The organism is Sediminibacterium sp. GW821-FHT12F12 (genome assembly GCF_058806635.1).
In genome coordinates, this window is sequence record NZ_JBXAPW010000009.1 from 115,343 (window position 1) to 173,013 (window position 57,671).

At 37.0% G+C, this 57,671-nt stretch carries 54 protein-coding genes (2 of these 54 running past the window's edge); 4 read left to right on the top strand and 50 right to left on the bottom strand.

The window, feature by feature from the left end; translation table 11 throughout:
* From AC1RNB_RS13380 to AC1RNB_RS13395, 4 genes are all read left to right on the top strand, one after another.
* A protein-coding gene (locus AC1RNB_RS13380; RefSeq protein WP_493083547.1) for a capsule assembly Wzi family protein crosses the window boundary here: on the top strand, nucleotides 1-75 show its end. Its footprint begins 1,455 nt before the window's first position; only the last 75 of its 1,530 coding nucleotides appear in the window; its start codon lies off the left edge, out of view; its stop codon occupies nucleotides 73-75.
* Nucleotides 76-253: 178 nt separating this feature from the next.
* Entirely contained in the window at nucleotides 254-2,581 is a 2,328-nt protein-coding gene (locus tag AC1RNB_RS13385; RefSeq protein ID WP_493083549.1) for an SLBB domain-containing protein, read from the top strand.
* A gap of 9 nt (nucleotides 2,582-2,590) precedes the next feature.
* Nucleotides 2,591-3,697, top strand: a complete 1,107-nt coding sequence (locus tag AC1RNB_RS13390; RefSeq protein ID WP_493083551.1) for a GumC domain-containing protein — start codon at nucleotides 2,591-2,593, stop codon at nucleotides 3,695-3,697.
* Entirely contained in the window at nucleotides 3,694-4,350 is a 657-nt protein-coding gene (locus AC1RNB_RS13395; RefSeq protein ID WP_493083553.1) for a class I SAM-dependent methyltransferase, read from the top strand. Before AC1RNB_RS13390 ends, AC1RNB_RS13395 begins: the two co-directional genes overlap by 4 nt.
* Nucleotides 4,351-4,547: 197 nt before the next feature.
* Here AC1RNB_RS13395 and AC1RNB_RS13400 read toward each other — a convergent pair whose 3' ends face one another.
* The 50 genes from AC1RNB_RS13400 to AC1RNB_RS13645 form a co-directional block, all read right to left on the bottom strand.
* A complete protein-coding gene (locus tag AC1RNB_RS13400; protein ID WP_493083555.1) occupies nucleotides 4,548-6,185 on the bottom strand; it encodes a capsule assembly Wzi family protein in 1,638 nt (545 codons plus the stop codon).
* Between the two features lie 525 nt (nucleotides 6,186-6,710).
* A complete protein-coding gene (locus tag AC1RNB_RS13405) occupies nucleotides 6,711-8,192 on the bottom strand; it encodes a capsule assembly Wzi family protein (protein WP_493083557.1) in 1,482 nt (493 codons plus the stop codon).
* Between the two features lie 1,028 nt (nucleotides 8,193-9,220).
* Nucleotides 9,221-9,772, bottom strand: a complete 552-nt coding sequence (locus tag AC1RNB_RS13410; RefSeq protein ID WP_493083559.1) for a sugar transferase — start codon at nucleotides 9,770-9,772, stop codon at nucleotides 9,221-9,223.
* A gap of 981 nt (nucleotides 9,773-10,753) precedes the next feature.
* Nucleotides 10,754-12,709, bottom strand: a complete 1,956-nt coding sequence (locus AC1RNB_RS13415; RefSeq protein WP_493083561.1) for a polysaccharide biosynthesis protein — start codon at nucleotides 12,707-12,709, stop codon at nucleotides 10,754-10,756.
* A gap of 597 nt (nucleotides 12,710-13,306) precedes the next feature.
* Nucleotides 13,307-14,506 (bottom strand): UDP-N-acetylglucosamine 4,6-dehydratase, encoded by a 1,200-nt coding sequence (locus AC1RNB_RS13420; protein ID WP_493083563.1) that lies wholly within the window; start codon nucleotides 14,504-14,506, stop codon nucleotides 13,307-13,309.
* A gap of 70 nt (nucleotides 14,507-14,576) precedes the next feature.
* Complete coding sequence (locus tag AC1RNB_RS13425; protein ID WP_493083565.1) at nucleotides 14,577-15,503, bottom strand: NAD-dependent epimerase/dehydratase family protein; 927 nt, start codon at nucleotides 15,501-15,503, stop codon at nucleotides 14,577-14,579.
* Entirely contained in the window at nucleotides 15,493-16,626 is a 1,134-nt protein-coding gene (locus tag AC1RNB_RS13430) for a glycosyltransferase family 4 protein (RefSeq protein ID WP_493083567.1), read from the bottom strand. The genes AC1RNB_RS13425 and AC1RNB_RS13430 overlap by 11 nt, the downstream gene beginning before the upstream one ends.
* Nucleotides 16,613-17,404 (bottom strand): formyl transferase, encoded by a 792-nt coding sequence (locus AC1RNB_RS13435; protein WP_493083568.1) that lies wholly within the window; start codon nucleotides 17,402-17,404, stop codon nucleotides 16,613-16,615. The genes AC1RNB_RS13430 and AC1RNB_RS13435 overlap by 14 nt, the downstream gene beginning before the upstream one ends.
* Complete coding sequence (locus AC1RNB_RS13440; RefSeq protein ID WP_493083570.1) at nucleotides 17,385-18,377, bottom strand: polysaccharide deacetylase family protein; 993 nt, start codon at nucleotides 18,375-18,377, stop codon at nucleotides 17,385-17,387. The genes AC1RNB_RS13435 and AC1RNB_RS13440 overlap by 20 nt, the downstream gene beginning before the upstream one ends.
* A 9-nt stretch (nucleotides 18,378-18,386) precedes the next feature.
* Nucleotides 18,387-19,379, bottom strand: coding sequence for an SDR family oxidoreductase (locus AC1RNB_RS13445; RefSeq protein ID WP_493083572.1), 993 nt, complete (start codon nucleotides 19,377-19,379; stop codon nucleotides 18,387-18,389).
* Nucleotides 19,379-20,635: a nucleotide sugar dehydrogenase gene (locus tag AC1RNB_RS13450; RefSeq protein ID WP_493083574.1), complete on the bottom strand. Its 1,257-nt coding sequence runs from the start codon at nucleotides 20,633-20,635 to the stop codon at nucleotides 19,379-19,381. The genes AC1RNB_RS13445 and AC1RNB_RS13450 overlap by 1 nt, the downstream gene beginning before the upstream one ends.
* A 40-nt stretch (nucleotides 20,636-20,675) precedes the next feature.
* Nucleotides 20,676-21,818: a glycosyltransferase gene (locus AC1RNB_RS13455; protein WP_493083576.1), complete on the bottom strand. Its 1,143-nt coding sequence runs from the start codon at nucleotides 21,816-21,818 to the stop codon at nucleotides 20,676-20,678.
* A gap of 11 nt (nucleotides 21,819-21,829) precedes the next feature.
* The gene (locus AC1RNB_RS13460; RefSeq protein ID WP_493083577.1) at nucleotides 21,830-22,681 is read right to left on the bottom strand and encodes an NAD-dependent epimerase/dehydratase family protein; all 852 of its coding nucleotides are present in this window, start codon (nucleotides 22,679-22,681) and stop codon (nucleotides 21,830-21,832) included.
* Nucleotides 22,674-23,390 carry a nucleotidyltransferase family protein gene (locus tag AC1RNB_RS13465; RefSeq protein ID WP_493083579.1) on the bottom strand — a complete coding sequence of 239 codons (717 nt, stop codon included), beginning with the start codon at nucleotides 23,388-23,390 and terminating at the stop codon, nucleotides 22,674-22,676. Before AC1RNB_RS13465 ends, AC1RNB_RS13460 begins: the two co-directional genes overlap by 8 nt.
* A 9-nt stretch (nucleotides 23,391-23,399) precedes the next feature.
* Entirely contained in the window at nucleotides 23,400-24,287 is an 888-nt protein-coding gene (locus AC1RNB_RS13470; RefSeq protein ID WP_493083581.1) for a glycosyltransferase family 2 protein, read from the bottom strand.
* A 54-nt stretch (nucleotides 24,288-24,341) separates the two neighbouring features.
* Nucleotides 24,342-25,484: a hypothetical protein gene (locus tag AC1RNB_RS13475; protein WP_493083583.1), complete on the bottom strand. Its 1,143-nt coding sequence runs from the start codon at nucleotides 25,482-25,484 to the stop codon at nucleotides 24,342-24,344.
* Nucleotides 25,485-25,513: 29 nt separating this feature from the next.
* Nucleotides 25,514-27,034: a hypothetical protein gene (locus tag AC1RNB_RS13480; protein ID WP_493083585.1), complete on the bottom strand. Its 1,521-nt coding sequence runs from the start codon at nucleotides 27,032-27,034 to the stop codon at nucleotides 25,514-25,516.
* Nucleotides 27,035-27,175: 141 nt separating this feature from the next.
* Nucleotides 27,176-27,904: a transaldolase gene (locus tag AC1RNB_RS13485; protein WP_493083587.1), complete on the bottom strand. Its 729-nt coding sequence runs from the start codon at nucleotides 27,902-27,904 to the stop codon at nucleotides 27,176-27,178.
* 37 nt (nucleotides 27,905-27,941) lie between these two features.
* The gene (locus AC1RNB_RS13490; RefSeq protein ID WP_493083588.1) at nucleotides 27,942-28,553 is read right to left on the bottom strand and encodes an SIS domain-containing protein; all 612 of its coding nucleotides are present in this window, start codon (nucleotides 28,551-28,553) and stop codon (nucleotides 27,942-27,944) included.
* Between the two features lie 385 nt (nucleotides 28,554-28,938).
* Nucleotides 28,939-29,892: a phosphoglycerate dehydrogenase gene (locus AC1RNB_RS13495; protein ID WP_493083590.1), complete on the bottom strand. Its 954-nt coding sequence runs from the start codon at nucleotides 29,890-29,892 to the stop codon at nucleotides 28,939-28,941.
* On the bottom strand, nucleotides 29,882-30,550 hold the full coding sequence (locus AC1RNB_RS13500; RefSeq protein ID WP_493083592.1) for an HAD family hydrolase: 669 nt from the start codon (nucleotides 30,548-30,550) through the stop codon (nucleotides 29,882-29,884). The genes AC1RNB_RS13495 and AC1RNB_RS13500 overlap by 11 nt, the downstream gene beginning before the upstream one ends.
* Nucleotides 30,547-31,329, bottom strand: coding sequence for an HpcH/HpaI aldolase family protein (locus AC1RNB_RS13505; protein ID WP_493083594.1), 783 nt, complete (start codon nucleotides 31,327-31,329; stop codon nucleotides 30,547-30,549). Before AC1RNB_RS13505 ends, AC1RNB_RS13500 begins: the two co-directional genes overlap by 4 nt.
* Before the next feature lie 6 nt (nucleotides 31,330-31,335).
* The gene (locus AC1RNB_RS13510) at nucleotides 31,336-32,382 is read right to left on the bottom strand and encodes a class I SAM-dependent methyltransferase (RefSeq protein ID WP_493083596.1); all 1,047 of its coding nucleotides are present in this window, start codon (nucleotides 32,380-32,382) and stop codon (nucleotides 31,336-31,338) included.
* A 9-nt stretch (nucleotides 32,383-32,391) separates the two neighbouring features.
* A complete protein-coding gene (locus AC1RNB_RS13515; protein WP_493083597.1) occupies nucleotides 32,392-33,414 on the bottom strand; it encodes a Gfo/Idh/MocA family protein in 1,023 nt (340 codons plus the stop codon).
* 3 nt (nucleotides 33,415-33,417) lie between these two features.
* Complete coding sequence (gene kdsB, locus AC1RNB_RS13520) at nucleotides 33,418-34,191, bottom strand: 3-deoxy-manno-octulosonate cytidylyltransferase (RefSeq protein ID WP_493083599.1); 774 nt, start codon at nucleotides 34,189-34,191, stop codon at nucleotides 33,418-33,420.
* 15 nt (nucleotides 34,192-34,206) lie between these two features.
* Complete coding sequence (locus tag AC1RNB_RS13525) at nucleotides 34,207-35,193, bottom strand: 3-oxoacyl-ACP synthase III family protein (RefSeq protein WP_493083601.1); 987 nt, start codon at nucleotides 35,191-35,193, stop codon at nucleotides 34,207-34,209.
* Nucleotides 35,190-35,444 carry a hypothetical protein gene (locus AC1RNB_RS13530; RefSeq protein ID WP_493083603.1) on the bottom strand — a complete coding sequence of 85 codons (255 nt, stop codon included), beginning with the start codon at nucleotides 35,442-35,444 and terminating at the stop codon, nucleotides 35,190-35,192. The genes AC1RNB_RS13525 and AC1RNB_RS13530 overlap by 4 nt, the downstream gene beginning before the upstream one ends.
* Before the next feature lie 60 nt (nucleotides 35,445-35,504).
* A complete protein-coding gene (locus tag AC1RNB_RS13535) occupies nucleotides 35,505-36,254 on the bottom strand; it encodes an SDR family NAD(P)-dependent oxidoreductase (RefSeq protein WP_493083604.1) in 750 nt (249 codons plus the stop codon).
* Between the two features lie 7 nt (nucleotides 36,255-36,261).
* Nucleotides 36,262-37,227 (bottom strand): putative sugar O-methyltransferase, encoded by a 966-nt coding sequence (locus AC1RNB_RS13540; RefSeq protein ID WP_493083606.1) that lies wholly within the window; start codon nucleotides 37,225-37,227, stop codon nucleotides 36,262-36,264.
* A gap of 18 nt (nucleotides 37,228-37,245) precedes the next feature.
* Nucleotides 37,246-38,025: an SDR family oxidoreductase gene (locus tag AC1RNB_RS13545; RefSeq protein WP_493083608.1), complete on the bottom strand. Its 780-nt coding sequence runs from the start codon at nucleotides 38,023-38,025 to the stop codon at nucleotides 37,246-37,248.
* A gap of 26 nt (nucleotides 38,026-38,051) precedes the next feature.
* Entirely contained in the window at nucleotides 38,052-38,642 is a 591-nt protein-coding gene (locus AC1RNB_RS13550) for an acyltransferase (RefSeq protein ID WP_493083610.1), read from the bottom strand.
* 40 nt (nucleotides 38,643-38,682) lie between these two features.
* Complete coding sequence (locus tag AC1RNB_RS13555; protein ID WP_493083612.1) at nucleotides 38,683-40,158, bottom strand: lipopolysaccharide biosynthesis protein; 1,476 nt, start codon at nucleotides 40,156-40,158, stop codon at nucleotides 38,683-38,685.
* 40 nt (nucleotides 40,159-40,198) lie between these two features.
* Entirely contained in the window at nucleotides 40,199-40,951 is a 753-nt protein-coding gene (locus tag AC1RNB_RS13560) for a class I SAM-dependent methyltransferase (protein ID WP_493083614.1), read from the bottom strand.
* Between the two features lie 44 nt (nucleotides 40,952-40,995).
* Nucleotides 40,996-42,543, bottom strand: coding sequence for a polysaccharide biosynthesis PFTS motif protein (locus AC1RNB_RS13565; protein WP_493083616.1), 1,548 nt, complete (start codon nucleotides 42,541-42,543; stop codon nucleotides 40,996-40,998).
* A 26-nt stretch (nucleotides 42,544-42,569) separates the two neighbouring features.
* Complete coding sequence (locus tag AC1RNB_RS13570) at nucleotides 42,570-43,709, bottom strand: GNAT family N-acetyltransferase (protein WP_493083617.1); 1,140 nt, start codon at nucleotides 43,707-43,709, stop codon at nucleotides 42,570-42,572.
* Nucleotides 43,706-44,674: a putative PLP-dependent aminotransferase gene (locus AC1RNB_RS13575; protein WP_493083619.1), complete on the bottom strand. Its 969-nt coding sequence runs from the start codon at nucleotides 44,672-44,674 to the stop codon at nucleotides 43,706-43,708. The genes AC1RNB_RS13570 and AC1RNB_RS13575 overlap by 4 nt, the downstream gene beginning before the upstream one ends.
* A gap of 41 nt (nucleotides 44,675-44,715) precedes the next feature.
* Nucleotides 44,716-45,753: a FemAB family protein gene (locus AC1RNB_RS13580; protein WP_493083621.1), complete on the bottom strand. Its 1,038-nt coding sequence runs from the start codon at nucleotides 45,751-45,753 to the stop codon at nucleotides 44,716-44,718.
* 38 nt (nucleotides 45,754-45,791) lie between these two features.
* A complete protein-coding gene (locus AC1RNB_RS13585; protein WP_493083623.1) occupies nucleotides 45,792-46,541 on the bottom strand; it encodes a cytidylyltransferase domain-containing protein in 750 nt (249 codons plus the stop codon).
* The gene (locus AC1RNB_RS13590) at nucleotides 46,538-47,524 is read right to left on the bottom strand and encodes an N-acetylneuraminate synthase family protein (RefSeq protein ID WP_493083625.1); all 987 of its coding nucleotides are present in this window, start codon (nucleotides 47,522-47,524) and stop codon (nucleotides 46,538-46,540) included. Before AC1RNB_RS13590 ends, AC1RNB_RS13585 begins: the two co-directional genes overlap by 4 nt.
* Before the next feature lie 32 nt (nucleotides 47,525-47,556).
* Nucleotides 47,557-48,603 (bottom strand): pseudaminic acid synthase, encoded by a 1,047-nt coding sequence (gene pseI / locus AC1RNB_RS13595; RefSeq protein WP_493083627.1) that lies wholly within the window; start codon nucleotides 48,601-48,603, stop codon nucleotides 47,557-47,559.
* Between the two features lie 5 nt (nucleotides 48,604-48,608).
* Nucleotides 48,609-49,367: a WbqC family protein gene (locus AC1RNB_RS13600; RefSeq protein ID WP_493083629.1), complete on the bottom strand. Its 759-nt coding sequence runs from the start codon at nucleotides 49,365-49,367 to the stop codon at nucleotides 48,609-48,611.
* The gene (locus AC1RNB_RS13605) at nucleotides 49,364-50,314 is read right to left on the bottom strand and encodes a hypothetical protein (RefSeq protein WP_493083631.1); all 951 of its coding nucleotides are present in this window, start codon (nucleotides 50,312-50,314) and stop codon (nucleotides 49,364-49,366) included. Before AC1RNB_RS13605 ends, AC1RNB_RS13600 begins: the two co-directional genes overlap by 4 nt.
* 4 nt (nucleotides 50,315-50,318) lie before the next feature.
* Nucleotides 50,319-51,089 (bottom strand): TylF/MycF/NovP-related O-methyltransferase, encoded by a 771-nt coding sequence (locus AC1RNB_RS13610; protein WP_493083632.1) that lies wholly within the window; start codon nucleotides 51,087-51,089, stop codon nucleotides 50,319-50,321.
* A gap of 60 nt (nucleotides 51,090-51,149) precedes the next feature.
* A complete protein-coding gene (locus AC1RNB_RS13615) occupies nucleotides 51,150-51,839 on the bottom strand; it encodes an acetyltransferase (RefSeq protein ID WP_493083633.1) in 690 nt (229 codons plus the stop codon).
* Nucleotides 51,836-52,867, bottom strand: coding sequence for a PseG/SpsG family protein (locus AC1RNB_RS13620; RefSeq protein WP_493083635.1), 1,032 nt, complete (start codon nucleotides 52,865-52,867; stop codon nucleotides 51,836-51,838). The genes AC1RNB_RS13615 and AC1RNB_RS13620 overlap by 4 nt, the downstream gene beginning before the upstream one ends.
* Nucleotides 52,868-52,869: 2 nt before the next feature.
* A complete protein-coding gene (locus AC1RNB_RS13625; RefSeq protein WP_493083636.1) occupies nucleotides 52,870-54,222 on the bottom strand; it encodes a glutamate-1-semialdehyde 2,1-aminomutase in 1,353 nt (450 codons plus the stop codon).
* Between the two features lie 38 nt (nucleotides 54,223-54,260).
* Entirely contained in the window at nucleotides 54,261-54,941 is a 681-nt protein-coding gene (locus tag AC1RNB_RS13630; protein WP_493083638.1) for a class I SAM-dependent methyltransferase, read from the bottom strand.
* Between the two features lie 64 nt (nucleotides 54,942-55,005).
* The gene (locus tag AC1RNB_RS13635; protein ID WP_493083640.1) at nucleotides 55,006-55,881 is read right to left on the bottom strand and encodes an aldo/keto reductase; all 876 of its coding nucleotides are present in this window, start codon (nucleotides 55,879-55,881) and stop codon (nucleotides 55,006-55,008) included.
* 38 nt (nucleotides 55,882-55,919) lie between these two features.
* Nucleotides 55,920-57,092, bottom strand: coding sequence for a UDP-4-amino-4,6-dideoxy-N-acetyl-beta-L-altrosamine transaminase (gene pseC, locus AC1RNB_RS13640; protein WP_493083641.1), 1,173 nt, complete (start codon nucleotides 57,090-57,092; stop codon nucleotides 55,920-55,922).
* Nucleotides 57,089-57,671: the 3' portion of an SDR family oxidoreductase gene (locus AC1RNB_RS13645; RefSeq protein WP_493083643.1), read on the bottom strand. 341 nt of this gene lie beyond the right edge of the window; only the last 583 of its 924 coding nucleotides appear in the window; its start codon lies beyond the right edge, outside the window; its stop codon occupies nucleotides 57,089-57,091. Before AC1RNB_RS13645 ends, pseC begins: the two co-directional genes overlap by 4 nt.

A 57,671-nucleotide genomic window follows, 5' to 3' on the forward strand; every position in this document is an offset into this window, starting at 1 on the left:
CACATAAAAAACACGAGCCCCGCTGCCAGTTTTACAGAAACCACCAGCTCTATTGGCATTAGGTATGGCTTATAAAGCCAGCTAAATCGCTATAAGCATAGGAACCGGTCAAATTCAGCTTTTTGGCAATTCCATGTTCATAAATAACGATATTTGCCTGATTGTAACCCCTGCTGGGTATAATTACTTTTACGGTCCTTGTATCCGGCAGCATAAATAGACAAATACTGTCTGACCTTAAATCAACCAACGGATGAAATATACCCTTTGTAAGCTGACTTACCCCCTTATCTTTCTTTTTTCAGGACTATTGATATCCGGGACCAGTCAGGCACAAACATTACCAGCCGGTTCCTCTACCGGCAGGGTTAGCCAACTCACTGATGATCAGATCCAGAAGCTATGGCAACAGACACAAAAGTCTGGCATGAGCGAGGCAGATGTGATGAAAGAATTGGTTAGCAGGGGGCTAAACCCATCAGAAGTCAACAATTTTAAAAGCCGTTTATTAAAATTACAAAGTCAGTCCAAGTCAAAAAGCGGAACGCAGAGCATTAATATTAAAGATACGGCCAGTTTCATGAATGATAACAGTTGGCATGCTGCCGTTCCTAAAATCCGGAAAATATCCCCTTACTACGGCTATGATTTTTTTAGTGCACCCAATATTACTTTTCAGCCAAGCCTGAATAACAGCCCTTCCAAAAGTTATATTTTAGGTACCGGCGATGTTATTACGGTTAACCTCACTGGAGTAAACGAAGTCAGCATTTCTGATAAAATCACCAAAGAAGGCACATTTCAGCTACCGTACGTAGGAATAGTTACTCTCAGTGGTTTAACCATTGACCAGGCATCACAGAAGTTAATGAATGCCATGAAAATTGCCTACCCTGCTATTAGTTCAGGCAGAACAAAACTGTTTTTGACCGTAGATAATGCCAGAAGCATCAATGTATCGGTTATTGGCGAAGCGGAAACACCTGGTACTTATACTGTGTCCGGATTAGCAGATCTCTTTAATGTATTGTACCTGTCAGGTGGACCGGCCGAAAATGGTTCTTTGCGGAAAATTGAGCTGATCCGGAACAATAAAGTAATTGAGACAATTGATTTTTATGACTTCCTGCAGAAAGGCGTCTTCCATAAATCCTATAAGTTACAGGACCAGGATATCATCCGCTACCCAGTGTATGTAAAACGGGTAACACTTACCGGGGCTGTAAAAAGGCCTTTTATTTATGAGTTGTCTGATAAAGAAACTATTGCAGATATCATTCAATACAGCGGCGGGTTTGGAGAAAACGCCTATAAGGAATCGATCAAAATGGTGCAGAATGGAGAGAGGGAAAAAAAGATAAGAGACATAACTGCAGCCGACTTCAGTTATATCATCCCCCGTAATGGCGATTCTATTCATGTTGATCAGATCTTACCTCGTTTTGAAAACAGGATTATCCTAACCGGTGCTGTTATGCGTCCGGGGAATTATGAGTTGACCGAGGGTTTAACCTTATCAGGATTGATCAAAAAAGCAAATGGAATTCGGGAAGATGCTTTTACCAACAGGGGCTATATCAAACGTGTAAAAACCGATGGTGCCGAGAAACTGTTCCTGTCTTTTGATGCACGTAAAATTTTAGACGGAAAAGATCCGGATATCCTCCTGGTGAAAGAAGACTCTGTTTACATAATGGCTAAAGACAGTTTACAGGATATCCCGACTATCCTCGTAGGGGGAAATGTAAGACAACCAGGAACCTATCAATTCAGAAAAGGCATTTCTCTCGAAGATGCTATTATACTGGCGGGTGGATTTACCAATGAAGCCGCAACACATAAGGTAGAAATATCCCGTTTACAAAAAAACAAATCAGACACGCTGGCCAATAAACTGATCGATCTGATTACAGTGAATGTAGATTCCAGCTTACAGGATTCTAAAAGCAATACCCTGCTAGAGCCGCAGGATTATATTTTTGTGCCCCGCCTGCTCAATTATCGAAACCTGGGAAGTATTAAATTAAGAGGAGAAATTTTATATGCCGGCGATTACTCCCTGGAAAGAAGAGATGAAAGTATTGAAGAGTTATTAGAAAGGGCTGGCGGACCCACCCCTTACGCGTCCTTATCCGATGCACAGATTTACCGGAACAATCTCAGGGTGGCCAGTACCGTGCTTTCCACCAAAGGGCAGAACCAATACAATTTTCTGCTCTTGCCAGGCGATAGCATATACATTCCCAGAAATGAACCTTTTGTAGAAGTGAAAGGGGAAGTATTTAACCCGCAGATACTCAGGTACCAGTCAGGCAGCTTTCTCTCTTATATATCCGATGCGGGAGGTGTTAACGACAACGGAAACCTGAAAAAAGCGTACATCCAATACAGTAATGGAGTAAACAAACAGATCCATCGTTTTCTGTTTTTCAGAACTTATCCCAAAGTAACAGCCGGCAGTAAGATCATTGTACCTGCTAAACAGGCAGGAGAAAGAAAAGGTATATCCATCATTGAACTTTCAGCATTAACCGGGATATTAACAGGGATCGTAAGTATGATCACGATTCTAAAAAGATAAAAACAAACCATGCAATACCCCGACAACAGCCATACACCAGAGCTTCCGGAAGATGAATTGTTTTCATTAAAGAATGAAAGCGAAAAATTCTTTGTTACGTTACGGTCTGCTTTACAATTCTGGCGCTGGATCTTATTATCTGCTATCCTGGGGATTGTCATCAGTGTAGCATACAGGTACTGGAAACCGGTTGCTTATTCAGCCCGGATCACTTTTGTGGTAGAAGACTCCAAAACATCAGGCACGGGTATTATGTCGGCACTTGCCGGACAGTTTGGTCTTGACCTGGGAAATGTAACCGGTGGTAGTGGTGTACTCTCGGGCGATAATATTCTGGCGCTGCTGAAAAGTCATAGTTTGATCAGGAAAACCTTGTTAACACCTGTCGACAGCAGTTCTACAAAATCGTTGGCCGATTTGTATGCAGAAACCTATCACTGGAAAGAGAAATGGAAAAACAGCTCTCGTATTAACCGGCAAATCGATTTTCCAGCAGATAAAAGGATGTTTACAAGACTGGAAGATAGCCTACTGCAGAAAATCACTGAAAACATACTCAAAAAAGAACTGGTAGTTGCCAAGATCGACCGTAAACTCAGTTTTATTGAAATGCAAACAACGATGCGTAATGAAACATTAAGCAGCTTGTTTTGTCAAAGATTATTAAAAACCGCTACTGGTTTTTATATTGAAACAAAAACCCAAAGACTCACCAAAAACATTCAACGGCTGCAGGCAAAAGCCGATAGCCTGGAACGTAACCTGAACCGAAAAACTTATTCAGCAGCCAATGCCAACAGGCTGTTGCTGGATGCGAACCCGGTTTTTGCAGCACCGGAAGTGTCTGCAGAAATTTCGGCCCGGGATAAATTTGTACAGAGTACCATCTATGCAGAGATCATCAAGAATCTTGAAATGAACAAAACGGCCCAGATCCAGGAAACCCCCACTATTCAGGTAGTTGATGCGCCTGAATTACCGTTGCCAGATACTCGTATTAAACTCGGATGGTCCATTTTGTATGGTGCTCTTTTCGGCTCTATACTTTGCATACTTTCCATCATGGTATTACAAAGATCCAACCGCAGAAAAAACACATACATATCAGCAGCATGAGTTTTCTGGACAAGTTAGCTAACAACAAAAATGAAGCCTCCCTATCGCACAAAATGCGCAGTAAGCGGTTTATGTTCTTTTTATCACTGATAAAAGATCTGCCCAGACCTCTCTCCATATTAGATATCGGTGGAACGGAAGAATTCTGGAAAGCTATGCGGTTTCATGAAGAAGGAATACATATCACCTTATTAAACCTGACAGAAGCCTCTATCAACAACCCGGATATGCAAAGCGTGGCCGGAGACGCAACCAACCTGCATATGTTTGCAGATCAGTCATTTGACCTGGTATTCTCCAATTCAGTTATTGAACACCTTTTTACCTGGGAGAACCAGCAAAAAATGGCGGCAGAAGTACAAAGGGTAAGCAACCGATTCTTTATACAAACCCCCAATTATTGGTTCCCCATAGAGCCCCATTGGGTATTTCCCTTATTTCAGTATCTACCTTTCTCTTTGCGTGTTTTTTTAACCCGAAATTTCTCGCTGGGCCATATACAAAAAAGCCTCTCCAAAAGAGAGGCTATAGAACAGGTAAGAGAGATCAGGCTTTTATCCTTACGGGAAATGAAACAACTATTCCCGGATGCGAATATCTATGCTGAAAAGTTTGTGGGGTTGGATAAGTCGTTTATTGCGTACAAGGTGTAGGTTTGGGGTTTGGAGTTTGGGGTTTGCCCATTGCCTATTCACCATTCACCACTCACAGCTCGCAGCTCATAGCTCGGGGCCTTTGGCGAATTGACAAGTCTCAACTCACCCCCGGCCCCTCTCTGCTGCGCAAAGAGGGGGGATTGAAACATTTATTGATCATTGCCCATTGCCTATTCACCACTCACTACTCACCCCTAAAACCGATACCGCGCACTAACCCTTGGTGCAAAATTCAACACCTCATTCCCTGGTTGAAAGAAATCAGTAGGATCTGTTTGAATCACCAGCCACTGGTAATTATAGGAACGGATGATGCCCAGTTGAGCGGAAACTAACAGGTTTTTGAACTGCCAATCCGCTTTAAATGTAGTAGACAGATCAATCCAATGCCTTCTGAAGTCTGTGATATAAGCAAAAGCGTAATAATAGTAATCGCTGTTATAACGAACCCGCTCAAACTGGATACCCAGTTTTTTCAATCCTTTTACCCAGGCTATTTCCACTGTCTGGCTATTACTGCCGGGCCCGATGCCTGCCCCAATAGGTCTTCCCAGATGGGTATAACCCTGGCGAACATTTTTATGTGTGTACCAACTATCCGGCGTCGCAATCAGTTCAGCCGTCGGCGCCTGCATTTGCGTTAATTCACCCATAAATTGAATATGCGCTCCATGGCTGGTCGTAAAAAGTTTTCTGAAACCCACCACATAAGCACGTCTGTAAGATTCTGTTTGCAGCATATTCCAGGGCATTAACGAAATATCTTTCCGTCCGAATTCCATATACAGCTCAGCCTGTTCAGCCGGCATTACATAGCGGGCAAACAGTGAACCCATGGAAGCTTTTTTACCATTCTTTTCTGTTTGGGTAATGGTTCGTCCGAAAAACCCTTGCAAAGGCAAAACATCCAGCGGATTGCTTATGTCAGAAGCATACAGGTACGAAGCTTTGGCTATGCCGAGGAATAAACCTTTTGTCCATTTGGGCTGCCAGGTCAGTACCAAACCACTTATATAGCGGCTTTTCTCCTCCTTTGGTACATACACAAAACTACCATTGTATACACTATTGATCCGAGGAGGCAGGATACCGGATGATTGCAGAAAACCTCCGATAATTTCCCCCTCAAACCGTCCAATACCCGTCTGAATAGGCCGCAAGGTTTTAATCGATGCATGCAAAAAACCCGGAGTATTGGTACTCATGATAAGGGCATTACGCGAACCCGGCCCCCACCACATATTTTCGGTAGAAATACCATAAGAAACAGAACGGGTATTATACCGGATATACGACTGTCCGGCAAACAATTTTGTATAAGCACCCTCTCCAAATTGACCCGGTATATCACTGGAATTCCAGAACTGGTAACGGTCTGCCCAGGCGCGTTCATTTAACTGAAGAGGGAAACCTTCGAAGTTTTTATTGGCTGCATTTACAAATTCCGGCGCCAGCTGTATTTCTACATGTTTTCCAAAGGAGGCATGTACACCAGCTGAAATCATTGTCTGGAGTCCTTTTGCCGGCAACATCGAACCCAGATTCCATTCATAGGGTGCCATCGAATTATATTGTTCCACAAAACTGACTGGTAACCATTGAACAACTGTGCTACCTTTTGAAAATAGTGATTTCGATTTCATCATAAGTGCAGCATCCAGGTCAGCCAATCTCACCTGGTTGGCATCTACCATCAGTGAGTTAGCCGGTTTTGCCGAATCAATCAATTGTCGGTTCCGGAAAGCCTCCTTTAACCTATCGTCTGAAATAGTTTGAGCGCTGCTCTGTAGGAAAATCAGGCTGAAAAGGAAAAGAAGAGACTTATGTTTCATGGGAGGATATAAAGTATATAGGTAATTACGATAAATGGGCAAATGGTGCCTATTTCAAAACGCAAACATCTAAATGATGCCCCGCAAAAAATCACAAACAATAACCTATTACAACAACACAAACAAAGAAGGGTGCGCTGTCCCGCCAGCGGCGGGAAAAACGCGCGGAGTCACGCCGCTGGCGTGATTTGCCGTGATTTTTCTTTGTTACTTTCTTTGCACGTGTCCAGCCGAAGGCAGGATCAAGGCAAAGAAAGTAAATAGAGACTACGAACATCAACAACTAAATGATGCCCCGCAAAAAATCACAAATAATCATCAATTACAACATTACAAATAAAGAAGGGCGCGCTGGCACGGCAAAATGCGCGGAGCGATCATGTTTGCCTTGACTTTTTTTGTTACTTTTTTGTGTCAAGACAAAAAAGTAAATAGAGATCCCGCAGTTGGGACATTAAATGATGCCGCGCAAAAGAATTACTACTCCTAATCGATTACCACTAAAAAAAATCAAAGGTTCCTATTTCACTTAATCCGATACCCCACACTTAACCTGCTATGCAGGTTTAATTTGTTTATGCCCTTCTCCCACAGATAATTAGTTGAATTGATAAATTCAATGTTCAAGCCAATTACCATTTGTTGATAGGTCCACTGAGATTGAGCACCGAATCCAAGATCAACCCATTTGTTTGCATGTGTGTTAGGATCCCTCTCTAATCTTTCAATCAGAAATCCTAGTCTGCGGCCTCCTTTTACCCAGGTAGCCATGGCACTCTGCACGTTAGTACCAAAACCCGCTCCAGCTCCCATTATCTGGTTTTGGTAAGTATACCCTTCGCTGATTTGACCATGCACATACCAGTTTCCGGCAGGACGAACAATCCTATCTGGCGACTCACTCATTTGTGTCAGCTCAAATCCAAGTTCAAGCCTTGCTGTATCCCGGAGTGATACTATTTTTTTAAGCCCTACCGTATACGCTGCCGAGTGGGTAGGACTCATTAAGTAGTCGCGGGTATTGGCTCCATAATCATTAAAACCATATTCTGCATAAAACTCGGTTCCCGCTTTAGGTAGTACCCAACGTAAGAAAAAGGACGCCAGTTGGTCCCGGTAAAGGGTATCATCAAATAGATTGTTCTTTTTCTGGATGGCCAGGGCCAGCACGGGTACATATTTCTCAAAAGCATTCAACTGAGCTGAATTATTATACGATGTATAGGATTGAACAGCTCTTGTGAACCCTACAAAAAGTCCGGGTACCCATTTGGGGTGGTAACTCAATACCATTCCATTATAATACCTCGATTTACCAATGATCTGATTGGGTACCAGGTTTTGATTCTCGTAAGGCAAAGCATCCACAGATCCTAGCTCTCCGCCAATGATTTGCCATTCAAAACTACCAATAGGTGTACGTACCGGTTGACGGGTGCGAAAGAATACATGGCCAAATCCGGGAGCATTATTGCTCATCAATAAAGCACTTCTGTAGCCTGGGCCCCACCAGAGATTCTCTGATGATACTCCGACAGCGACAGGTCCCATATTCAACCGAATACTCGACTGGCCGGGATACAGTTTCTGAAAAGATTGGCCCCCACTCCCATATTGGCTATTCGAAGCGTAGGCAGGATTAGCAGCATATACAAATTCTGGTTTCAACTGAACTTCCAATACGCCATATCGGGCATACATTCCTGCGCTTACCAGTGCCTGATACCCTTTTGCTGCAATCATTGCCCCATCATTCCAGCCGTAGGGGTGATGGCTATTGTATTGCTGTGTAAGGGTTACCGGTAAAACAGCGAACTGCGGCTTTTTCCAATCGGCTTTATGCACCTGCCCCAGTGGCCGAACAGTAAACGATACCAATGAGTCATAATTACCCTGTAATTGTTTGCTGCGCAATATTTCCTCTTCTACCGAACCAACCTGGGTAGTTTGGGCACTAAGAGCAATGGTTAGGGTGAGGGAGAATATGATGAGAAGAAGTTTATGCATAAGGGGTCTTTAGTCTTTGGTCTTTGGTCTCCCGCTTTCAGCGGGATCTTCGCTTCGCTACGATTTGGCTTGTTAGGAGTAGGAAGGGTAAGCAGTTTTTTTTAGAATATTTGGCATTGGGCTGTTGTCATTTGGCGCATTAGCGCACCTGCCTATCGGCAGGCAAGTTGGCTAATTTGTGGTAATCGATTAACTAGTAGTTAGATAGTGTATTTATCGGTATTATCACTGGGCTTTTAGCATTCACTTTTTGGCGCATTGGCAGGTTAGCGCATTGGCGCGTTGGGTTACTGGGCAGGGTGTTGGGTATTATTGTTTCCAACTAGCTTATTTTGGAGATTCCCGGTATTTAACTTTGGAACACATACCTTCTGATGCGAGCAGGATCAAAACATTCACTCATTCACTCATTATGTTTTCACCGCTGAGTCGCAGAGATCGGGGAGTTTACGCAGAGGAGTTCACTATACTTCCTCATTCATTAGTCCCTTATCTGGCAGGATTATCGTGCCTTTTTTAGTCCAGTCTAAGCAGTGGATAGAGTCCTTAGGCATCAACAAACTCCAGATGCTGCTAAAGCACCCCACAGAACAAAATCGATTATCAGGACTTACCAAAGAAGAGTGCGTGGCACGGCAACACGCGCGGAGTCCCGCCATTGGCGGGATGGTTGCCTTTACTTTTTTTGTTACTTTCTTTGCACCTGTCCCGCTGAAAGCAGGACTTGTCCCGCCAAAGGCAGGATCAAGACAAAAAAGTAAATAGAGATCCTGAACATCAGCAACCTCCAGCTGCTGTTAAAAAATACACAGAATAAAATTGGTTACCGAAACTTATCAAAGAAAGTGAATAGTGAATTTTAAAGCCAAAGTGAAAATCTTGCAAAGTAGTCTCCCAACCGCATGCCGCAGGCAGGCGTTCCAAAAAGCGTACCTGCCTGCCGGCAGGCAGGTACGCCAATGCGCTAATGCGCCAACACGCCAAATCGTAGCGAAGCGAAGATCCCGCTCCGCGGGAGACCAAAAACCCTAATGACTCACCCCCTTACTAAACAAAACATTCGTAAACGTCCTAACCAATATTGTGCAATCAAAAAGAAAAGATTTCCGTTGCAAATATTCCTTTTCCAGCTGAACTTTTTGTTCAATGGATATCTCATCCCTCCCATTAATTTGAGCCCACCCCGTAATCCCCGGCTTCAATTTATCTACCCCGGCAGCTACACGCAAGGCCATTAAATCATCCTGGTTATATAAGGCCGGGCGTGGACCAACAAACACCATTTCGCCTTTCATGATATTAATCAAGTTAGGCAATTCATCCAAACTCAGCCTGCGCAAAAGTCCTCCGGACTGTAATAAGTATTGAGCAGGGTTAGTAAGCAAATGTGTCGCTACATTAGGTGTATTTTTCTTCATACTACGAAACTTGTAGATCTGAAAAAATGAGTAATTAACTCCTACGCGTTTTTGTGTAAAGAAAATGGGGAATCCGTCTTCTATCAGGATGAATAGGGCTACTATCAGGAATATCGGTGAGAGGATAAGCAGGAGTATCAGGGCGAAGAAGCGGGTTAGCATTTGGTCTTTAGTCTTTGGTCTTTGGCAGATTTAGAATAGTTGGGTAAGCAGTTGCTTCGCGTTTAGATCGATGGCAATGGGCGTATTGGTGTTTTGGCGCGTTGGCGCGTTGGCGTATTGGCGCGTTGGCGTATTAGCGCACCTGCCGGCAGGCAGGCAGGTTGGCTAATTTTTGATAATTAATAAACTAGTAGTTAACTAGTTTATTATCTGTATTATCACTGGGTTTTCAGCATGCACTCATTCAGTCATTGTTTCTGGTGCATCGGGCTTTGAGCCGCTAGTATCCAGCCCCGGTCCCCGCCGCTTCTCTTCACTGATGCAACTTCCAGATGCTGTTAAAGCAACCAACAGCACAAAGTCGATTACCAAAACTTATCAAAGAAGAGTGCGTGGCACGGCAACAAGCACGGAGTCACGCCGCTGTTTTGCCTTGATGTTTCTTTGCCGACCGGTAAGTAGATTACTTTCTTTACACCTGTCCAGCTAAAAGCAGAAGGCAAAAGAAAGCAAATAGAGATTCCGAACAAGGACAATTAAATGATGCCGCGTAAAAAATCCATAAATAGTAATCAATTACAACAACACAAATAAAGAAAGGCGCGCTGGCAAGGCAAAATGCGCGGAGCGTTCATGTTTGCCTTGATTTTTCTTTGTTACTTTCTTTGTATCAAGACAAAGAAAGTAAGTAGAGGTTAAGAAGTTCCGTAATCTCCAGATGCTGTTAAAAATAAACAGCATAATATCTCCTCTACAAATTCAAGAAAGAAAGTGAAACACTTCAGTTTGAGCTATCCGCTCTCGTCGAAAGATTTCTCTCCTCTTTCGCGGGTTCGAAATGACGGGGGCAAAAGACAATGATAGGTTGATAAAATGAGTAATGCTTACATCCGATTCGACTGCTGCAGGCAGGCGTACAAAAGCCAACCTGCCTGCCGGCAGGCAGGTGCGCCAAATGCCAATGCGCTAATGCGCCCCTCCCTAACTCACTTTCGAAATCGAAACCACACTAGCAACGGATTCCTTTTTATCCAAACTCTCAAACACAGAATTATTACTCACAAATTCAGGAACCAGTTCCTTCATTTTTGCCACCATAGCCATAGAACCCTGCTTCTGACGGGCCAGTTCAATCAGTTCTTCAAAATGGCACTGGAGATCCTCCAGGTGATGCCGCACTTTGGCTATCATGATCTTTTCGTGGTAAGTGGGTAAAGTATTTTCAGAATCTGTCAGGAGCTCTTCGTATAATTTTTCACCCGGACGTAACCCGGAATATTTGATATCAATATCAATACCGGGCACCAGGCCATAGAGACGGATCATTTTTTTGGCCAGTTCAACAATGGGAACGGGTTTGCCCATATCAAAAACAAAGATTTCACCTCCTTTACCCATCGATCCTGCTTCTAATACTAGTTGGCAGGCTTCGGGGATTGTCATAAAAAAACGGGTAATATTGGGATGGGTTACGGTAACCGGACCTCCTTTTTCAATCTGGTCTTTAAAACGGATGATCACCGAACCATTAGATCCCAATACGTTGCCAAAACGGGTGGTGATAAATTTGGTTACTTCCTGTTTAGCCAGTTGGTTGCCGTTAGATGTTGGCTCCGGATGGTTTACTTTATAGTGCAATTGCTGTACATAGGCTTCCGCCAGTCGTTTAGAAGCACCCATTACATTGGTGGGGTTCACGGCTTTATCGGTAGAAACCATTACAAATCTTTGTACATGGTGTTTAATGGATAGGTCCGCGATAATTTTCGTACCCAGTACATTGGTCAGGATGGCTTCTGTGGGGCAGAGTTCCATCATGGGCACATGTTTATATGCGGCGGCATGGTACACATAATGGGGTTCAAACAAATGAAAGAGTTCCTCCATGCGTTTTTCATTCCGAACATCTCCCAGAAAAGAAACACAATTCGTTGCCGTTTTCAAATCCTGGAGTTCCAACTCCAACTGGTGCAGGGGTGTCTCTGCCTGGTCGCAAAGCACAATGGTCTGCGGATTGAATTTTAAAAGCTGGCGTACAATTTCACTGCCGATAGATCCTGCTGCGCCAGTAACCAGTATTCGTTTGTTGCTGATCTGGCTGGCAATTTCTTCGTTATTGATACGAATAGGCTCACGTTCCAGTAAGTTTTCAATTTTGATCGCCTGTAACTGCCGGGCGGAAAACTGTCCATTAATCCATTTGTCTAATGGGGGTACATTCAATACTTTGATATCATGATCCAGACAAAAATCTACTAAGTCATTCTTTTTGCTGGGAACCAGGGTAAATGCGGCAATAATAATCTCGTCAATTTTCTGTGCCAGCGACAAGGTTTGTAAATCAGCTGTATGATGGATCCGGATCCCATCCACTACTTTCCCCACTTTCCGGGTATCATCATCTACAAAAGCCACAATATTTACATTCGAAGTAGTATCATGTTCCAACACCCGTTTGGTGGCAAAACCGGCTTCACCTGCTCCGTAAATAATTACATTTTTGCGATCCATTTTATAGTTACGCAGGTAACTAAACGCATATTTAATCAATACCCGGTAAGCTATCAGGAATAAAAAGCTGAACAGGGCATAAATAATCAGGGTTACGTTCGAAAATACCAAGGCCCCGCCTGAATTGGCTGCAACCAAACTGATAAAGAAAAGTACACAGGTAGTCATTACTGTGGCATAACAGATCCGCAGCGCATCCTGTACCCCTGTATACCGGATAATGCCGGCATAGGTTCTGAAATTGATGAATACAATGGAATTGATCAGCACCAAAATCAATAGGTTACCGCTCAGATCACGCATATTAATCGCCTCAATACTCAGGTTTACCCGTATCAGATAAGCGAAAATCAGCGCAAAACAGCAGATCCCCAGATCAATCATAAAGATGATCCACCTAGGAACAATGTTTATCTTTTTAAACATAACAAATGATCTGAGTGAGGTCAATAAGCAGTAAATAGTCGTTACCTGCTTTCAAATCGGAGTTTAAAGATAGTATATATTGTAAGAAATCCAAATAAACATCCTATCCTAAATAATGGATTACAAGGCTTATATGCTATAAGAAGCCCAAGATAATGGTATAATTTGACCGTATAAATACTAGAAAACCGAGTATAAATGTTAACGGACAAAGAATTTGTATATATAACCAGTGCCACCTAAAACGATTATTCTGACAAATAAAACAACCATCTGGTAAACAGACATTGCGACATAGCGATTAGACAAATAATAGTTGACAAAATTTACAATAAAATATGTATTCTCAAGAGGCAATAAATGGAAAGAATCCTCAGCATAGTACTTCTATGCAAGATTGGTTAACTACGATAAATTTCTTTAGTACAAATACAATAAATCGCTTCATCTAGGTAGCTTCTTTGAGGAATATGTTTTGCCAAATGTAAGATGAAATGGAAAGAAGGATACAAAATATATTTAATGTGTATATACTATATAACCTAAAGAAAAATAGTAAATTTAAACTTATAAAGCATTGAAATGAATCAAGATTTTTTACATTTTTTTATCAAGACTTTTGCCCGTTTCTATGTGTGAAAATTCAGGAATGTACTTGCATAAAAAACTCACAATATGATCCTTAGTAGTATCGTCATTCTTGAAGAGATTCTTTAATTCATCAAGTATACAATTGATCTGAGAAATATTATAGGAAACTGTTTTGCTGATTACACCTAAGGAATGAAATTTTTCCAAATTGTAGTTTTCATTGTCAGTATAAAACTCTTCATACAATTTCTCCCCGTTGGTATCTGTTTTAAAAAGATATACAGGATATTTTTTTTTGTTAATTAATTCAATACAGCGTTTAGCTTCTTCCTCCGAATTACATATATAAGGTTCGTAACCAAAAGAATTTAAAAGAGGTGTAAAAATATCAGCAAAATTTATGAGATCATTTTGCATATCAAGTTTTGGAAAAAAAATCTCTGCAGTTTTTCCAAGTATACATGCCAACAAACAAATTTCTCCGGATTCTTGCGGTGAAACAAAGAAGCGTGTAACATCTGAAGGGCAGGCTAATGGTTGATTTTTCTCAATTCGTTTCAGAAATCCGTCAAGCAAACTACCATTCGAGAAAGCTACATTAGCAAATCTGGCAGTAGAAATTTTAAAATTGCTTGCATAAGATAAAATCAGTTCTTCCATCATTTTTTTACTCGCCCCCATAATATTAACCGGGTTTGCTGCTTTATCTGTTGACACACAGAAAAAATGATTTGGTTTATGGTGAACAAGTAAATCAAGTAGATTTTTGGCCTTTATTAAATTATTCTCAAGCAATGCTTCAATGGAAAAAATATCCTTTTCACTTCGTACATGTTTATGTGCTGCAAAATTTGCTACAATTTGAAATGGACCAAGCGCAACGAATAATTTATTAAAAGCGTTATTATCGAAAGATAGAGGATATGTATAAAACTCAACTGGTATATATTGCTCATTTGTACTCCTGAGATCACGCACCAATTCTGTAAGACCATTCTCGTTTATATCTACGACTACCAGCTTAGCAGGCCTGAATTTTAATGCTGCCTTGATAAAAGAAGAACCAATGGTTCCGGCCCCCCCGATCACCAGAATACTTTTCCCTTTTATTTGCGAAGACAATTCCAAATGATTGTCAGCTAAGTCCTTGCTAAACATACTTTCACTTCGATGCAGAAAATCAAGTATAAATCTATTAGTATCCATATTAAAATTATTAATGTGATTGCATGAGTCAACTCAAGAATATTGTTCTCTTGATAGGAGAATCTCAAATTTAAAAATTACTACATTTATTCCGCCCTTTGTCAAAAGAACGAATAGTAATACGCAAACCATCTTCGGTCGAAACAGGAAAAGGTTTTCCCAATGCAGCGCGAATTTTATCATTGCTTACGACAAAATTTACTGTGAGTTTATTTAGCCGCTCTGTATTGAATGGAAGGTGCAATTTGTCTCCAACCTGGGCCAGTTTAGTGATTAACTTTTTATTAATTCGAAGTAAAAAAATCTTTTTTGATAACACCTCGGAAAAAAGTGCCATTAGCTGGTTGGTCGAGATGGGTAGATCATCGGATATCTGGTATATTGCAGGTTCAATATCTTCCCGTCTTAATAATTGCTCTATCACGAAACAAAGATTATGGACACTTAAGAAAGAACGTTTGTTTTCAAAAGCTGCCAAAGGATAAGGAATCCCCAAGCGGGTAATTTTATAAAGTAAATTAAGGTTCCCCTTATTCCCCGGCCCATGAATCATGCAGGGTCGAAGTATATATACCCGCTTACCGGATGGCATTTCCTTACTCTGCAGATATTGCTCAGCTAATAATTTACTTTTCCCATACTCAGATTGAGGAGATGGTTCGTGATTCTCTGTAAGAACTCCTTCAACAGAATCGGCAACTGCCTTTATCGAACTTATAAAGATAAATATCTTTGAATCTGACAAAAGAAATTTATCAAATAATTTTTTTGTGAGTTCAGTGTTAACTGTGTAATAATCTTTTGGATTTTTTTTACTTTTTAGGTCATGTGCTATTCCTGCCAAATGTATTACTGCAAATGGAATATCCGAAACTAAGAGTTCTTCACGTTTTCTAAAACTTAGAGTTTGACAAATAAACCCACTTTCTTCAAGATACGGTTTTAAATTCATGCCTACGAATCCTCCCGCGCCTGTAATCAGTACCTCATTTTGCATAAAATTCGAATGTCGTTTTGATTACATGAGACAAAGACATTTCCCGGAGCATTTTTTTTCTAGACTCTTGCCCCATATGTAATCTTAGATCAGAATCGTTTGCCAGCATCTTAATTCGTTCAGCCAAAATCTGATAGTCACCTATAGGAACCTTAAATCCATTAATCCCTTCGTCAACACATTCACGACATCCAATGGCTTCGGTTGTAATGATAGGACATCCAACAGACATAGCTTCCACGAGAGATTTGGGCAGACCTTCACGATATGAGGGAAGGCATACTATATCAGCATCATGATATATTTCCGTGATATTTGTCTGATGCCCTAACCACGTAATATAAGTTCCATCACATAACTCATTTACTGTGTCAGCAGAAATAGCAGCGGGATTGAATTCATCTATTCCCCCAACCAATATAAACCTAAGCCTGTTTGCAAATTCATCTTTTAATACGTTTGCTGCATTAATAAATTCAAAAACACCTTTGTCTTTCAGCATTCTTGCCACCAGTACAACTTTTAACTCTCCTGAATTATGTTTTTGCTTTTCTTTTAAACAAAACTTTGTTTCATCAACTCCTGCGCCTTTAATAATGACATGATTTTTATCATTGAGGAAACCCATTTTTTTATATACCTGTAAATCATCAGGATTTTGAAAAATAAATTTTGACTTTTTATCATAATAAGCAAACTGCAAAAGTAAAGTCAACAATATTTTACTTACTGATCTCCGGCCTGCAGTAAAAGTATATCCAAGTCCACTTACCGCATTGATGATTTGTGCCCGCTTTTGATTTCTTTTAGCGGCCAGTGTTCCATAGATGGAAGGCTTTAATGTGACATGGTGTATGATATCAGGCTTGACTTCTCTATATATTCTTGTGAGTTGATTTATGAGCTTAAGTTCTTTAAGAGGATTTTTACCAGCTCGTTCAAAATCCATATCATAGCATATGATACCGAGCTTACGAAATTTATGAAATTCGCCTGTATTTTTTGTAATAAGATAAACTATAAATCCTCTTTGTAAAGCTTCTATAGCAAGTGGCAATCTATGTGAAACAAAAAACCAATCAACGTTAACCACATATATTATTTTTTCTCTATTTTGATCCATGAAATAATCTATAATATAAATATTCAAAAAAACCTGGATGATACCATTGCTTTGAGAATCTGTGCTTGGTAAGCACTATGGGATTTATTTCCCGCCCTTCGCTGTAATCTTTCAGAAAATTCTTTAAGAGTACAATTCCCTCATACAGCTGTAATAGCGGGTAAGTTGTGAAATTATCAACTGGCTCTCGTTGTATAATTGATTGTGAGATAATATTTCCAGTATCTACACCCTTATCTACATAATGTAAGGTTACACCTGCCATGCCTGGCTCATTATTTGCATAAGCCCAGTACGCACCGTGAACACCCCGGTATTCTGGAGTTATACCGGCATGAAGATTAACAATTGTTGCCGTTGTACTATTTAATAATTTTTTTGAAAGAATTCTTGTGCCATTAACTAAAATAATATCGGGTAAGATTTTTTTAATTAGTTCTATTGTTTCCGCAGCATTGGCTGATGGCACACGTACAATCTTTGTTTCATCAATAGGAAGATTACATAGATTCTTTTGCATCAGCAAGAATTTGCTTCGTTTACCGCTTAGTAATGCCAGAAGTTTATTTATGATTAAAATAAACAAAAGTTGATCAATAATTCTAAGTAAGCCAACCTTCTTATATCGCTGTTTCAAAAAAAGTGATGTTTTGACTCTATCCTCAATAATGACATGACTGATAGGAAATGCTTCATTCACAGCATGATACAGCATGGAGGTAGATGATCCGCCGGAAGCAAGTAGTAAAATTTTTATGTTATTGTGAGCTGACTGCATGTGCAATTTCTTCCATATTAAAACTTCTCATTCCAAATCGTTGTTCTAATAGCTTATAATATTCAAGTAATTCCTTTAATTGAGCCAGATTTTCACTAGGCTCAGCACCAAAATTATGTGGGTGCCACCACAAGTGAAATAAACCACCCGATTTTGCTGCTGCTAGCATCGATTTTTTATATCGTTGCAATTTTAAGTATTCCAGAAGTCTTCCATTCGTTCGGTAAGGACGAAAGAAAAAACTAGCAGGTACATTAACCAATCCGTTTTCATCAATACAAATTTTATTATAAATATTTCTTCCCGTTATATTGACATAAGAATCAGCAAATCTCATTGACCGTATGAAGAGGTTCAAGTTTTTTTGACCCCTTGGCTTTTGTAAGAAATTATTTTCATTGCCGCGATAAGCCAGAATACCCTCTTCCCGGCAAATATTTAAATAAGGTTTGCTATACTGGTTGCGCGGGAAAATTATTGATTGAACTTTAACTCCAAATTGTTGGGCCTTTTCAATCGCCATTTTGAGATCTGCACGAAAATTCTCAATAGTTTGTCCTTCTTCAAGACAATAGTAATGTGAAAAAGTATGGGTTCCAATTTCTTGACCAGGAGTTGACTTTATTTGAGCAATCAAGTGAAGCCCTGAATAATAAGTAGGAAAATTTATAGGGTTTATGGTATTAATATGCGAGTAGGCAGAATATTGATTATTAATATACTTTGGTTTTTCTGTCGGCATGTCCTGTTTCAATTCAGCGAGTTCTTCATAATAAAGACAGCCTACAGCAGCCCATGTACAATGTATACCATATTGTCTAAATAAATGTAATAGCTCCGGAATCAAATTATGAACACCTTTGATATTATTTCCATAAGTATCAATTGTTCTTTTGTCAAAAACACCCCACATTAATTCAAAATCAAGGGATATAACAAAAGCTGATGTACTTAGTGGCTTAAATCGTATCATTCAAGATAATTATTGATCCCTATTTGACATGAAATAAGAAACTGTTTTCTGAATACCTGCTGCAAAAAGCACTTCTGGTTCATACCCTATAACATTTCTTGCTTTACTAATATCTGCCAAACTGTGCTTTACGTCACCTTGTCGAGAATCACGAAAAACTGGCTTAATATCCGTACCCATTACTTCATTAATTGAATTAACTAAGTCAATTAATGAAGTACGTCCACCACATGCAATATTTAGAACAGTATGCTCCGTAATATCTTCTTTAAGTAAACTTTTAATGTTAGCTTGAACCACATTAGATACAAAGGTGAAATCTCTGGAATTATCGCCAATACCATTTATAGTTGGCGGGATATTATTAATCATACTCTTAATAAATAAAGGGATTACTGCAGCATAAGCACCTTCAGGATTTTGCTTAGGCCCAAATACATTAAAGTATCGCATTCCAACCGTATGAAACCCATACACAAGTGAAAATACGTGAGCATATAATTCGTTCACATATTTCGTAACTGCATAAGGTGAAAGTGGCAACCCTATTACGCCTTCCCTTTTTGGCATTTCTTTACTATCACCATAAGTTGAAGATGAGGCAGCATACACTAATCTTTTCACCCCGCTTTCTTTCGCTGCTGCTAATATATTAAGAAACCCAGATACATTTACCTCATTCGAGGTAATTGGATCATTGATAGAACGTGGCACCGAACCTAGCGCTGCCTGGTGTGAAACATAATCTATGCCCTGCACAGCCGAAAAACAAGTCTCATATAGTCTGATATCTCCTTTGATAAATTCTACTTGAGGAAGATTAATGAATTCTTCAATATTGCTAAGATTACCAGTAGATAAATTATCCAGAATACGTATTTTTCCAGCATTATGTTGTACCAAATATTCAACCAAATTTGAGCCGATAAATCCCGCTCCTCCAGTTACCAGAAAACTATAACTAGAGAGGTCTTTGGAATGGTAATTATTGAATGTATTCATTATAGTCTTCCGTTTACTTTAGCTTTTTGAAGTATCCCTTTAACATCATAACATATAAGTGAACTATTAAGTTCTAATTCTTTGAATTGGTCATGTCCCACAGCTACCAAAACACCTTCGTAAATATCCATATTATCAATATGGTCTATCATGTTGATATTATACTCATGTTTTACTTCTTCTTTATCTGCCCAAGTATCATAAACATCTACTTGTACTTCATAACTTTTTAACTCATTTAGTATATCTATAACACGGCTATTACGAATATCGGGGCAATTTTCCTTGAAAGTTATTCCAAGCACCAATACTTTTGCATTTTTTATTTTAACATCATTTCGTATTAAGAGTTTGATAAATTGTCCCGCTACATACGATCCCATACTATCGTTTAAACGGCGTCCAGCCAGAATAATTTCTGGATGATAACCGATTTCCTTTGCCTTATGTGCCAGATAGAATGGATCTACGCCTATACAATGTCCACCTACAAGTCCGGGTTTGAAATTCAAAAAATTCCACTTAGTAGAAGCAGCCTCGAGCACCTCGGCAGTGTCGATGTTTAAGAGATTGAAAATTTTGGCCAACTCATTTACAAAAGCAATATTGATATCACGTTGAGCATTCTCTATCACTTTGGCAGCTTCAGCTACTTTTATACTTGTGGCAGCAAAAGTGCCAGCTTCAATGATAGTTTTATATAATTCATCTACGATGAGCGAAGTTTCAGAATTAGAACCTGAAGTTATTTTTTTGATTTTAGTAAGTGTATGATGTTTATCGCCAGGATTAATTCTTTCAGGTGAGTAGCCGCAGCTAAATTCAACATTATATTTTAGCCCTGACCATTTTTCGAGTAGTGGCACACAGATTTCTTCTGTTACGCCCGGATACACCGTTGACTCATAAATAACTATATCTCCACATTTAAGATACTTTGCCAATAATCTTGTGGCATTTTCTACGGGCGCAAGGTTCGGATTATTATACTGATCTACAGGAGTAGGAACGGTTACAATATAGACATTTGAATCAGCAATTTTATCCTCTTCATAAGTAACCAAAAGATCAGTGGCCTTCTCCAGTGTCTCTTTATCTATCTCAAGAGTTTTATCTATTCCATTTCGCAAACTATTAACACGTTCCATGCTGATATCAAAGCCTATTGTTTGATAATATTTGGAAAAAGCCACTGCCAGTGGCAGACCCACATATCCCAACCCAATAATACAAACTTTATGATTTTTTTTATTCATATTTTACAATTTTCTATTTATCAACACAGGCTTAATTTTTTTATAACTCCGTTAAAAGAGATTTCCATGTAGTACAATAAGATTCTACCATACGTTCCATACTATATTTTTCAATAATAACTTGACGACACCTTTTTCTTCTTATTTCCCATGATTTTTTGTCCTCTGTAGCTACTATCGCTAGCATTATTGCATTTGCTAATGCTGCTGAATCAGAGCTGGGTACTACCCACCCTAGTTCTCCAACAATCTGCCTAGAATCACCTACATCTGTCACAACACATGGTGTTTCACATGCCATTGATTCGGCTACAACATTGGGAAAAGCTTCGCCGATACTGGATAGTACATATATGTCTATTGCACTCATTATTGATGAGATATGATCAATAACACCGAGCAGAAACAACCTGTTATTGCCATCGTTTGTAATTGTAATCAATTTGGCTAACTCTTGATTATTATTATCAATTTCTCTACCTGCCAAAAAACAATATGTATCGGGATACTTTTCACTTACTATAGCAAACGCCTTAAGTAGATTCTGATGATCCTTCTGTGGATTCCACCTTGCAAGGCATCCTATTAAAATGGCATCCTTTGGAATACCCCATTGATTTCTTAATAGGTTCCTCGCTCCTTCATTTCTAACTAGTTCGTTAAGATTATACCCCAACGGAATAGTACAAAACTTGGATATATCGTACCCTATTTTCTTATGAACAGGATTTGCAGCATGAGAACAGGAAATAATTTTTTTAGGGACCAGATATGACAACAATGCACACGCTGAAGCAGTCCAACGTGTAGATTTGCCTGCTACATCAGGGTCAAGATTAAAATGAACAATTCCCCAGCATATATTAGGAAAACCTGCTAACCTTGCAACAATACCTCCAATCAAATCTGCATGATACATCCACGTTTGTACAATATCAGGTTTAATCTGCTTAAGTAGTCGCCATAATTTTCCAACTGCTTTTATAGACAGCCTGCCTCGCTGCATACCTAGCATATGTACTTCTATATCTTCATTTGCCAATTGCTCCCCATATACACCCATATCAACCATTGAAATCACAACATGGATTGTATTGATGTCCTTTTTGTATGTTACCAGTCTGAATAACGCGCTCTCTGCGCCCCCTTGTGTTAATCCAGTAATTATATGCAGAATTTTCATTATCCTAATGCTTATACGCTTCGAATTCCAGAAATTATTTTTTTGATGCCATCTTCAAGGGTCCATTGTGGCGACCATCCTAATATTTTTATTGCTTTTGAAATATCAGCTTTTGTATCTAAGATCTCACCCAGACGCTTTTCATTAGATGATATCACAGGCAAATTAGTTCCTGCTATCCGTTGAATTATTTCAATGAGAGTGTTCACTGAGTAACTAACCCCACTACCAATATTAAATATATGAGACCCTTCAAGTGAAACTGATTGGTAAATAGCATTGACCAAATCTTCAATATAAATATAATCACGTTTAGGCTTTAAATCCTTGACGCTAATAGTTCGTCCTATGATAACCTGTTCAATAATCATAGGAATAATAAACTTTCTTGATTGATGAGGGCCATATACATTAAACGGGCGTAAAATAATTACACTAACTCCGAAATTATCAGAGTAAAAAGTACAACACTCCTCTGCCATTTTCTTAGATAATCCGTAGGGATTATTTACAAATAAAGGATCACTTTCATTAATCGGAAGCTGTATCGGATTACCATAGAGGTAAGAGCTAAGGTATATCAGCTTTGCCTGATATTTTCGACAATACTCAAGACAACAGATAGTTCCGCTTAAATTGGTATTGATGAATCCCAAAGGATCATTCCAACTGTCTGGCACATACGTGCGACTAGCTAAATGCACCACAATATCTACTTTTGGAAGGCTTTGCCACATCATAGTATCAGCGATATCTCCATTCTGACTGCTGATTCCAAATACTGTATGCCCTAAACTAGAAAATAGAAGTGTAACGTGTTTACCAATGAAGCCAGTGGCTCCAGTAACCAAAATCTTAGCCATTTATAAATAAATCTTTCTTGCTTTCAAATTCATCAATTGCCTGCATATAATCATCAGGTCGCCCTATATCTAACCAATAACCATTATACAATTCAACATTCACGGGATATTGAGCCTTGAGCATATCTAACATTAGTTGATCGAAACCATAAGCAAGCTGTTCTGGAATAAACGACAAAACCTTTTTACTAACCATATATATTCCCATGCTCACCTCATACGACGTTCTGGGTTTTTCACGAAATCCTGTAAGTTGTTTATTGTCATTTATATCTAAAACACCATAGTCTATTAGCTGCTCACGTTTGTAAGATGAGATTGTGAAAAGAGATTTATTCTTTGCATGTTTATCAAAGAACCTACTGAATGAGATGTCTGTAAGAACATCACCGTTCATAACAAGAAAATTATCTGGTAAATCATCAATTAATTTTAAAGGCCCCATTGTACCCAAAGGCTCATCCTCCAATGAATAATCAATGGCTACATTCCACTTAGTTCCGTCTCCGAAAAAAGCCTTAATCAATTCATACTGGTGATTTACCGATAGCGTAATACGGACAAAGCCATGATGTACAAGTTGTCTTATAATAACCTCCAATATTGGCCATTCACCAATGGGCATTAGTGGTTTAGGTAATACAACAGTATATGGACGAAGCCGCGTACCTTTTCCTCCTGCAAGAATTACTGCATGTTTATTATTCATAATCTATAATTATTTTTTAAACTTTCGTTCTATAAGTAATAAATGATAAATTATTAAAAAGAAAATTACACGAATTCTGCTTTTTCCTGTAAATACTGCATGTCGCATCATTATACGAGAATATGAAAATAATATTTTGAACAATGATTTAAGACCAGTACTCTTACTTGACGAGTTATCCAGGAGAACGATTGCGCAGGGACAATGAAAAAGTTTAATTCCTTTATTGCGTAAAATGGCAGATTGAAAAAGATCTTCTGCATAAGCTTTGCCCTTGTATGGATAATAATTATAAGTAACCAAATTTTCACGGGCATGTAGGGTACAACCTCCAGGAAGCCAATCGACTTCATAAGGTAGTGTTGCCACTCTTGAAAATCCCATATTTATTCCTGCTTTGCTTATTCTTCCAGGTTGATAACCATCTTTCCCGTTTATGATCCAAAACATAAAACGATACATCCAGCTCGATGTTTCAATTGGTTGAGACATATAGTCCGACATCTGTCCTGTTTTATCATCCAACAGACTGGGAGCAACAGATATATCCTTCCGATCACCCATAAACGAAACAAGATTCTGTAAGCATGATTGGTCTACTTTAAGGTCATCATCTACTTGTAATACAAATGGATACTTTACTAAAGAAAATCCATATGCCCTTTGTGCTACTTGCCCTGCGAAACTCGTCTTAATAACCTTAACATTCGGAAAAGAAAAACCAATTACTCTGTCAGCATAGGATTCCGGTATACATACAAGTATCTCAGAAGGTATCATTGAACCTGAATTAAGGTGCTGAATAGTACTTGCTAAAGAAGCACCCCCGAGAGTGGGAATTACTACTGACAATCTATTTTCATCCAAACCATTGTGATTAGCATTTTCTTGATTCATATAAATATATAATTGACCATTACTCTACACAATAAACTATTAGTGTTCTATATTTTATCCAAGATTTTTATGACTTTGAGATTGCTTTGCAATCATTTCATTGTTATACTGAAGTATCAAAAAAAGCATAAAGGGCATATTTATTGCAAAACTATAATGCAATAAGGAAACAAAAATGAAGATACCATAGTATTTGATATTTTTTATTAATGTAATAAGTAATAAAATACCTAAAACAAAACCTGCTTCTACCAAAACTTTTACGAAACCAATTTCATTGGCAAAGTCAGCAAATAAAGTTTCTTGGCCAATAGTATATGCTTGATAATCTCTAGGGTAAATTTTGAATATATCAGAAAAAAAACGAGAATCGAAGAGCTGATTTAGAATAATTTCGATAGAAAAGGACCTTGAGTATGGGTTATCCCTTACTAAATCAACAAACTCTTCCTTAAATATTGCTAGCAGCAATAATGGTAGTCCTATAATTAGGAATTTAGAAAACAACCCAAGCTTTATCTTTAAAAAGGGAATATTTTTGGCTATATAATTAAAAAAAAATAAGGATAGCTGCGCCATGAAAGCTACTAGTCCTGTTAAGGAACCCGTCATAACGTTAAGTATAAAGTAAAAAAAACCAAGTAGATATTTTCTTTTAGCAATAACTAAGTATAAAGTATATACAGCTAAAAAAAAGGAAGTTCCGTGAGGGGTTAAAAATATCCCTACCGGTCTGGTATTTGCATATTCTTGATATTGTCCAAAAAACCACGCTGAAGCTATAATAAAGTGCCCTGTTATATATTGATGAATAATGAGAAGAATATTAACACCATAAACAGCTCTCAATAGCATTCTGGGGTAATACTGTACTTTACTAAAATAGATATATGTCAGTATACAAAGTCCATATATTTTAAAATTTAATGCAATCGGGATGAAGTCATTCAAAAAAAATGATATCGCAAAGACCAATAAAAAAACAAACAATAGGATAATGTCCCACAACATCAATTTTACTTTGAGGATACCGTAACCAAGTAATAAAAAGAGAACAATCTCTACACCTATCTGTGCTATATCGAAAATTGTAGATCCTAATACTGCCGACATCAGCATTAGCAAAACAATAGCAAAGTGATAAACACGGCGATTTTTCGAGACCGCTTTTTGTTTTGCTATATTGCCATGGAGCATATCAGTTCTCGATTAAATTCTGGTTATATTTAGATTGTACCATTTTGTAAGTAAGACAAAAGTTGATCAGACTTAAATTTTAGAAAAAAATTAGTACAATAATCTATCATTTTCCGCATTTCATTAAAGTCATTCTCAGTGACTTTCGCTTCAACTACTTTTCTAAATGAAGTTACATCTGAGATATTGGGCTTCCATGCATCAATTTCATAAAGCGGGTCAATAGTCATTTCCTGAGGAAGTGAAAGATAAACAGGTTGTACCCCCGCCCCTACGGCTTGGATTATAGTAGTAGTACCCCTATAAAGTGCCCATCGGCTACTTAAAAGATCTTCTTCTAGAGAACAGTCAGATAAAATAACATTAGTTGGTAGCTCCTTGAACTTCGCATTCTTTTCTATAAGAGCATCAAAACTAAAAAGCGGATGTAATCGCCATAAAAATTGAATATTAGGGCATTCTATTGCACACGCTATTGAAAAAGAAAATAAGATATTACATTCACTGAAATCTGCTTCTGGTAAAACAATACATCTATGTATCTCGTTTTTTTTAAAGAATTCGTTTTGTATAATTTCTTTTTTTACACCCAAATTTCTATTAGATCCCAAAACAGATACGGACACACCATCAAGATCTACTGCTTTTTCCAATTGATTTTTGGCAACCATTCCAGACGTGAAAATATGATCAGGATTGAACTTTTCCGCAAGATTGCGTCTGATAGCGTGTTGTAGTCGAAAAAGTGCTGAATGCTGATAACCAATACATTTAGTAAGGGGGCTGATTTCACGGGCTGTTGCAAATGCTAACCTTTCCCATGCATGTCCTTCATGTGTAACAACAATAACACGAGGCTTATAAACCTTTATAACTTTTGTTATTTGCTGAAAAATTCGAATTGTATTACGTGTACTTCCTGAAAGCGCTTCCACAGATGCCCGTTGCAAAACTTTACGCAGTATTTCAGATTTTGCATTTGTTGATTTTGAAATCAACCGATAGGATTCTTTTACCATTCGTCTAAAAATAAACGCTTCTCCCAGTAACCCAATTGTTCGCGCAAATATGATTCGCTTTACGTCAGCTTCTTTCCATTTTTCTGCAACATAACTGGCACATTCTTCCGTAGGATTAATTAATCCGATAACTACTGAATATCCTTTGGAGGACAACTCCTGGGGAACGGGGCCAAAGTAAAAATCTTCAGTTTTACCTGCATGCTTTTTATTAAGAAAATGAGAAATAAAAAGAACATCAACCGGATGAGTAATTTTATCTGAAAAAGTTAACGTTTTCTCAGATATGAAGATTGCTCGGTAGAATTGCCTAATCCAGCCCGCCAAATATTTTAGGAATTTTGAAAAAAGAGCATACCTGAATTTTAACGAACTCTGTTTATTTGAAAGTTCTGAATAATTAACAAGAAATACGGGATGTTCTCTGATAACGTGCAGCCAGGGAATACTAATACTTTCGTTTGTTACATCAGACGAAAGCAGTATATCATCACATGTTGTACATACTAATTTGTACTCTTCTTCAGTCACTACAAGTAAAATAAGAATATTAATAAAACTGTCCCTCTCAAAAAGAGGGACAGGATAAAGTACCTACCAAAAATGTCCACATTAAGAAGAAGGAAATATTGAAAAGTATGGGTTCCTTAGAACAATAAAATATTGCCTGACTTAAATTTTGAATCCAGCCGCAGAAGCATCGTTATAGAACATCTTTACAGTTTCGAGAGAATATTCATCAAGGTCTTTTCCAACCAGATCAAGTTTTTTTAATACGTCATTGGTTACAGTAATCACATGGCATCCAATAGCATCTGCTTGAAATATATTTAGCAATTCTCTTGGACTTGCCCAAATAAGCTCAGCACTGGGATTTGCTTTCAAGATTTCCACACACTCTTTCATCAGAGGAAGAGGGTCAATACCTGTATCGGCGATTCTGCCGGCAAAGACAGATACATAACTAGCCACTTCAGGATTCAGTTGCATCATTACATTCTTGACCTGGTCAATGGTCATAATAGCCGTAATATTAAGTTTTACGCCCGCTTTGGCTAAGTTGCCTATAAGTTTATAAGCTCCTTGTTTCTGCGTATTTGTGATAGGGATTTTCACATAGACATTATCTCCCCAACTTGCGATTTCGTTCGCTTGCTTTTCCATTTCTGCAAAATCATCAGAAAAAACCTCAAACGAAATAGGCTTGTCAGAAATAGATTTAAGAATATCAATTGCAAATGCTTTATAATCCGTAATTCCTGCTTTGCGCATTAATGTTGGATTTGTTGTAAGACCTTGAATAAAAGGTTTGCCAGCCATTTCAATCATTCCTTCCTTATCAGCACCATCAGCAAATATTTTAACTTTAAGATCGGCAACAGTTTTAATGTTTGTAGACATATACGAGCTATTTATTTAGAATAAATTGGTAATAAAATTATTTGACACTCGACTCCCATTTATTAGACATCATTTGCAACCGTGGATCTGACACTAATAAATGCCATACTAAGGCCTGGAATGATTCTGTATGTGGTGTAACCATATCATTATTAACGGTAGGAACAATAACACATGCATCAGCTACAGAAGCAGTGTATCCGCCATTGCGTCCTAAGACCCCTATTACTGAAGCGCCTACTTCTTTTGCATAGGAAACAGCTCGCACAATATTTGGGCTAATGTTTTTTTCCAGATCCCCCCCCCCCACAGAGAAAACAAAAAGCATATCGTTTTTACTGAGCTTGCTCACTCTCATCCATGCAGAATAAGTAGTATCCCAACCTTCATCATTGGTTCTGGCAGTTAATTCACTAATGTTATCACTTGGAGAATACGATTCGATTCCTGCCAATTTGCGAAAATCATTAACAGCATGACCTGCATGACCTGCACCGCCTCCAACTCCTACTAGAAATAGCCGTCCTCCTCTTTCTCTTAGTTCCACAAGAAGCTGTGTCATCTTTTCAATTGAGTGCACATCTAACTGATCAATAATACTTTTTGCTTCCGCAAGATATTGGACAGCAAATAAGTTTTCTGTTTGCATAATACTCGGTTTATAGTTTAAAAATGAAAATAAAGATTAATTAAAAAAAACATTTAAGTATTAAATCGTAGATCCTAGCGGACAAAAAAGATATCATATTTAGTTTATATATATTTTGTAAACTTACAAAATATTCTTCATTCATTCGTGAATCAGCTAACAGAGTAAAATCAGGATTTATAGGCAGGTACAACTTCCATAAACATCATATACTTTTAAGAGATTGGATTTGGTCCATATTTTCAATTTTACATCATTTTTTACAAGAAATAAAAAAATTGCAATAAAGCAGGTATATGATATTTCATTTATATCTGTACTTATAAAAGAAACAGATTAAAGGAATGAATTTCAACAATTAATAGCGGAAAAAAATCAGAAAAAGTCAGATAACAAGTCTTCCTAAATCGAGTTCACCCTTTAAAAAAGCTATAGCATTTTCTATACATTGTATTTCCATTGCTGAGCGAGTTTCATAAGTTAACGTTGCCGAATGCGGCGTTACCAGGACTCTATCAAATTTATAAAAAGGGCCCTGATAAGGTTCTGTATTGAAGACATCTAATCCTACACCTTTTAGTTTTCCTTTTTCCAAGACTTCTAATAAAGCCACTTCATCAACCATTTCACCCCGGGATAAGTTTACAAGAATAGCATCTTGCTTCATTAAGTTGAGTTCCTCCCCTCCAATCAATACTGTTGTATCCGATGTTTTAGACGCATGTAAAGAAACAATATCAGCAGTTTCTAACAATTGGGATTTTGATACAAGCAATACGCCTGTCTTTTTGGCTAACTCTGGATTAACATATGGGTCAAAAACTATTACATCAGAACCAAAAGCCTTACAAAGTTCCGCAACCCGTTGCCCAATTCGGCCAAATCCAATCAGTCCAACAGTCCTCCCAGCGAGGAGATGTCCTGTTAATTTCTCCCACCTTCCTTGTTTCAAAATATTTGATTGTGTTACAATATTTCTGCTCAGACTAAGGAACATAGTCAAGGCGAGCTCCGCAACAGCTTGTACCGGTATGGTTGGTGTATTAGCTACAGTAATGTTCTTTTCCCGGGCAGCTTCCAGATCTATTGCATCAACACCTACTCCACAACGTGAAATACAACGCAATACAAGGAGTTTATCTAACAAAAATCTATCATAAGGTTCTACTCCTGCTACAATCACCTCAGAATCAGTTGCATCACGAAGTAATTCTTCGGTAGTTATTCTTTTTCCTGTTTTGTGTATCTTATAAGAGAAACCAGATTCCTGTAAAATTTCTAAAGGTCGATTATCATCAGCTGCAAATGTTGATAATGCTACAAAAATATTATTTTTCATATAAAGTTTCGTTGATCAATAAAGCGATTTCCGCTAAGTCATTAACTATTACTGGTTGCGGATCATTAAAATGTAATCCGCTGTTTCTGCCAATGAAACTAACTCCTGCTAAAGTTGCGGCACTTTGATCTCCGGCAGAATCACCTATCAGTATTACATTTCGAGCATCAGTTCCTTCTCTCCGAAGAATGTCCAAAACAGCATCTGATTTTTTCCATGGCGGGCATCCATATACTCCTTTGAAGTATTGTCTGATGCCAAGATTGGAAACTATTATTTCCAGATCTTCAATAGGTGTTACAGAAGCTAAATAAAGAGGTAGTCTGGGAGAAAAATTTTGAAGAAATTCTTTTGCGCCATTAACAAAAGATACTGACTTCATTTTTTCAAGGGTCAGGTATGAGAATTCCAGAAGCATTTTGTTTATAAATACATCATTATGTTCTTCACCCAATAGCTTTGCTAAAAATTGGAATTTTTTAACCCGTGACTCAAAAACATTGGAGGTATGATAGTAATATGCTTTTTCATAAACTTCAGGATATCTTTTAAATATATTCTGAAATATCTCGTCTTTAATGCCATTGGACTCAACAATAACACCATCAAAATCAAATATTATAACAGACAAGGCGTCTGGTATATAGCTGTTTTTCATGAGGCTATCATATTGTTTATTTCTGTATTAAGTTGGGTGGCATTATCACCCAGAAAAAGAATATCAGTTCCTACTGCAATGAAACAATATCCTTGTTCAATGGCAGCTTTACAATCCAGTGCTGCTGTTTTAGGATGCACAAAATGAATCCCTGCTGCAAGCCCTTTCTTAAGTGTTGCGTCCAGAACCCTTTTTTGGGCTTCTACTACAAGCGGATGTGTAATCTCTCCCGGGATTCCAAGTGACATGGAAAGGTCATATGGACCAATGAATGTACCATCGATCCCTGGTACAGACAAAATCTCATCAATATTATTTACAGCATCAATATGCTCTATCTGTAATATTAGTAGTGTGTCCTTATTAGCATTTTCTACATAGCTTTTAAAATATTTGCCATAACCATGTGCTCTTGAAAGGCCTACCCCTCTAAAGCCAAGTGGAGGATATTTTGTCATATTAACAGCCAATTCAGCATCAGCCTTAGTATTAACCATCGGAACAATAACCCCCGCTGCACCAGAATCTAAAACAGCTTTAGCTTGAATAGGATCAACCCAGGCAAGACGAACTAAAGGAACACATCCCCTTTGTTCTATTGCTATAATAAGTCTTAGTACCTCTGAAACATCAATGGCGGTATGCTCGGTTTCAATAACAACCCAATCATACCCGGCCAATGCAAGTATTTCGGCAATTGATGGATGAGCCATCGACATCCAAGAACCTATAGATGGTATATTATTTCCAATTTTGGATTTGATCTTATCTGCTAACATATAGTATTAAAATATTTTATCGTTTTGTTTGCGAAGAACAATCCTTGCAAAAGAAGAGAGTCTTTGTGATTGCAGATATTCGGTGAATAACCCAATCCCTTGGTTATTAATTCCATCAAGTAAAGCATGAAGTGCCCGCGGCCATTGATTTTTAGGAGAGTTTGAAAGTTGCTGCTTGATTAACTCTATATCAAACATTCCAGGTGTACTTAATTCAAGTACCTCCCATTTGGAATGAGCTGAAAGAACAGAAAGTAATCCTTTAATTGAAAACAAATTTAATTTATCTGGAGGAAGAATAGTTGGTGATTTATCCCACAAAGATTGGATTTCAAAGCCACTCGAAACAGGGCAAGTTGCAAAGAACAAGCCGCCAGCATTGAGTATTCCATCCAACTGATTTAGCAAGGAGTTAAAATTTGGTATCCGATCAAGTACATCTATAGCTACTACTATATCAGTTGAACCAAGGGTACTGAGCTCATCTATAGAAGTCAATGTCTGTACGTTTACTTCAGGAGATAGATAGATCTCATTCTTTGAAGTGATCCCACCTGAAGTTATGTGCATGTTTGGAGATATTTCAGCCACTTTATCTATCAGCATCTTTCCAAAGAAAGAGATATCCGTATACCGGATTTCACTAGGGTGCCGATTTGGCATGTATTCGGAAATGCCATCCATTATCCATTGTGCCCTGGGCTCTATAATTTTAGCATTTCTAGAAGGTGCACTTAATTTTAGTATTGTATCCCTCCAAAACTCTGAAGACTTCGACTGAGTGTACCACCAGTTAAGTTCTTTAGAGTCAGGTCTTTGTTCTACAAAAAGGCTTTTGCATTCATCACATTCCACATAAGAGAATCCTGATTTATGGAAAGCAGGCGTGGATTCTTTACTATTACATAGTGGGCAGACAATGTTATCCCACCCATCTCTTTTCTGCCATCGAGAAGAAGCTTCTTCAACGACAAGTGTTTTCCATTGAGAAAGCTCAACCTTAGGTTTTATTTCAAACTCAGAAATTTCATTTACGGACACAACTGTTTTCATGTATTAGTATCATTTATTCATATGAACGATGGGTAACTTATATACCTCATCAATTATTTCCATCACTTTCAAAGCATCTATAGAAGTACCCTTTTCAATTGGCCTATTATATTTTATACATTCTGCAAAATGAGCGATTTCTATATCCCAGGATGGGTCGTGATCATAATAAGTTGTTTCCTCACGTGGATTACCAACAGCCATTTTTTCATTTGGAGAAGGACGTCTACCGATTACAAGGGTTTCGCGGCCATAACTTCCCGTTTTGGATAAAAGGCCGCTAATGACTGCATAGCCTTTACTACATCCGATTTCTAGGCGGAATGTGTGTTTCCATGATGTGGCAGATGAATGTAGTTGTGCCAATTGGCCTCTGGAAGTTCTTAAGATCACCACAGAATTATCCTCTACATCAATATCGAAAGCGGTAATACCCCTCATTCCTTTTATTTCGGAAAAATCTCCTACAAAATAACGAAACAAGTCAAGCATATGTATTCCTTGATCTAACAGAATACCCCCCCCTGAAATGTTTATATCATTTCTCCACGATGTATTATAATCATAACCACCGCCTTTACCATACACTCCGCGAAGGGTAAGTATTTCTCCTAAAGAGCCAGAGTCAATAATCGATTTTGCATCTGTTATTCCGGGATGATGCCTATGGTTAAAACCAAAAATTAGTTTGACATTTGGATTTGACATTTCTGCATCACGAATCATCTTTATGTCGTTGTAATTTCTTCCTGGCGGTTTTTCACAAAAAACATTTTTTCCATGATTCATAGCATGTATAGCTATTTCCGGTATAGCAAAATTTGGGGTACACACTATCAATGCGTCAATGTCTGAATCGATTAGATCTTGCCAGGATTCAAAGTAAGGTATTTGGTTGGACAAAATCTCTTCCCTTCGATTAGGATCACATATACCCATGAGTAACATATCAGGATGGTCGTTTACATTACGAGCCCTGATCTGGCCCATATAGCCATACCCTATAATCCCAACTTTAATTTTATTACTCATCGATTAATTTATATATATTAAATTAAATAAGTCAGATTGCAATTTATCATTTTTAATCAGTGCTTCAACAAGTGGAACGTCACTAGCCTTATCTACACCAATCGTACCGTACTCTGTAACTACACCAGCTATTCTCATATCATGCTCCAGTGCTCTAAACATATCTACCGATTCAGCCCTTTCCAAAGGTGTTTCCGGAAGCAAGCTAAAAGCTTTCAAAGTCTCCTTTCTAAAGGCCATTATACCAGTTTGCCTATATACAGGAACCGATATTTGTTCACGAAAATAAGGAATACACGAGCGAGAAAAGAAAATAATATCACCCTTTATATTGCAGGCTGCTTTTACTATATTAGGATTAACATAATCTTCCTTTGATTCTAGGGGAGATAGTAAATTCGAAATACCCAAAGATGGATCCTGTAGCAGCGGTTGAACTACACTAGTTATTGCATCTGGCACCAACAAAGGTTCATCACCCTGTACCATAACAATTATATCACCTGGAAGACTTTGTGAAGCTTCCTCAATTCTGTCAGTACAACGCTCGTGCGTATTTTTTGTCATTACAACTTTTCCTCCTGCGGCTTCAACAGCGTTTTTAATCTCTACATCACAAGTTGCTACAACAACCAAATCAGCCTCCTTCGCCAATAAAGCTCTACGTCTTACATGTTCTATCAACGGTAGCCCTAAAATGGGTTCAAGTGGTTTACCAGGGTACCTTGACGATGCCATTCTTGCCGGAATCACAATTGTAATGTTGCAATTATTCATATTTACATTGTTGCATTAGTTAAAAAAATTATGGTACTTGATCAAACAGGCAGCCCACGAATACCCTACTCCAAAACCGACAAGTACTATCGTATCACCATTTTTTATACGGTTTTGGTCGACAGCATCTTTAAGAGCAATAGGTATGGTAGCCGAAACAGTGTTGCCAATATTCTCAATATTGTTAAAAATTCTGGAATTGTCAATTTTAAGTCTTCGTTGAATATTCGAAAGCACCAGCTTACTCGCTTGATGAAATATAAACAAGTCGATATCATCTATTGATTTTTTTGACTTTTGTAGCAGTGACAAAACAGATTTGGGAACCATATCCATTGTAAACATGAATACCTCAGAACCATTCATGAAAATTTTAGATGCCTCATTCTCAAGATTTTTATCAATTTTTCTTGAGCCACTATTTTCTACAATGAGATTACAGGCACCTGATCCATCAGTCCCAAATTCAAATGGACCTATGCAATCTGTTTCTGATGCCTGCACCAACGTTGCAGCTGCCCCATCACTAAATAATGGCCTGCAGGTTCGGTCGTTCTTATTAATATATTTCGTGTATGTTTCTCCGCATAACAACAATACATTTTGGGCAATATTTGATTCTATAACAGAAGATGCCAGGCCTAACCCAACAACAAATCCAGAACAACCTTGATTTACATCAAATGCTAAACAGCTATTATTCAGTCCTAATCTTTCGTGGATAACACATGCAGTAGCAGGTAAAACATAATCAGGAGATTGTGTAACAAAAATCAAACAATCTATTGTTTCTCTTTTCACTCCATTATGGAATAATTTTTCAGCGGCAAAAACAGCTAAATCTGAAGCAGTTTCATTAGTAGCTGAAATATGCCTTTTTTTAATACCCGTTTTATCCTCAATATCAGAGATTCGCCATTCGGGATTGTCTATACTTAGATGATTGCCATCTTCAATATGAGTGGGTAGATAATATTCGATATTAGCTATAACAGATTTCATATGTCATTAATTAACCCATTCTCTCGCAAACATTCAATAATTGCTTTCACAGATTGGCAACCAGCTATCTTTTTTATTTTCGATACTTGTCCATCTAGTTCAGTGTCCAATGCAACAAGAACACCTAAATGAATCAACGAATCCCAATCCATTGTATTATCCATGGAAGATTCTATTGTAATTGATGTTCCTAGGTCTTTGAACTCATTAGTTATGATTTCAACCACTTTATCACTCGTAATTGTACTCATTCGGATATAAATTTCAGATATGTTAAACAGTAATACATGCTAATTAAAATGTATTTAGGTTTACTGGGGTAAAACACCGCAATCTACATTTATGCACTGACCAGTTATTGCACCAGCCTGATCTGATGCCAAAAATAAACATGTGTCTGCAACCTGTTGTTCCGTTGGTAATATTCCTAAAGCGGTTTGTGTTTGAGCAAAATTTTCTAAAAATGTATTCATTTCACTTCCTCTTAATGGAGAGCTTACTTCTTTCAAGGCCGCTTCTAACCCAGCCGTCCGTATGTAAACAGGACATACAGCATTAACCCTTATACCCTTATGTCCCAGCTCTTTTGCCAAAGACTGAGTAACACCATTAACACCAAATTTACTTGCGCAATAAACACTATTATTTGCACTCCCCCGTTTGCCAGCTAGACTAGATATATTAATAATTGATGCCCCTTGTGCCATTTCTCTTTCTACAGCTTGTGTTACAAAAAAAAGGCCTTTTAAATTAGTATTAATCATTTCATTCCAAAAAAATTCGTCAATTTCAGCTAATGGTTTCCATGCTGAATAGCCGGCATTATTGACTAATGTATCTATCCTTCCGGCCCATTTAGTCACATTAGTAACTACTTGTCTAATTTCATTGACTCTAGTAACATCCAATTTAAAAAACTTAGCTCTGTCTCCAAGTTTATCAGCCAACCCTGAATCTACTCGCGCCAGTATTGCTACATTGTATCCTGCTTCGTAAAATGTTTTAACAATAGTTGCCCCCAGTCCTCTTGACCCACCAGTTATAAGAACAGTGCGTTTCATACTCAATTTAATTATTTTTATCGTTTGAGAGATAGGTAAGCCTATGCCAATGCACCCCATCATATCTATGCAAAAAGGGAATAGGAATGAAGCCGAAAAGAAGTACATTTTTCGCTTTAGAATTTCCGAAAAAATACTGATGCCAAGGACATTTTTCATCTATAATATACTGATCAGATTCTTTCCATGCATATTCCTTAAATCTTGTCACTTTTCCATCAGGAAGAGTTTTTTCCAGCCGGTTACAACAATATAATAAGTTTGTTTTTTTCTCTCTCAATAATGTAAAATAGCTATTAACAACATCAATTGTCATTTCCTGCATTGAGGCAACATTAATGGCAATATCAATTTTATCAACTATAAAGTTGAATATTTTGTCTGCAGGGCAATAAAAAAAGCCATTTTCAGGCAATGTGGATTCGTTGTTTGTCAGCAAAGTATGCAATCGATCCTTAAATTTATTGCCAAGGTAAAAGGCCTGAAAATACAGCGTTGCCCCTAAGTCAATTAGAAAAATCCTGGAACGCGGATATTTTTCAGCTAGCAGAGCAGACAAAATTCCATGACCATCTCCTATAATGAGAAAATTCTTATTCTCGATACCATTCTTTGAAATAAAGTTCTGTATCAGAAAGCTTGTACATGCCTGACGAAATGCATCTTGCGAAAATTGAAGACCCATAGATCTCACAATAGTTTTTGCTTCTACTATATAATCTGAAAGGCCCTTATAATGGAGTCGTGACAACAAAAGTGAATTGCCAATCCTAGCAGCGAGCAAAGAAATTAAACTTGTCTTATCACTCTCCCCAAAACCATAACCTTGCATTTTTTTAATTTGACCATCACTATCTATTTTTACTTCAAATTTTTTTGAAAAGTTTTTCCAATGAGAAGAAGCTACATCGGTTTCCGTAAGCGCTAAACTGTCACTGTAATACTCTTTATATAATTGCTGAGCTACTGTCATAAATTAATCTTAAACTGATCAAATAGTCATTGCAGTAAATCCACCATCCACGGCAATTTCTGCACCAGTTACAAAACTCGCTGCATCAGAAAAAAGCCACATGATAGCACCTACTAATTCTTCTGGAGTACCATATCTTTTCATTGCAGTATGATTATGAATAGATGCTTCTCTTTCTGCAGTAATAAAATTTTTCATAGACCACTCATTAGGGAAAAAACCAGGCCTTAAGGCGTTAACCCGCACACCCTCTGTGCCCCATTCGCGTGCCAAATTTTGTGTTAGATTTTTAACTCCAGCTTTGGCAACAGAATAGGTAAACGCTTTCGAAAGAGGAGGGCCAGAAGAAGCTGAACTAATGTTAATTATCGACCCGCATTTTTTTTCAACCATGTACTCACCATAAACCTGACATGCTAACATGGTACCTGTAAGCTGAATTTCAATAATATTATTCCATTCTTCTAATGGAATGTGAAGAAATGGGGTAGGTGCGTTAGCTCCAGCTCCGTTCAAAACACAATCAAGCCTCCCAAATTGAGTAAGAGCTGTTTTCAAAGCATATTGATGATCCTCCTTTTTTCTAACATCCATTTGCAGTGCGAGTCCAACATTACCATCTGCAATGATCTGGTCAACTACATTTTGAGCAGATTCCATATTGAAATCACAACATATCACTTTCATACCTGCTTTTGCAAGGCTACGTGACATTTGACTAACCAAATGTCCTCCTGCTCCAGAAAGTATAACAACTTTTCCGTCTAAATTGAAAAAATCACTAACGTAAGTATTCATTATTTTTTGTTTAACTGATAAAACATTTAATTCATATTCTCTCCTCTATATTTAATGACTTTAGCCGGTACTCCAACGGCTATAGCCATCTTAGGAATATCTTTAGTAACTACGGAACCAGCTCCTACTACAGCCCCTTTACCAATGGTGACTCCTGGAAGAACAATAACATTTGTGCCTAACCAAACATCTTCCTCGATAATAATGTTAGCATAAGTGTGACCTTGATAAACCATGTTAATATCAACTCTATCAAATTTATGATTAGCAGATCGCATTACTACATTTGGTCCAATCATACAATCTTTCCCGATGTGAATCGTCCCTCCACCAGCAGCATTAATATGACAATTGACATTAAATCTAGCGCCACCATCAATTATAATCCTTCCCCCTTCTGCAGTGAAAAAACAATTACGACCAATATAAATTTTACCACTAAACAGTATTTCCTTTCGGGAAATAAATTGACAACCCGTACCTACTAACAGCTTGCAGCTATTACCGAATATTTTTTGGTAAAAAAAAGATCGTACCCATGAGCCTGTAATTCCTGGCATCATAGCTATAGGCATTTCCAGCCATCTTAAAAATTCATTGACAATTTTTTTATACATTATGCCTAAAAAACTTTTTCGATTAATTGAATTAGTCTACTCATTCTTCAGTAGTTCCACTAGAGGAAATTCTACTCTTCAAAGCCTTTAGTAAGCTGCTAAAAGTAAATGACGGAATATATGTATATTTTTTACCCAACAAGAAATAAATCCAGACAACAAAACACTTATAACCGAGCCTGCCAATGAAACTAAATTTATAATATCTAAGTACAATCAAGATAATGGAAGCACTGAAAAATAAACCTAATATGTATAATATTTTAGAATATTCCCAGTCAATCCTATAGAATTTTTGCGAAATAAAAAAACTAATGCCCCCCATAATAATCCCTGATACCAGAGAGCCCCAAGCTGCACCAATAGCACCCCACTTAGGAATGAATAAGTATATTATTACAAAATTCAAAAAAATAAATACTAAACTAAGTATCGAGGTTAGGCCGGTTTTTTTGGCATATATTAACTGAGGGATTGTTCCAAAAAAATAAATTCCATATAACATCGTAAATATAGTAGCGATTTCAACTGCTCCATGATATGGTGCTGGTGTTATTACAATAATCAATTCTTCAGAAAATAATGAAATCAATAAAATTCCAGCTATTGTAATGTAAAAATATTTGGTAAGATATGACCCAATTAATTTTCCACCCTCTACTCCTAAACCAAACATATCTTTGTAAACCCTCGGACTAAAAACATTATAAATTGCTACTGTAAATGTAAAAGAAACATACCCGATCTTCTGACCCAGATTATATACACCTAGGCCTTGAAGTTGATTGATTTTCCCTAAAAGTATTTTGTCAAGATTGGTGCTAATTACTCCAAAAAAAATTTTCGGAGTAAGGGGCAAACTAGATAAAAAAGATTTTTTGAATGCGTTGAAATCAAGACTAAATTTCAACTTTTCTGTCACACGAAGAATCATATAAAGGAGAACAGCCAATACAGCAATAAACTGGCTAAGAGCCAACCCTATGACTCCGAGACTAAGGAATTTAATCAGCACATAAGCCAACGCAAGTGAAATTACTCCTTCGGATACAGAAAAAATTAAAAAAGACTTAGCATTCTCACTATTTTTATAATAAGTCATAAAATAGTTCTTTATACTCGCAAGCCCCAGATAACCATAAGCCCAAAAAAACAGTAGTCCGTAGCTAGACTGGTTGAAAATCACTATTTCCCAAAACTTATGAAATAGTAGGATTACACACCCTACAACTACTGTTAAAAGAAGAACAGCTAATATTGTTGTATACAGAAGTGCCCCACTTACTGTATCGGTTTGATTTTTTTCGAAAAAATCTCTTTCATAGCCAATTTGAAGTCCGAAGTTACATACACTGACCAGGAAAGAGCCATATAAGAGACTCAAGGCGTACGCTCCGTAATCAGCAGGCGACAATAATCGTGTAAAAATTGCAATAGATATTACCGGTATAAGGTTTGTAAAAACACTAGAAAAGATATAGAACCCCCCATTCTTCAACTTGTTTAACTTAAGCATTTCTTTTTTTGGCTTTACAAACTGAAATATTCAGCATTTTTTAATTCAGTTTCTTAAAGACAAGTAAACTCACAGTTGATTCTCCGATGGGTCGTTGTGAGTCGATTAATTTAAAGTTATGACCTTCAAACTCTGATACATAAAACCTAGGATAACTATGATAGTCTTCCTGGACCAAGATTATGACATAAGATTGTGCTACTCTGCACATTTCTCCAATAACATCAAAAGATGGATGAACAATTTCAATTGTTGCGCCTACAGTATAAACAATTTCATATTTCTGATCCGGTGTATTGCGCAAAAAATGTTGAAAGAAATCGTGGTATGTTTGTGAATTTGCGTACGCCTCCGGACATCTATCTTTAAAATACAGGAGTGCGTTCTTCATTACATCTACACCTGAAAGATTTCTCATTCCATTATTGTATAAATATTCGAGATGACGTCCACTGTTACAACCTAAGTCTAATATGGGCGATTGTGTATCTGAAGCCAGCTCCAATACACTTTTTAAAAGTAATACATCAATACCGGGTCGTAAGTCTTTAAAGTGAGAAGGATCTCGGTATTTACCAAAATCTCCATCGATCCATGTATCGGCATCCACAATCGTAGGCCAGAAAAAAAGCAATTTTCTAATTCGCCGGTTCAACTTATATGAGAAACTGTTTTTATCCGCTGTAGAATTTAGCAAGGCACTGAAATCTTTGTCATCAATAACTATATTAAACAAAAATCTAGGTGTTAAATACGTGTTTAAGATTTTTTTAAAAGTCAATAGTAAATTCATATACAGTTTAGTTAATTTAAAATTTAATAACCAATGTTGATAATTTAAGTGGCCAACAACTCTCGTAATACTGTTTTCAATTCTCTTTCGTTGGAAGCCCCTCTTATGAAAGGGTCCCTTTCAAACGTTTCTTCAAGTTCTCCTCCTGCGTCAAAATAAATAGCAGGTTTTTTCAAGAAAGAAGAAACATATGGGACTGATGTATAGGGATACGAAATTGAGATATCACAATTCTCAATTAATGAAAATAAGTTTTCAGAGTGTTCTAGTAAAGTAAAGTAAGGGTTTGTTTCAGCTAACTGACGTATATAACTAATATATTTTTCATCATGTATTTTATTTTTAAAGGAACGTTTGGATTTTAAAAAAAAACGAACCTTTTTTCCAGTTTCTATTTCCAAACATTTACAAGATTCCAAAATACCTGAAATAAAAGCAAACATATTATCTGAACTATAATAGTTCCTTATTATACCGATCTTCTCCGAGTATTCAAGATAAACAGGTGTGACGTCAAAAATAGCGATTCTTATTTCATTATCTGTTCTTGGATCAACAGATTTAGGAGGATAAAACAAAATCGGACCAATTACTTCTACATCTCCTTTGTGCCCCAACTCATACATATATTTTTTATATTCCACCGTCCAAACCCAGTGTGTATCAACTTTTACATGCCGGAAAGGAGGGAAAAATCCAATAAATGGATCATCTTTATATACGAATGGGCGTGTATTTTGAGAATAGTGCACCTTATGCACTTTGAAATTTTTTGAATTATGTTCACGCATCCACAATGTTTGCTCAAAAAAATTTGAATTTGTTTGTATTACATCTTTTATAAATCCTTTAGCTTCTAATTGTATGACTATTACCGCTTGAATTATATCATAAGAAAGTAGAGCGAGCAAAGGAAAGCGAATGAAAAATACGCAACATCTAAATGGAAGTACAAGGAGTTCCCACAACAATCCGATTCTACTTTTAAAATCTAATTGAGCATATTTAAGCAAATACAGTAGTGGATTCGGAGTGTATACTAATAAAGAATGACTACTTACTATATTTTTCTGCCTGCACTGAACTATTATTTGTTTTGCTTCAGACAAAGGCCTGATTCTACCTTCTTTGCAAAATTTAAGGAACTGCTTGTCATTACCTTCGTGAGTTAAAATTTCCGGATCAATGCCAAAAACAAGTGTAGTAGCATTTTCAATTTTATGAACAGAAAAAAATTTATAAAATATAGCAGATATAAACCTTACCCAGTGGAATAAAAACTCGAAAATACAAAGTAGAAATTTCTTTGTCGAGATTTTTACACTGCCCAGATTCATATCAACAGAAAGCTCTGCTAATTGAATTATTTCACCATCCTCTGGAAAAGGGTGATTGCCGCATTTATTCCGTGAAGTACAGATCGAACTATACGGATAAAATGTTAATTCACAGATACGCTGTATTAGCCTATCAAATATTACGGAAGAATTGAAACCCAAAATAGGGAATACTTTCTTGCAACTCCATTTTTCAACTTTTTGTATTAAGTTATCAAAGGCTAAATACAAGTGTTCATTTTTCCACAACGGCATTTAAGATATAATATTATAGGAGTTATTTATGCCTGGTCCAATAATGGAATATTGAAAGAAGGGAAACTAAAATAAGGGTAATTCATAGATAATTGCTTTGCTCCCATCAATAAGCAAGTAGTTCTATAATCATAAGGTGAACTATTTATGCAAATACTTGTTTTACCATTTTGTGATATAATGTCAACCCCATCTATCGAAAATGAGATATTATCAACTACTGCATTACTGAAAACTGCATCTAATTCTTGCTCTAGCATTTTGATGAGTCTGTTAGGATTTATTACCCTTGCCATGTGGCCACCATAACTACACTGTCTTGTCGAAATAGTAAAATCGACATAATCTAACTCTTTAACAATAGGGTGTTTATCAGATGCATGCAATTCGATCTTATCCATCGCAGGATAATTTACCTGTATACTTTTCAAAAGATCTAAATAACAAACCCCACTATCGGCTGCACACTCAAAAATAGTAGATTCTGAATAAATGACATAACCAACAATAGTTTCATCTAACCATAAAACATCAAATTTTATTTTTTGCAACTGCACTTTCCAGATAATAAAGTTCCAATAGATTTCATTTCGTTCACAAGACCCATATAAATCAGTATATGTGTTTTCGAAAATTTGATTTACTCTTTTGATATCTTTCTCCTGAATACTTTTTACATTGTATTTATTTGTAGAACTTTTAATCGGTAAATTACTGATTTGTATCTTACTATATTGCGATATTCCCCAAAATTGAAGTTTATTATAATAGTGATCAACCGCTTTTCTTGCTATCAATATTGCGAATATTGACCCTCGTTTTTCACATTCCTTTATAGCATACTCCATCAGGTTTCGAGATTTTCCCATTCCGCGATAAGCTGCAGAAATGCAGATAGATGTCAGGTATGTTCCTTTTAATTTCTCGGACTTTTTGAAGAAAAAACGATCTATTAAAAAACAGGTGCCACAAACTTCATTATTATCATTAATCATAACTACGACATCTTTCTCTGATAATGTGTTATGAACAGACATCAGATTTCGCTTTATTATAACTTCATCCGGACTAACAATTTCAGATCTAAAAACTTGTGTAGCTAAGCATAGTGCACTATCCACTTCCATCACGTTCCGTGCAAGCCCTATATATGTTATTTCTATCAAGACCTGTTAGATTTGTGCATTTGGAGATTTTTTACTACCATTTCTAGCCATTCTTCCGATACATCCTGATGTATCGGAATTGGTAAAACTTTAATAAGTTCACGGCTTCCGTCATTGTTTACTCTTTCTATTGTTCTATATCCTGCGGTTAAACCTATTTCAAATATTTTTTCATCATTTAAAGTGGTCTCAACAGGGATCACGGATGGCAATCTTCTAATTGGCTTACTTAACCAACAAACTGCTTCCGGCCAAACTATTTGCATTTTGGCATAGCGATCCTTTACGAATTCATCCCATTTACTAATGGCCTTAAAAATTTCGCCTGTCTGAAATAATGACACTTTTCTGTAGCAAGCTTCAGCACCTTGCCATCTGTCATATAAAAAAGGGAACTTTATTGTCATTAGTCTTAAAACCCATTGAAAAAAACCAGTTCGCCCATTATCCCGTGCACGTCTAATCCTCTTTGCTGTGTCCGCATCTTTACACCAAAGCAAACCACCTGAAGTTGTTCCTAAAATTTTAGGTAAGGACCAGATTTCGAAAGCACCGCCACCAGGGAACAACTCAGTTTCGGTATTGCAAAGTGAATCAACACAGTCCTCGATGGAGTTTAATGGTAAATTAAATTCTTGCGGATAGCCCCACTGGTGGTATACGATTCTAATGTCAGCTTTTAAAGAAGCATCCCCGGATAATATTGAACCCACTCTTCCGGCTGAATCAATCACACAGAAACTGGCAAATGGAAACAATCCGATAAAATTATTTCTTTGTATTCCGGTCTCTTTTAATGCCATATACAAACAAGCTCTGCCACTCGAACAAAGTACAGGATGTCCGCTAGGAAACATTTTTTGAAATTTGTTCTCGATTTCAGAAACGGGAGTTCTTTTAAACAAAAAACGAATAGCTAAAAATAATTTACTTTCTGGCCAAAGAAAAAAATGCTTTTTCTGCATACAAAGAAATTACACTTGATTCTTTCTTAAGTTACGACAATTCATATAATTGTATAATTTAATATAAATCTCGAAGAAACATCTGATGCGAATCCCTCCTTAAATTCGGCAATCCTGATTTCTTTTTCCGAAGGTTTTGGTATATCAGTTAAAAAACCACGAATCCCGATTTTGTACCAGCTAATTTTCAATCGTTGCATTTCTCCAATTGCTATAAACTGAACAACATGACCAATTGGTTTATCAAAAAGAGAACGGTCGTAAGCTGCCACACCATAAGAGGCTTCAGTTGGTGAGGTTAAAAAAAAACCTCCACCTATCATTCTTCCATCAATATCTCTGAGATAAACAAGAAAAGCATTGCCTTTTTCAAGAACACTAAAATGCATGTTCCAACTCTCTTCAGACCTCGTTATTCTACCAGAAACATATAGATGCAGATCTCTAAACTCTTGCCAAATAACTTCATCTGCATGTTTCAATATACCAACCTGCCACATTTTCAAACCTGAGTTAATCAAAGATTTGTAGCTTTTCCTAAATTGAGTTTTAATATCATTTATATCTAACGATAGATTAATTAAAAGTTCATATTTTAATCGTGCTATTGCACCATTTCTGACTAATTCATAGTGCCACTCACTAATTCCTGTTTTATTCAAAAAAACTTCTTCGGAGGTAATAGTTTTGATTCCTGACTTTCTACATATGCTTTCCATTAAGTTTATACAAACTTTACAAATGGATTTTTTGACTTTTTTTGAACTTTTAGAAACAAAAAGTGGAGGTAATACAAAAGCATGAAATGATTTTAGTTCTGCGCTGCCATTACTTTCTTTGAAAGAAAGAGGCCAAACAGCACATACCTGGCTATCATGCTTAATAATAACAGACAGGTCTACTAGTTGAGTGCCCAATCCAGTTTCATACACATATTGAAAATCTAATGTATCGTTTAAGTAATCAACTGGAACATAAGAAGCATTGTCAAGTACCAATTGCCAGAGTTGCTTATTATCATTTCTGGGAATTACATCTAACTCAAACTCTGAGAAAAAGAAATTATATAAATCAGACATTCTATTAATTACAATAACAATAAGTAATTCAACAAATTTTAAATGTACATTGTTTTAAGTCCATCTTCGACATATGGAGAAACCAGTTGTTTGTAAAAAGGATTTGAGTCCAGGAAGGAAATAATATCAGCGAGTGGGATCAGGGGACGTTTCTCTTTGAACCTCTTATATACTGCGCGGCATAGAATCAAATCCTCAGGATAATCAATTGTTAGTCTGATATCCATACGTTTCATTTCTTCAGGAGCTTCTATATTCTGTATTTTGAACTTCTTTTTGTTTTCTCGAATGTATAGAGAACACATTTCTGACCGATGCCGACTATCACCATGTTCCCAGCTATGCTTATATGCTTCCAGACGTATAATCTCAATTCCTGATCCGTCGGGCATGTTATCTAACATACTAAAATCATAATCATTCTCAACATGAAGTCGCCAGGCAGTTTCTATAGCCTCGAAATACATAAATGGAGATTCGGTAGTAACTCTGAAAATATCTGTACCTTCAGCAGCTTCGCAACATTGAATGAGCCGGCTAAGTACATCATTTTCGTCCCCAATAATATACTTGATATTATGCTTTTGAGCTACATCAATAAAACAAATATTATCTACACCTTCACTAATTCCAAGAACAATATCTGCAACTCCAGGATATACCTTCATCGATGAAATAATATAATCCAATACAGTAAGTCCCTCCTCCACATCTAAGTTTTGCAATGGCTTTCCATACAACCTACTTCCATTATTTCTACAGGCTAGGCATGCAACAAGTTTTCTCATTTTAATATTGAATTTTCAATTGCACTATTTATTGAGATATCGCTTAGAAGTTCTTTACCAACAACATCTTCTTTTCGTGTAAAAACACCCTCAACAGGTAAAACACTGATTCGCTTTAGCACGATATCAGATTTAGTTATAATAGTTCCCTTTTTTAAGGGATACCGAGCAACTGCAACCTTTCCTGCTTTCTTTTTATATTCGATTTCTTTATCAATTAAAGAGAGCTCAGGACTTCCCAATGCTGGTTCTAATAATCTGATAATGCCTACGAACTTCATAAAACGATCAATACTAAGTGCAGAAATATAATCTTCAATCTGCAGATTATAGTCTAGTGTGATATGCTTTTCAATACAACTTACACCCTGCCCCATCGCAATTAAAGCTAAATGAAAAGCTTCTTCGCTGGCTCCTCCTGAATGATCCATAAATCCAACTTGCACTTCTGGAAATATTTTCTTTAGCGTACTAATTCTCAAAAGATGGTTGTCTTTTGTTTCAGTAGGTTCAGCTTGAAATCCATGCATTAATGTAATCTTATGCCTCTCAGAAACACTGTTTATTAAAAGAGAAAGATCTTCCTCCGGTACACCGCTGCATGATATAAATATCTGTGAAAAACTGGCCACAGCTTCTTGTATAAGATCTGTATTATAGAAATCGGTAGCAGATATTTTAACTCCATCAGCATTCAACTTTAAAGCTGCTTGTAAACTATCGGGGCCATATATATCAAAATATAACTTTCTGTTTTCCATTTTAATACGATCTGAGATCTCTTTCCAGATTTCAAATGGCATTTCAAGAGATTTAAACAATTCGTAATAAGGATATTGAGGTATACATAATTCGTCAGCATATACTAACTGAAATTTAATAGCATCTGCTCCAGCTACAATTGATCCTTTTGTCAGTAATTCTGCAAGTACAGGCTTCCCCTCATATCCTTGCGCTATTTCAGCAATGATTTCGATTTTCATATTATTTAATATTATCGACTGAATTTAATCTACTAATTGACTAAAGACCATTCAACGGGAGTTCCTTTCTTTACATCCGTTGTAAGTTTTTTCCCGATTAGAGATTTCAAATGCTTTGGGTGAAGGCCAAATCCTGGACGGATTGATCTAATATTCTTATCTGTCACCTCTTCTCCGGCTTGGATGTCTTCTACAAAGAAAAGGGACCTTCCTGTAACACCCCGTCCATTCAGAACAGAATCTTCAGATTTATAAGATATTTCTCCAATACACTGTTCACATTCCCTAATCCTTTTAACCATTTCGGTAAATTCCTCAGCATTCATTGAGAAAGAAGAATCAGGTCCTCCGATGGATCTATCTACAATAAAATGTTTTTCAATAATTTTCGCCCCCAATGCCACCGCAACTACAGGTGCAATAAACCCTATTGTATGATCGGAAAGGCCTGAAACGACATTATACCTTTTCTGCATGTCAGAGATTGTCAACAAATTTGCAGCCGAAATAGGTGCAGGGTATTCTACTGTACATTTCAAAAGTGCAATTTGTTCATTACCAACATTACGACAAGTATCAATTGCAAGTGATATATCTTCTTTTGTTGCAATCCCTGTTGAAATAATAACAGGTTTGTTGGTCATAGCTACTTTTTCGATCAAGTTAATATCAAGAATTTCAGGTGATGCTATTTTATAAGCAGGTGCATTTAGAGATATTAATAAGTCAACGGCACTATTATCGAAGGGAGAAGAGAAGCAGATTAGCCCCTCATCCATAGCTACATTGAAAAGTTTTTCATGCCATTCCCAAGGTGTATATGCCTGTTTGTATAAAGCATGCAGAGTTGTCCCATCCCATATTGTTCCATGCTTAATTTTAAAATATTCTTGATCGCTATCAATAGTTATAGTATCAGCGGTGTAAGTCTGAAATTTGATTGCATCCGCGCCAGTTTTTTTTGCTGCAACGATTGCATTTATCGCATTTTCAATTTTACCATTATGATTGCCAGATAATTCTGCAATAATAAAAGCAGGAGTCGAATCCCCAACAGTTTTATCCCCGATTTGAAACATACTCATTATAATTTTAAGAAGTCTTTTCTAAATTCAAGAAAATGGACTTTATCCTTACGCCCGGTCCTGATTATATGAAGCGCGTTTTCAAAGCCCTCATTAAACAATAAATCAAGAATACTCATATAAGGTATAAAATCTGGATACAATTGGGTGTATTTGGGATGTTCATAAAAATGATAATACAATTCAATATTCTGCCTATAAAGTTCTCCACCGGCTGACAAAGCTTCAATATAATCAGCAGAACCTTGTGGAGAAATATACATTGTACTATTAATTTTTTTGCATATTGCAGCGAGTCTGGCGTCTTTTGCTCCTTCTATACCTTCTAATGAAGAAGATGTCAAAAAAATAGTTTTTATCCCTAAGTTCTCGGCTACATTCTTTATAAAACTCTCATTAAACTGAGATAGCAATTGGTGCTTTGTTTCGTATAGAGCAACCAAAAATTCAAATACAGCAGTAAAATGAGCTGCCTTTTTATAACTAGATTCAATACTTTTTAAATGCTTATTTTGCCATTTTTCTTCATAAGAAATTTCAGATTCACATATTAATAAGTCGTCTCTACTTTTACTTTTTTTTATGGGAATTGTGAGATAAAGTTCTCCATTTGAGGATTTGATCCTGTTACGGATCTGCCAGCTTCGTCTTGCTAACTGAACATCATCATAAAAAACAAAATTATCAACCTGATCAATCAAATCAAAATAACCAATCCAAGGCAAAAAAGTAGGTTGCATTATTGCTGAAAGATTCATATAGCTTTTTCGCTTTTATTAGTATGGCAAACGGCATAGCCTGCTCCGTTTATACCATACCCATTTCCATTATACAACATATAAAGAATATTTTCATGTTTGAAAACGAATGAATATTCAATCATCTCCGAATCCCATCCTTCAGTTGAAGGATCCATTGCTGCCTCATCATCATAACGGATCCATTTTTTTCCATCACAAGATTCGGCATAACCTATTCTATACCCTATTAATGGGTCCTTATAAGAAAACCACATTCTATAAATACCATCCTCCTCAAGTACACAAGGTCTAGCCAGAGCAGTTTCATTCGGGTTAAGTTCCAAACAAACATGACCGTTTCTTTCCCAGTTAACTCCATCTTCAGATTCGGCATATTTAATATTATACTTTGGCAAATCACGATTTATCCATCCTTCTCCTGAAACGTACCACATTTTCCATTTATCCTGTATTTTAACCACACAGGGACCTGTAAGAATAGAAAAGGGTTCTCTATCTGTACGATGAAGTAATGGAGCTCGAGAGTTTCTGACAAAGCTATTTCCACCATCATTGCTGACAGCCATACCTGCAATTAAAGACATCCGAGTTGTTGATCCGGCATTCCAGCCAATATAGTAGAGATATTTTCTTGTACCGTCATTTGCTATCCATGAAGGAGTTACTCCATTATCGTCGAATGTTCCCAACTCTCCTATTGTAAGTATTGGTTCAGTTGGTTTTTCAAGTATAGAGATAATTCCATCTGCCACTTTGGCGATAACAAAGCCGATATGTGAGCGGTTTGAAGAATCACGGCCTGAGAAAAAAATACGAAAAAGATCTCCTTCAATATGATCAGCCACAGGAACCATGGCAAATGATTGCATCCACCAAAGTCCCAAATCAGGCGTTATTATTAACCCTTTTTTTTCCCAAATCTGTTTTACTCTTTGAGTAGACATATAGTTAAGAGATTATAACATATGACCGATCAGTCATGAATTTCGATTTGTGAATAGTGTATTTAATACTCATAGTCTTAAAAACTTCTTTGAATGCAATCGTCTCACCTGGATAATCTGCAGAATTGAATTCATCGAGCATAATCACTGAACCAGGATACAAATTAGGAATAATAGCTTCTAAACATGCTTTTGTTGGTTCATAAAGTGCCATATCGAAATATGCTAGTGCTATACTTTCTTCTGGATGTTCCTTAAAGTATTTGGGTGCCGTAATAGTTACATCACCTTCTACAGTCTTATGTTTCTTTACAGCTGCCAAAATATTATTCTTCTCGTGATAATCGATAACGTTATCGAGGTATTCCTTATAATTATTACTAACGGTGTAACCTCCAACTTTTATTGTTTCACTTTCTTTATCCTTCATAGAAAGAGAAGGGTATCCTTTGAAGGTATCAAAACCTATTATACGCCTTGCCTGGTTAAAAGGCTCATAAATAGCGCGAAGATTTTCGAAAAGAACCAAATTTTGCCCCCACCATGTTCCGAATTCAACTATACTGCCCGGCTTATCTAGAATGAGTTGATATAATTCATTAACAAAAAGGATCTTGGCTAAGGCCGAACTCCTCATGTATAAGCCAAGAACCGTCAATAGTTGATCGTCTGGCATAGGTCTATTCCTGAAGAGCTCGTAAAGATGTTCTCTTTGCTTTACTTGTTCTTGTGACGACTTTGTTTCTTCTTTGTAGTTAAAGTTTGATGTTTCCATTTTATATATTAAATATTAAATTAAAAAAAATAGTTAGAACACAAATTCGTACACGGAAGGCTAATCTAAATTGAAATATACCTTCTTCAGTTTAACAGCAATTGTATCCTGCGGGTCAAGAATTGTTGATTTCGGACCCAATATAACGGAATCAGAAATTATATCTTTTGTTACCATAGCTCCCATTGCAACAAATACCCTGTCACCAACATTTATAAAGTCTTTAAATGTTGAATTTACTCCAATAAAACATCTCTCACCAATAACGGTATGACCACTAATACAAATATGACTGCTAAGATATGTATGGTCCTTAATCACACAACCGTGTCCAAGATGATTCCCACTCCATATCATAACATTATTGCCAATTTTAACAGTAGGTTGAATAGTTTGGTTTTCTAATACAAAACAATTATCGCCTATTGTCAAATCGCCCCAAAAAACCGACCTGGAACAAACATAGCTTACAAGTTCATAACCTTTACCTTTGGCCTCATTATATTTTTGTTCTCGGGTAAGATTTAATTTATTGTAACTTAAGGCAACATGCATAGCGTATTTAGTAGGAGGAAATAAAGTATCAATATCTTCAAATGGAATTAATGGCTTATCAAGAAAGGATTCCGCTTTAATGTGTGCTTTATCTGCTGTAAACGCAACTATGGTATATTCACTATCATTGGTCATGTAGTAATGAGCAAGTTCTGCAATTTCTCCAGTTCCAAAAATAACAATCTCTTTTTTCATAAATGATTCTTTTTAAGATTCATGATACTCCTGAATATTCTTTCTTTTCCTTTACCATCAAACATAAGAATGTTATTACGGCTAAAGGTTCTACGTAATTCGCGATCTTCTACTAGTTTCTTAAGATTTAATTCAAAATCATTATCTGCAACCTCATCAGTCATTCCAAGGTGAAGAACACCAACTTGCTCAGCAAAATATTTCATCACCATTTCATGGTGGTGATTATTTGAAACACTTATACAAGGCAAGCCTAAAATTGATGTTTCATATTTTATTAAACCACTATTTATAATTCCAATATCAGAAGAAACAATCACTTTACTCATATCTGATGAGTTGAGAATAATCTCTGATTGTCCTTTGTGGAAATGCAGAATGTCATCTATTTGCTTTTTCCGTTCCGGGGTTAAATGAGTGATTACAATACTGATTTTATAGTCATAACCTGCTCTAACTAAAAGTTTAAGATACTTTTCAGTGAGTTGATCAGCGTCGCTTCCCCCCATACACACAAATACATGATTAACATTATCTCTATTAATAACCTTTGGAGAAGAGAGAAATTCATTACGAAAAATGAAATATGATGGCCCAATCAAATAGTTAGTCGTATCCTTATTTTCAAAAAGTTTTTCAGCACCTACATAAGGAACAATTGCCAGATCTACATCAAACTCATCCGTAGTAAAATCTTCAAAGGAAACAACGTTGAAGTTCTTCGACTTCAAGAAATTAATGTACAATCTATAATCATCAATTGTATGAAAAACTACTCTATTATTTACATCTAATACAACAATTCTTTCGGTATAAGTTGAAGCAATAATCTCAATATCAGTCTCAGCTTCCATTACCTTGTATGGGATGCCTTTACCAAAAAGTAGTGATGCTGCTCTGCTATCACTATCCTTGAGTAAAAAAAGAAAAGGGATTGAATAGTCCCTAAAATGAATAGCAAGACTAATACAACGCATTATGTGTCCAAAGCCGATTTCCGATGATGCATCTACCCTGAAAAAAATCATCGTTAAAGAAGCTTTCTGAAAACTGGTTTGGTTGGTTCTCCAATTAAATATTTACTCACGTCACCATCCAAAGCTGGTTTATAAATATTTAAAGCCTCATCTAATGCTTCTGCAAAATAGTTAACATCAGCAATAGTATGAGAATAACTAGGCACAAAAATGCCCTGAAAAAGAACCCCCCTTTTAATCATTTCCTGCATAACAAGTGTTCTTAACTCCATAGATATTTTTCCTGTTTTATCCCTGAAAAGGAACACAGGTTGCCATTCACATGGTATCTGAGTAATGAACTGATCCAACTCATGTTTCTTAATTACTTGTTGGCACAAGTCATTTAAAGTTTTTCCGATCTTGAACACATGATCAATTACATTATTATTCTTGAACTCTTCTATGGTAGCCAATGCAGCTGCCATGCTATGAGTCTCACCACCGTGAGTTGTAGATATTAAAAAAACCTTTTCTTGACCTTTATTTCTAATTCCCCCTAGTTCCATAACCTCCTTTGTACCTGTTAGGGCGCAGAAAGAAAATCCATTTGCAATCCCTTTACCCCAGGTAGCCATGTCAGGTTTAAGTCCATATCGAGAAATCGTTCCTGGTAAATCAGTTTTAAAACCAGTAACCATTTCATCGACAATGAAAAGAGCGCCATTTTTATGGGCCAGATCGATGGCCTTCTCCATGAATGTTTTAGGATCTCCATTACAACTACACCCAAGAGAACAAGTACTTTTTTCCGGCTCGGTTATAACACCAGCAATTTGACCGGGATATTTTTCGAAAAGTGCTGTTAATGATTCAATATCGCAAGACTTAAATGTAACTGAGAGAGCACTAAACTCTTCAGGAACGCCTTTATTACACTGAGTAGTACCTATGAACCAATCGTCATATGAATAAAATGGATGATCGCCTGGAAAAGCGATCAGTTTTCGTCCTGTAAAAGCCCTTGCCATTTTTACAGCAGCAGTAGTCACAATTGATCCATTTTTAGCAAATTTTATCATATCGTGCTGAGGGACTAGCGAAAGAAACCGTTCCGCGGTTTCACGTTCAAGTACAGAAGGTCTCTGAAAATTAACCCCCTTAGTTAACTCATTATGAACTGCTGCTAATACCGGTTCATACGCATGCCCCAAACTTACACTGGTAAGTCCCATTGAACAATCAAGAAACTGATTGTCGTCAATATCCCATAAGTAGGCGCCCTTCCCATAAGCAATAGCTGCGGGTGCTAACGCAGGAAATTGGTCGTCACCTTTTGAGTATGTATGTGCCCCCCCCGGTATTAGGTCATGTATTACTGACCTATATACTTCAGAATTCTTATAATTACTTATATTTCTGAGCATATGAATTATTTAGTTGATTTAGAAGTATTTTGAACAAATTACTTTGTTGCAACTGCAACAAGAAAATCAAGTGGCATTTGCATTAGATTTTCAGTGACATTCCCCAATTCAATTGTATTAAAATGAGGTTGTAAATAAAGTTCTAGATATTTTAGATTATCGAAATAAAAATAAATGCTGCCATTTCGAAAATCAAAATCGGTTATTTCATATCTATGATCTCCGAGACACTTCGCTCTTTTATAAATAGTGTGCTCGGGACCAACAGTCATTAAAAAAAGTTTACCGCCTTTTTTCAAAACTCTTGCATGTTCTGCAATGGCCTCTCGCATTAATTTTTCATCAGATTCATAATGAATCGCATTTACAGATAATACATAATCGAAATATTCATCTTTGAATGGCAAATCACGATTATGTCCGTGTCTGACATCAACAACCAGCCCTTCCTGTTCAAATATTTTATTGGTAATATCACATATACTCGGATCTACTTCAACACCAAAACATTGCATCCCTTTTTCTAAAAAAGGTTTAAAGTTTTGACCAAAACCACATCCAACATCCAGCAGTCGTTGTCCTTTTTTACACACTGGTTTTTGTTTCAAATAGCTCCCAAAGAAAAGTTTAAGAATTGCTTCATTAGGATATTTCGGATAATCTCTTGCTAATAAGCCTTTATAAAACTTACTCCACTTTTTTTGATCAATTGCTTTCATAAACTTTTCGGTTTAATTTTTTTGATTATTATATGGATTAATAACTAGCCAAAAAGTATTATATCTAAGGCCAAAATGATGGATTAATTAACCCAAGATCATTAGATATAAGTGTTTCTGGCAATGACGGAACAGTTTGATGAACCGCATTAACTATTTCGGTCAGATTTTGTAGGCTATCCACACCAACTATTAATTTACTGATCTCAGAGAAATGAAGCACCTGATTAAGGCATGCCGCAAGAGGGGATATTCCTGTATTGTTTAGCCATTTGTCATATTCGCGCCACAAAGTATCCCAGGTGTCAAAATATGAAGGCCTCTGATCCTTCTGCATCAATAGCAGTCCTTGCAGAAACACAGATCGCACATGTATTTCCACTCCCATATCATGCAATTTTTTTAACCATCCAGAAGTGCTTATTCTTCTATCAATTAGATTAAAGGGTGCCTGCACTATGTCAAATGAAAACTTACGCAAAATTAGATCTAATTCTTCCGGAGAATAAATAGATATTCCAATATTCTGTATGATTCCGTCACTTTTCATTTGATTAACACTATCGTATAATTGCTTGCCATTAGGGCCTAGTAGTTGCGAAGGTGTATGAAAAAGAACTGCATATATTTGAGATATTTTAAGGAATTCCAGGGACTGTTCAATTGTTTCTCTAACCCATTTATCTACTTCAACACAATCATCGGGAACCTTAGGAATCTTAGTAATGACTTTCCATTGCTTTACTCCGACCAATCCAAGACGTTTTTCACTATCTCCGTAACCAACTGCTGTATCTAGCATTGTTATACCACAATTCTCTCCAAAATCAAGAATTTGTTGGATTTCATCCATGGAAGTTTGGCCAACTCTATTATTGATTCCATAGTTCATACCGAACTGAACTGTTCCTATAACAAGTTTATTACCGATATTACTCAACTTCGTTATTATTTATATTTACTTCAATATTTTGTGACCTAGAACAGATTTTGAAAGCCCAACGGCTTGTTAATGCTTTCCACAATAATATCTTGTTGTTTCGTAGTCAGAGTTGCATACATAGGTATACTAATTGCTTCTTCATAGTATGACTCTGCTTCAGGGTAATCTGATTTACAATAGCCGATTTTTTGATAATACGGGTGGTGATACACAGGAATATAATGAAGATTAACAAGTATTCCAGATCCTCGTAATTTTTCAAATATTTGCAAGTGATCCGTAACACTATTTCCTTTTTTAATTCTTATGATATAAAGATGAAGTGCTGAAAAACAATCAGGATGCTGCCAAGGAAGTTTCACCCATGGTTCTGTTAATAATTCATTATACCTGCGTGCCAACTCATGTCTTTTTTGAACAAATTCGTCTAACCTTTTCATTTGACTTAACCCCAGAGCGGCCTGTATATCTGTCATTCGATAATTAAATCCAAGATCTATCTGTTGGTAATACCAAGGGCCATCTGGTTGTTTTGTCATTTCATTGGGGTGCCTTACAATTCCATGACTTCGTAACTGTGTCAAACGTATTGCGATTTCATGATCATTTGTAAGACACATTCCACCCTCACCAGTGGTAATAATTTTAACCGGATGGAAACTAAATACTGTTATATCCGAATATTTACAATTGCCGATAGCTTCATTTTTGTACTTACCACCAATCGCATGAGATGCATCTTCGATAATTTTAAATCCATATTTAGTTCCCAGCTTATGAATTCTTTCCATATCGCATGACTGGCCAGCTAAATGAACAGGAATAACCACTGAAGGTAGTTGTCCATTTTTTTTTGCCATTTCAAGTTTAATTTCCAGTGCATCTGGACTCATGTTGTAGGTTTGAGGATCTATGTCTACAAAATCAACACTGGCGCCACAGTACCTGGCACAATTGGCAGATGCGACAAAAGTAATCGGAGATGTCCAAACTAAGGATTTTTCATTTACACCAAGAGCACTGCATGCGATATGCAAAGCTGAAGTTGCGCTATTAACAGCTACAGAGTATTTCGTACCGCAATAAGTCGCAATACTTTTTTCAAACTCTGGCACCACTGGTCCTTGAGTAAGATACTCTGAGCGCAAAACTTCAACTACAGCCTGAATGTCTGCTTCAGATACATCTTGTCTTCCGTAAGGTATCATAATTCTTTTATTTCGTTAGAAAGTCCATATTGCTCGTGTAAGTATAATTTTCGTAGATCATCATCAAGCCGTGATATGTCTCTTTCCAAAAAAGAAGTTACCTTTTTGTTTGAAAGGCTCATATCAGCCGGTCGTTTCACTAATCCTGGCTGAGTTATTATCAATCCTTGTTTAATAAAGGAAGCATCCATCTGAAATACAGATGCAACTTTTTTTCCAAATTCGAACTTAGAAACTCTTTCATTACCAGTTACATTAAAAATACCAGTTGCATTCTTATCAACCAACTCGTGTATTACTTCTACCAGGGTTTCAGCAAGTATTGGAGAATAAAACACATCTTCAAATAAGGTGATTGTTTTTTTTTGTCTTAATGAATCGATTATTGTATCACTAAATGATCTACGATAATGTGGGCCCCATGCATAAAAATTTGATCGTATGATCAAAGCGTCGGGATTTGCTTTACTTACAGCCTCTTCGGCTTTCGCTTTCGTAATTCCGTAATTGTTCTTTGGCGATAATGGTTCATTTTCGTCAACTAAAAACCGGGTTCCATCGTATAAATGATCAGTCGAA

Bases quoted from the DNA above. Each gene is read 5' to 3' on its own strand.
- AC1RNB_RS13420 (WP_493083563.1), bottom strand. From the start codon at position 14,506: ATGGATACTAATAGATTTATACTTGATTTTCTGCATCGAAGTGAAAGT.
- AC1RNB_RS13410 (WP_493083559.1), bottom strand. From the start codon at position 9,772: ATGCTAACCCGCTTCTTCGCCCTGATACTCCTGCTTATCCTCTCACCG.
- AC1RNB_RS13385 (WP_493083549.1), top strand. From the start codon at position 254: ATGAAATATACCCTTTGTAAGCTGACTTACCCCCTTATCTTTCTTTTT.
- AC1RNB_RS13605 (WP_493083631.1), bottom strand. From the start codon at position 50,314: ATGTCTACTCAAAGAGTAAAACAGATTTGGGAAAAAAAAGGGTTAATA.
- AC1RNB_RS13550 (WP_493083610.1), bottom strand. From the start codon at position 38,642: ATGTATAAAAAAATTGTCAATGAATTTTTAAGATGGCTGGAAATGCCT.
- AC1RNB_RS13450 (WP_493083574.1), bottom strand. From the start codon at position 20,635: ATGAATAAAAAAAATCATAAAGTTTGTATTATTGGGTTGGGATATGTG.
- AC1RNB_RS13615 (WP_493083633.1), bottom strand. From the start codon at position 51,839: ATGAAAAAAGAGATTGTTATTTTTGGAACTGGAGAAATTGCAGAACTT.
- AC1RNB_RS13500 (WP_493083592.1), bottom strand. From the start codon at position 30,550: ATGAAAAACAGCTATATACCAGACGCCTTGTCTGTTATAATATTTGAT.
- AC1RNB_RS13610 (WP_493083632.1), bottom strand. From the start codon at position 51,089: ATGGAAACATCAAACTTTAACTACAAAGAAGAAACAAAGTCGTCACAA.
- AC1RNB_RS13600 (WP_493083629.1), bottom strand. From the start codon at position 49,367: ATGAATCTTTCAGCAATAATGCAACCTACTTTTTTGCCTTGGATTGGT.
- AC1RNB_RS13455 (WP_493083576.1), bottom strand. From the start codon at position 21,818: ATGAAAATTCTGCATATAATTACTGGATTAACACAAGGGGGCGCAGAG.
- AC1RNB_RS13465 (WP_493083579.1), bottom strand. From the start codon at position 23,390: ATGAATAATAAACATGCAGTAATTCTTGCAGGAGGAAAAGGTACGCGG.
- AC1RNB_RS13515 (WP_493083597.1), bottom strand. From the start codon at position 33,414: ATGAGTAATAAAATTAAAGTTGGGATTATAGGGTATGGCTATATGGGC.
- AC1RNB_RS13435 (WP_493083568.1), bottom strand. From the start codon at position 17,404: ATGCAGTCAGCTCACAATAACATAAAAATTTTACTACTTGCTTCCGGC.
- AC1RNB_RS13425 (WP_493083565.1), bottom strand. From the start codon at position 15,503: ATGCAAAATGAGGTACTGATTACAGGCGCGGGAGGATTCGTAGGCATG.
- AC1RNB_RS13590 (WP_493083625.1), bottom strand. From the start codon at position 47,524: ATGAAAATCGAAATCATTGCTGAAATAGCGCAAGGATATGAGGGGAAG.
- AC1RNB_RS13555 (WP_493083612.1), bottom strand. From the start codon at position 40,158: ATGCTTAAGTTAAACAAGTTGAAGAATGGGGGGTTCTATATCTTTTCT.
- AC1RNB_RS13470 (WP_493083581.1), bottom strand. From the start codon at position 24,287: ATGAATCAAGAAAATGCTAATCACAATGGTTTGGATGAAAATAGATTG.
- AC1RNB_RS13440 (WP_493083570.1), bottom strand. From the start codon at position 18,377: ATGATACGATTTAAGCCACTAAGTACATCAGCTTTTGTTATATCCCTT.
- AC1RNB_RS13395 (WP_493083553.1), top strand. From the start codon at position 3,694: ATGAGTTTTCTGGACAAGTTAGCTAACAACAAAAATGAAGCCTCCCTA.
- AC1RNB_RS13585 (WP_493083623.1), bottom strand. From the start codon at position 46,541: ATGAGAAAACTTGTTGCATGCCTAGCCTGTAGAAATAATGGAAGTAGG.
- AC1RNB_RS13575 (WP_493083619.1), bottom strand. From the start codon at position 44,674: ATGCAGAAAAAGCATTTTTTTCTTTGGCCAGAAAGTAAATTATTTTTA.
- AC1RNB_RS13445 (WP_493083572.1), bottom strand. From the start codon at position 19,379: ATGAATACATTCAATAATTACCATTCCAAAGACCTCTCTAGTTATAGT.
- AC1RNB_RS13405 (WP_493083557.1), bottom strand. From the start codon at position 8,192: ATGCATAAACTTCTTCTCATCATATTCTCCCTCACCCTAACCATTGCT.
- AC1RNB_RS13525 (WP_493083601.1), bottom strand. From the start codon at position 35,193: ATGAAATCTGTTATAGCTAATATCGAATATTATCTACCCACTCATATT.
- AC1RNB_RS13535 (WP_493083604.1), bottom strand. From the start codon at position 36,254: ATGAAACGCACTGTTCTTATAACTGGTGGGTCAAGAGGACTGGGGGCA.
- AC1RNB_RS13485 (WP_493083587.1), bottom strand. From the start codon at position 27,904: ATGTCTACAAACATTAAAACTGTTGCCGATCTTAAAGTTAAAATATTT.
- AC1RNB_RS13495 (WP_493083590.1), bottom strand. From the start codon at position 29,892: ATGAAAAATAATATTTTTGTAGCATTATCAACATTTGCAGCTGATGAT.
- kdsB (WP_493083599.1), bottom strand. From the start codon at position 34,191: ATGAATAATTGCAACATTACAATTGTGATTCCGGCAAGAATGGCATCG.
- AC1RNB_RS13620 (WP_493083635.1), bottom strand. From the start codon at position 52,867: ATGATTTTTTTCAGGGTAGATGCATCATCGGAAATCGGCTTTGGACAC.
- AC1RNB_RS13415 (WP_493083561.1), bottom strand. From the start codon at position 12,709: ATGTTTAAAAAGATAAACATTGTTCCTAGGTGGATCATCTTTATGATT.
- AC1RNB_RS13540 (WP_493083606.1), bottom strand. From the start codon at position 37,227: ATGACAGTAGCTCAGCAATTATATAAAGAGTATTACAGTGACAGTTTA.
- pseC (WP_493083641.1), bottom strand. From the start codon at position 57,092: ATGATACCTTACGGAAGACAAGATGTATCTGAAGCAGACATTCAGGCT.
- AC1RNB_RS13565 (WP_493083616.1), bottom strand. From the start codon at position 42,543: ATGCCGTTGTGGAAAAATGAACACTTGTATTTAGCCTTTGATAACTTA.
- AC1RNB_RS13490 (WP_493083588.1), bottom strand. From the start codon at position 28,553: ATGCAAACAGAAAACTTATTTGCTGTCCAATATCTTGCGGAAGCAAAA.
- AC1RNB_RS13530 (WP_493083603.1), bottom strand. From the start codon at position 35,444: ATGAGTACAATTACGAGTGATAAAGTGGTTGAAATCATAACTAATGAG.
- pseI (WP_493083627.1), bottom strand. From the start codon at position 48,603: ATGTTTCAAATCGGGGATAAAACTGTTGGGGATTCGACTCCTGCTTTT.
- AC1RNB_RS13430 (WP_493083567.1), bottom strand. From the start codon at position 16,626: ATGGATCAAAATAGAGAAAAAATAATATATGTGGTTAACGTTGATTGG.
- AC1RNB_RS13400 (WP_493083555.1), bottom strand. From the start codon at position 6,185: ATGAAACATAAGTCTCTTCTTTTCCTTTTCAGCCTGATTTTCCTACAG.
- AC1RNB_RS13510 (WP_493083596.1), bottom strand. From the start codon at position 32,382: ATGAAAACAGTTGTGTCCGTAAATGAAATTTCTGAGTTTGAAATAAAA.
- AC1RNB_RS13390 (WP_493083551.1), top strand. From the start codon at position 2,591: ATGCAATACCCCGACAACAGCCATACACCAGAGCTTCCGGAAGATGAA.
- AC1RNB_RS13560 (WP_493083614.1), bottom strand. From the start codon at position 40,951: ATGAATTTACTATTGACTTTTAAAAAAATCTTAAACACGTATTTAACA.
- AC1RNB_RS13505 (WP_493083594.1), bottom strand. From the start codon at position 31,329: ATGTTAGCAGATAAGATCAAATCCAAAATTGGAAATAATATACCATCT.
- AC1RNB_RS13580 (WP_493083621.1), bottom strand. From the start codon at position 45,753: ATGTCTGATTTATATAATTTCTTTTTCTCAGAGTTTGAGTTAGATGTA.
- AC1RNB_RS13630 (WP_493083638.1), bottom strand. From the start codon at position 54,941: ATGAAAGCAATTGATCAAAAAAAGTGGAGTAAGTTTTATAAAGGCTTA.
- AC1RNB_RS13625 (WP_493083636.1), bottom strand. From the start codon at position 54,222: ATGCTCAGAAATATAAGTAATTATAAGAATTCTGAAGTATATAGGTCA.
- AC1RNB_RS13475 (WP_493083583.1), bottom strand. From the start codon at position 25,484: ATGCTCCATGGCAATATAGCAAAACAAAAAGCGGTCTCGAAAAATCGC.
- AC1RNB_RS13545 (WP_493083608.1), bottom strand. From the start codon at position 38,025: ATGAATACTTACGTTAGTGATTTTTTCAATTTAGACGGAAAAGTTGTT.
- AC1RNB_RS13460 (WP_493083577.1), bottom strand. From the start codon at position 22,681: ATGGCTAAGATTTTGGTTACTGGAGCCACTGGCTTCATTGGTAAACAC.